Below are 57,671 nucleotides of genomic sequence, written 5' to 3' on the forward strand. Positions count from 1 at the left end.
ATACAGCAAACAGAAGAGTTACCTTATTTTCATTTAAAAGATAAACAGACAAATAAATATCTGGCCTATCAAGATATTGAACATCATATGATAGCAAAACATCTCAATATATTTTCAAATTCAGCCATTACTTTATGGATAAATGAGGCTATTGATCATGAGATAGAGCAGAATAAAAGGCGTTTTGCCGAACAGGAAGTCAGATTAATTTTGCAGCAATTTCCAGACCGTTATGATATTGAGCCTGTCAAAATTAAAGAATATATTCCACATTCACAAATCGCGACTAATGATACGATCTTATTAGAGGAAAATACAGATAATATATTTTTAGATTTTGCTGACACTTATTCTAATAGGCATAAATTGTTTACATCGAATAGTCAAAAATTAATGGTCATTTATACAACATCATTGTGGCCTAGATTAACACACTCCTATGATTATGCTGTAAGTTTTTTTAGAAATACCTATAACAAGGCTTATATTTCTGGCATAAGTTTTAATACAAGTAATGGCGATGATATTTTTATCTTTAATAATAAGCAATTTGAAATTAATAAAATAAAATATCTTTACGGTAAAGATGGTAATGATAGTATTGTTAATACATTAGCTATTCAACAAAATGTTGGTCTTATAGAGCCAGATTTTTCTATTTATAATAATACCAGTTTTCGTGGTTGTTATATTGATTTAGAAAATAGTACCGTAAAATATTTAACGCGACCTTTTCGCACTTTTGACTATTCTTGTCATAGAATAACAAGTTTTGTTAGTAGTAGTAACAATACTTCGCAACTTGTTGCATCTATTAATAACTTAGAAAATGCCAGTGGGCCGAATAAAGTACATAATATTATCATTGGTAATGCCAAAGATAATATTTTAGCAGGTGGTAATGGGTATGTAATTTTATATGGCAAGGACGGTAATGATACCCTTTTATTAACAAAGGGCTATGCTAACGGCGTTGATTGGTATGTTATTCAACGTTATAACTGGACCGATCATATAAAAATTTTACCTGACTATCGCTTTTATAATCAATGGCACCCAGAACAGCAAATTTTATCAATCCTAGCTCACAAAAGCAGCGATTTAAATTTAATCGTCTGTTTAATTATAATTCATATGTAGTAATAGATGAAATGAGTAACAGTTATGAATCTATTATCGGACTGGAGTATCAGTTAGATGAAATAAAATCACTTGAATTAATTAATAGTGATATTATTTTGAAAATTGAAATAGATGCTTCATCTGAGCTGAATAAAACAGCAAAAAGTGTTATTCAAATAAAACTAAAAAATGCCTATAATTATCATAGTGATGGTAAACGTTTTTTAACTCATCAATATAATATACTTACTCAGGATGGGTTTTTATTAACCCCTTATTTATCTCAATTGTTGGATTCCACCTCTTATCAAGATGTTTTATTTGAGATTATGTATGTTAGAAGTTTGAACGTCATGTCAGGCGGCCAGATCTTATTATGTTGGTATTGATTTGCGAGAAAATACCCTTGAGAAATATAAAAAAATATATTACTTACCAAATAATATTAGACCAATGAAAACCGCATTAGAGGCAGTGGAAACAAAGTTTTCTGGAGATCAATTTGATAACCACTTTTATAATATAAAAAGTAATAGCTATTTCCATCTGACAAAAGGTATAGAGCATTATTATATTAATGATATGTCAATTCCTAATTTAGTGGCTATTTATATTACTTTTGATTATGGCACAGTAAGTGAGTTTTATACTGAAAATGATAGATTAATTAATTTAGCTGAATATAGTGGGTATGACTTTTTTTTGAAAATAATGAGCTGGTACATAAAGATAAAAAAAATGATATAGCTAGAATAAAATTTGTAAGTTGGCAGCAGTTAGCATCAATAAATATTCTAATTCAGGATAAAAATCAGCAAAAATTTAATATAATTTTGTCTGAACAGGGCAACTTTATTAAGCCATTGGATCCTATTCAAATGGCAACAGAACAAGATGATATTATTGTGTTGCCATTAGATTATCGTCTGAATGAAAAATTACTTGATGCCGGTGATGGTAATGATATTGTCACCGATATTAGTCAAAGGGGGCATATTATTAAGGGAGAAAAAGGTAACAATATTATTTTCATTAATCAGCTTAATGGCCATATTAAAATTATTAACAGTGGTGGCAAAGATACCATTATTTTGCAGGATAAAAAGATCTCTGATTATCAGATTGTTGATCACAACGGCAATCGCTCATATCTCTCTTCAGATAGCTTATCTGGCATATTGATTGAAGATTATGAGTACCAAAATATTACTGTTAAAGCTGGAATTGGACGTAATGAACCGCTTAATAATGAACAAATTAATGGTTTAATTGATTTCATGGCTGCGTTTGATAATAAAAGCGAAAATAGCAGTATCGATTTAATCACTTATCTATCTAGCTTTAATGTTGAGGCAGATTTTAGTGTTGCGACAACCATATAAACACTATTATTGATAAATAGAAATTAGATAGCGAGTATTGATTATTGTAAATAATCGCAGTATTTTGTTTCACTTATTATTAATAGTAATGATGTAAAAATAACCAGCTAAATTGATTTTAATTAATTTAGGTATGACCAAATAATCAACTATGTTATTCTGTTGAAAAAAATTATGCTATTTGAAGCTAATTGTTAAATTTATTTAAATAACAAAAAATTATTTTAGGATAGGTTAGTTATGATGACGCCAAAAACCAAGATTATTATTGTCGGTGGTGGGGCGGGAGGATTAGAACTCGCAACCAAGTTGGGGCATAAATTAGGACGTAAGAATAAAGCTGAGATTATATTAGTTGATTGCAATCAAAGCCATTTATGGAAACCTTTACTGCATGAAGTTGCGACCGGCTCTTTAGATGATGGAGTAGATGCTCTGAGTTATTTGGCGCATGCCCGTAATCACTATTTTCATTTTCAATTAGGTTGCTTGACAAATATTAATCGTGAAAATAAAACTATTACGCTTGCAGAGATACATAATAAGGAAGGCCAATTATTAGTTCCTGAGCGGCAATTAGATTTTGATATTTTAGTGATGGCGTTAGGCAGTGTGTCTAATGATTTTGGTACCGCCGGAGTAAAAGATCATTGTATTTTCCTGGATAACCCACAGCAAGCACATCGTTTTCATGACGAAATGTTAAATTTATTTCTCAGTTATTCGGTGCGACATAAACCGGATGATAAGATTAATATCGCCATTGTTGGTGGTGGCGCAACTGGGGTGGAACTTTCTGCTGAACTCTATAATGCTATTGAGCAATTAACCAGTTATGGTTTTGAAGGCTTGGATAAGGAAGCGCTTAATGTAACCCTGGTTGAGGCGGGAGAACGTATTTTACCGGCATTACCGGTACGGATCTCAACAGCTGCACATCATGAATTAACCAAATGGGGTGTTCGTGTTTTAACACAGACCATGGTAACTAGTGCGGATAGAGATGGCCTTAACACTAAATCGGGAGAAAAAATTAACGCCGATCTTATGGTTTGGGCTGCGGGTATTAAAGCACTTGATTTTATGCACCAAATTGGTGGCTTGGAAACCAATCGAATTAACCAATTAGTCGTTAAACCAACACTACAAACGACGTTCGATAATGCTATTTTTGCCATTGGTGATTGTGCATCTTGTCCTAAAAAAGAGGGTGGATTTGTGCCTCCTCGCGCTCAAGCTGCACATCAAATGGCCACTTTGTGTTATAAAAATATCCTAGCATTACTCGATCATAAAGCATTGCAAGAGTATGTCTATAAAGATCATGGTTCTTTAGTCTCATTGTCTCGTTTTAGTACAGTTGGCAGCCTAATGGGAAATTTAGTGTGCGGTGATATGATGGTTGAAGGGAAAATCGCTCGTATCGTCTATATTTCACTTTATCGTATGCATCAAATAGCGTTACATGGTTATATTAAAACCGGATTGATGATGTTAGTGGGTGGTATTAATCGTATTATTCGACCTAGATTAAAATTACATTAATTTATGCCGATCACCATTAATAATAGCAAATTTGATATTAACTCATCGCTTCTTACTGTAATCATAATAAGAAGCGATGAGTTAATTTATACTTGGTGTGACTGAAAATCAGTTATTAATTGTCTGACGAAAGTAAGCCTTTCAGTATAATTGATTAGTAGTTTAACAAATTTCAATTTATTAGGCCCATCCAGCCGATAAATATCAGCTGAGTTTTGCAGTAACGCGATAAGAAAAGTTGCGTTTACTTTATTTTGTTCACTAAATTCAATGAATCCGCCTTTTTCATGAGCTTCTATTCGCTTAATGCCTAATGCTTGTGCATGGATCCGGATGGCAGTAGATTGCAGTAACTGCTTGCCTGCATCAGGCAGGCTACCAAAACGATCAATAAGTTCAATTTTTAACTCATCCAGCTCATTGTCATTTTTGGCGCTGGCAATCCTTTTATAAAACGATAATCGGAGATTTACGTCGGGAATATAGTCATCCGGCAGTAGTACCGCCATTCTTAACTCAATTTCAGTCTGTTGGCTGGTAAGTTCTTCTAAAGAAGGCTCCTTACCTTGCTTTAAAGCCTCAACGGCGTTTTCTAGCAGTTCCATATAAAGTGTAAATCCGATGGTGGTCATCTGTCCGCTTTGTTCTTCACCAAGCAACTCGCCAGCACCACGAATTTCTAGATCATGAGTAGCCAATGCAAAGCCAGCGCCAAGATCTTCTAGCGCTGCGATCGCTTCAAGCCGTTTTTGCGCATCAGCCGTCATAGCTTTCGGGTGTGGTGTTAAAAGATAAGCATAAGCTTGATGATAAGAGCGGCCAACTCTGCCACGCAATTGATGTAATTGCGTTAAACCAAAATGATCCGCCCGTTCAATAATAATAGTATTAGCGGTAGGAATATCGATTCCGGTTTCAATAATGGTGGTGCAAATTAATACATTGAACCGTTGTCGATGGAAATCGGTCATTACCCGCTCCAGATCTCTTTCGCGCATTTGACCATGACCAATTACAAAACGCGCTTCAGGTACCAGCGACTCCAAACGCTCTTTGGCTTTCTCAATATATTTTACATCATTAAACAGATAGTAAACTTGTTCACCCCGTAATATTTCACGCAAAATAGCTTCCCGCACAATTAAATCATCATATTGACGAACAAAAGTTTTAACCGATAATCGACGAGAAGGCGGAGTGGCAATAATCGACAGATCACGCATGCCACTCATTGCCATATTAAGGGTTCGAGGAATAGGTGTTGCCGTTAATGTTAGAATATCAACATTAGCTCGCATCGATTTAATTAATTCTTTATGGCGAACACCGAAGCGATGCTCTTCATCAACAATTAATAACCCAAGTGTTTTCCAACGGATATCATTTTGCAGTAATTTATGGGTACCAATTAAGATATCCACTTTTCCTTCAGCCGCTGCGTTGATAATCTGTTGCTGCTCTTTGTTACTACGAAAGCGTGACAGCATTTCAATCCGTACTGGCCAGTTTGCAAAACGGTCGCGAAAATTATCGAAGTGTTGTTGCGCCAATAGCGTTGTAGGTACCAACACGGCAACTTGTTGATTATTGGTTATTGCCAGGAATGCTGCTCGCATTGCTACTTCAGTTTTACCAAAGCCGACATCACCACAAACTAAGCGATCCATGGCAATGGGTTGACACATATCGTTTAAAACGGCATTAATTGCCTGTTCTTGATCAACGGTTGTTTCGAAGGGAAAACCTTGGCAAAAAAGCTGATACTGCATTTTATCGTGCTTGAAAGCAAAACCTGGCTTTATGCTACGCTGAGCATGAAAATCTAACAGTTCTGCCGCCACATCACGAATTTTTTCAGCTGCTTTTTGTTTCGCTTTAGTCCAAACATCAGCACCTAATTTATGTAGTGGTGCACTTTCATCACCGCCGCCACTATAACGGCTAATTAAATTTAGCGATGAAACCGGAACATAAAGTTTATCATTGCCTGCATAAGTCAGCATTAAGTACTCAGCTTGAATACCGCCTGCGGCTAAAGTGGTTAAACCTTGATAACGTCCAACCCCATGTTCAAGGTGAACAACCGGTTGTCCGGGGCGTAACTCTGCCAGATTACGGATCAATAAATCGGTATTAATCGGTTTACGTTGTTCAGTATGACGTTGAATAACCCGTTTACTTAAAATATCGCTTTCACAAATAAGAGCTATTTGTTGATCCTGATTAGTAAAACCCTGTTCAGCTGCCCCCATGGTGATATAAAAGCCTGGCTTATTGGCTTCACGTAGCATTTTAATCTTAAAAGGGTTGATTTTTATCCGTGTTAATAGCTCTAGTAATGTTTCACGCCGTCCGGCACTTTCTGCAGAAAAAATAATTCGACCAGCAAAATTTTTGCTGAACTGCTCCAGTTTGTCAAGTGGGGCTTTATTTTGCTGGCTGATACTTAAATTAGGTAAAGCTAAGTAGTGCAGGTTAGTGTTGCCTTCTTTTTGACTGACCGGTTCAACTGAAATTTTGATTCGTGGCCAAGTTTTAAGCGCGTGATTAAGTTGTTCGCTATTTAGCCAAAGTGTATCAGGCGGTAGTAGCGGACGCATGGGATCAACATTTCGGCTCTCATAGCGCTGATAAGTGTCAGCCCAAAATCTATTAGCCGCCGAGGCTAAATCTTGCGTGATCAATAAAGTATTAGCAGGGAAGTAGTCAAATAAAGAAGATAGTGGTTGATTGAAAAAAAGAGGCTGCCAATATTCAATTCCCGCTGGCATTATTTTTTTACTAATTTGTTGATAGATATGCTCAGGATCACGCCGTGCGTCGAAATGTTCACGCCATTGTCTACGGAATAACTCAATAGCTTTATCATCTGTTGGGAATTCGTGAGAGGGCAGTAGATTTATCTGCTCAACTTCGCTGATAGTCAGTTGCCTATCAATATCAAATGTTCTTAAACTATCAATTTCATCATCAAAAAAGTCAATCCGATATGGATTATCGCTGCCCATTGGAAAGAGATCAATTAACGCTCCACGAGTAGCATATTCACCATGTTCGAGTACTTGTTCAACATGTCGGTAACCGACTTTATCAAGATTGTTACGCAAATTTTCACGTGAGAGTTTGTCGCCTTTATGCATGACCAGTGCATTGCTGATTAGGAAATCAGCAGGGCAAACTTTTTGCATTAATGTATTAACCGGAACAATTAACAAACCTTTTGTTAAGGTTGGTAGTCGATAAAGATTGACTAAGCGCGCAGAAATAATTTCTTGATGTGGTGAAAAACTATCATAAGGTAGTGTTTCCCAATCCGAAAGCATTGTCACTGAATTTTGCGAAAATTGTTGTATTTCATCACATAATTTTAAGGCATTATGCGTATCTTGAGTGATCAAAACGACAAGACCCTGATGGCGTTCGACAATATCAGCACACTCAACAGCGGCTGCCGCGCCAATTAGACACCCCAAATGGCGTGTATCACCTTGCTTTTTGGGTAGTTGGTAATAATATTTTGCCGGCATAAGGATTAATTAATTCTCATTGATAGAAATTGTAATACTTGTTTTGTTGACACTAAAACAAACGAAAAATAGTCTAATCTGTTAAGTTAGATATAAAAAATCGTAAAACTTTGGCTTAGGGTGCTTCCATTCAGTGACGCTACCCTTTATTATCGCCAAACACTTTGCTTTGGCAACAGAGGTATATCGGATTTCATGTCTCAGTCTGTTATCTTTTATATTGGTCTACGTTACATGCGTGGACGAACAGGCGACCGATTTGGTCGGTTCGTATCGAGTTTATCTACGATTGGCATTGCATTAGGCGTTATGGCATTAATTACCGTCACTGCTGTTATGAATGGTTTTGAACGTTCATTGCAGCAGAGCATTTTAGCATATATACCACAGGCTATTTTAACGACACCTAAAGGTAATCTCAATCCCAATCAATATCCAGCAAAAAATGTAATCTATCTAGAAGGAATCGAAAGCATTGCCCCAATTGTAGAAAGTGATGTTGTATTGCAAAGCAGCCAAAATGTGGGGGTTGCGGTCATGATTAGCGTTAATGAAAAGTCAATCGAGCCTTTGTTAAATCATCTGCAAGATGTTGATTCTTCAGTATTAAATTCCGGTAGTTACCACGTTATTTTAGGCGTAAAATTGGCTGAACAGCTTGAGCTAAAGAGGGGGGATGAATTGAGATTAATTGTCCCAGGTGTTAGTCAACTTACGCCGATAGGCAGAATACCCAGTCAGCGTTTATTCACAGTAGCCGGCTTTTTTGCTACCGAAGGTGAAGCCGATAATAGCGAATTGTTGGTTAATCAACAGGACGCGGCAAGATTAATGCGTTATCCGATCGGTAATATTACGGGTTGGCGTCTTTATCTTAACGCACCTTTATCCGTTGATAGCTTGAGTCAACAGACGTTACCAGTAGGTATGGTATGGCAGGATTGGCGCGAACGAAAGGGTGAGTTTTTTCAGGCAGTGAGAATGGAAAAAAATATGATGGGATTATTGTTGAGTCTCATTATTGCAGTAGCAGCCTTTAATATTGTTACTTCACTTTCATTATTGGTTATGGAAAAACAGTCTGAAGTGGCAATTTTGCAAACATTAGGTTTAAAGCGAGGCCATATTATGGCTATTTTTATGTTACAGGGAGCAGGAGCAGGCATAATTGGTACCATCATTGGAACATTATTAGGTTTATTTATTGCAAGTCAGCTTAATATAATAATGCCTATGTTAGGTTTGTTGGCTAAAGGAATCGAATTACCGATATTTATTGATTCTGCTCGTATTATATTAATCGCTTTCTCTTCAATCGCTATCTCATTATTGGCTACCCTTTATCCATCTTGGCGTGCAGCCACCGTTCAACCTGCAGAGGCTTTACGTTATGAATAATTCTCCGCTATTAGTTTGCCAGGACCTCTGTAAATGTTATCAAGATGGAAAAATTTCGACTAATGTACTTAAAAATATCTCCTTTTCAATCAAAAAAAGTGAAATGATGGCAATTCTGGGTAGTTCAGGCTCTGGCAAGAGTACGCTACTGCATTTATTGGGTGGATTAGATACGCCAACTAGCGGTGATGTCATTTTTGATGGTAAAAAAATTAGCTCACTTTCTACCAATGGGAGAGCTGAACTACGCAATCAGAAGTTGGGGTTTATTTATCAATTTCATCATCTATTACCAGATTTTACTGCGTTGGAAAATGTAATGATGCCATTGTTAATTGGCGGAATTACACGTGTGAAAGCGCAGCAAAAAGCGAGTGAGATGTTAGCAGCAGTAGGTTTATCGCATCGAGTTAATCATCGCTCCGCTGAATTATCTGGCGGTGAGCGGCAGCGAGTTGCAATTGCTCGGGCAATTGTTAATGAACCTGCTTTAGTACTGGCGGATGAACCGACCGGTAATTTGGACTTACACAATGCAGATGTCATTTTTGATTTATTAATGGATCTTAATCGCCAAAAAGGGACGGCATTTTTAGTTGTGACTCATGATTTGCGACTTGCCGGTTGTTTAACTCGTCAGCTGGAAATGAGGGATGGTTATTTACAGGATGATCCGAGCTTAATGGGAGTGCAATGATCATGGCGGAATTACCCGGGCGTTAAAAATTGCACTTCGTTTTAGTCGAGGTAAAAAAAGAGCTGGTTTGGTTTCATTGATCTCGATTATTTCTACACTGGGTATTGTGCTTGGTGTTGCAGTGTTGATTATTGGCTTAAGTGCAATGAATGGTTTTGAACGTGAATTAAAAAATCGCATACTTTCAGTTGTCTCTCATGGACAAATTGCGGCAGTCAATCAGCCTTATTTAAATTGGCAAGCTGATTTAGCTAAGGTTCGACAAACACCAGGGGTTGTTGGTGTATCACCTTATATTAATTTTACTGGGTTGCTTGAAAAGGGGAGCGCATTGAAGGCGATCCAGGTAGCCGGTGTTGATTTATCGTCAGAGCGATCAGTTAGTTCGTTACCTGATTTTATCTTGAATGATGCCTGGCAAAAATTAAAACCAGGTAATAACGAAATTATTTTAGGTCAAGGTGTGGCAGAAACATTAAAAGTTTCGCCTGGGGATCATATTACCATCATGATCCCTAATCATGATGATAAATTACGTATTCAGCAACCGAATCGAATTAGTGTCACGGTTATTGGCGTATTCAAATTAAATGGTATGTTAGATCATCAGCTGGCAATTGTGCCATTGCAAGATGCGCAGCAATATTTAGCCTATGGTGATGGTGTTACTGGTTTTCAGATCAGTGCGAATGATGTTTTTGCTGCCAATAAAGTGGTTTACGATGCTGGAATAAATACTGGCCATTATGTCACTATTAAAAGTTGGATAGCGGATTATGGTTACATGTATAACGATATTCAAATGGTGCGTGGCATCATGTATCTGGCCATGATTTTGGTAATTGGTGTTGCCTGTTTTAATATTGTCTCTACGCTGGTAATGGCAGTGAAAGATAAAAGCACCGATATTGCGGTGTTGAGAACACTCGGTGCTAAAGATAGTTTTATTCGTGCTATTTTTTTATGGTATGGATTAATAACGGGAATGGTTGGTTGTTTTATTGGTATGTTAGTCGGGATTTTTATATCACTAAATTTAACGACTATCATTAAATGTATAGAAAGTATTGTTGGTCATCCTATTTTATCAGGTGATGTTTATTTTATCGATTTTTTACCCTCTGAGCTCCATATTACCGATGTATTTTATGTCATGTTAACAACATTAATTTTAAGTTTACTCGCAAGTTGGTATCCAGCTAAACGGGCAACAAAAATAGATCCGGCGCGAATTTTAAGTGGGCAATAACCGTTGTTGTTTTTGCTGTCATTATCTAAAAGAGGCGATGGTTTGATTGAAAGTAATGGGTCGTTTAGCATGAAAAAGGATACTGTCCAATGATTCGGTTTTATTGCCGACTTAGAAAGTTACGTAAAAAGAAAAACTTACATCGACAAAGATTTCGTTGTTGCCTTTTTTATCGAGACAAACAGTTGATTGATAAGATGAAAATAAAAAAAGTTGTCGTGTTAACCGGCGCCGGGATTTCAGCTGAGTCTGGAATTCGTACTTTTCGCGCAACGTATGGTTTATGGGAAGAACATCGGGTTGAAGATGTTGCAACACCTGAAGGTTTTGTTAGAGATCCAGAATTAGTACAACGTTTTTACAATCAGCGTCGTTATCAATTACAGCAAGCGGATATAAAACCCAACGCAGCCCATCATGCTTTAGCAAAATTCAGAACATTTCCTGGGTGATAATTTTTTATTAGTTACGCAAAATATCGATAACTTACATGAAAAAGCGGGTAATAGACGCATTGTTCATATGCATGGTGAATTATTAAAAGCTCGCTGCTGTCAATCAGGTCAGGTTATTGAATGGAAAGGAGATCTAACAACCGATGATCGTTGTCACTGTTGCCAATTTCCTCAACCTTTGCGTCCCCATATTGTCTGGTTTGGTGAAATGCCACTAGGTATGGAGGTGATTTATCAGGCTTTATCATCAGCGGATATTTTTGTCGCAATTGGTACATCGGGACATGTTTATCCTCCCGCTGGGTTTGTACATGAAGCTAAACTTGCTGGTGCACATACCGTTGAATTGAATCTTGAACCCAGTCAGGTTGAAAGCCAGTTTGATGAAAAACATTATGGTGCTGCTACAAAAATTGTTGAAAAATATATTAGCGGGCTACTTGCAGAGATCAAAGTATGATTAAGTAATAATGCATTTTATTAATATATCTGCTAAAACTGATTGACGCAATAATTGTCATTAATTCCTTTCGCATAATGCGGTAATAGCTCATTGGGGGAAGAGAAATGGATAGGCTTTTAGAGCGTTTTTGGGGAATATAGTGCGATTAATACTCAATCAAAGAGCTACACTAAATCTAAGCCCAGCAGTATAGACCAGGCAAAATTAGCAAAGTTATTATTGACCGAACTGACAGAGCTAGGAGTTTCTACTAGCGAGTTGCTAGAAAACGGCTGTTTAATGGCGAAGCTGCCTGCCAATATTGAACATTCGGTTCCTGCGATTTGCTTTATTTCCCATCTTGATACTTCACCCGATTTTGTTGGTAAAAATGTTAAGCCACAACTGATTGAAAATTATCGTGGCGGTGATATCGCATTGGGTATTGGCAATGCGATGTTATCGCCAGTAATGTTTCCCATTTTGCATGAAATGATAGGTAAAACGATAATTACTAGTGATGATAAAACGTTATTAGGGGCAGAAAATAAGGCAGTATTACTGAAATTATGACGGCGATAACTCATCTAATACAGCAAAATATTCCCCATGGTGACATTTATATTGTGTTTACACCTGATGCCAAAATAGGCCGCGGAGCAAATAACATCGATTTAAAAAAATTTAATGCTCAGTGGGCTTATAATTTGGTTGGTAGGGGGATTGATGGGCTTGAATATGAAAATTTTAATATCGCGAATGTGAGGATAAAAATTATCGGTAAAGGGATGCTAAAGGAGAGCTCCAAGGAGGGTATGGTAAATGCTTTAACATTGGCTACCCGCATTCATAATCAGATCCCAAGCCAAGAAATAGCAACGTATTCAATAATGGATCAAGGTTTTTATCATCTGAGTTGTATTAAAGGCACAGTAGAAAAGACTGAAATGAATTATATTATTTGTGATTTTGATGAACAAAACTTTGCCAAACGTAAGCGAGCTATGTTTTAAATTGCAGAAGAACAGGGAAAAGATCTGCATCTTGATTGTTACATTGAATTGTCGGTTGATGACATTTGTTACAACATGAATTAAAGTGGTTTGCAAGTATCCACATGTTATTGATATTGCCAAGCAAGCAATGATTGACTGCTATATAAAACCTAATGAGCAACTGAATCGAGATATTACCCATGGGGAATTGTTAGCTGATTATGGCATACCCTGTCCTAATATTTTTACTGGCGGATATAATTTTCATAGTAAATATGAATTTATCTGTTTAAAAGGTATGCAGCAGGCAGTTGATGCGATTGTTCGCATTGTGGAATTAACGGCGCAATATGTTAAATTTGATCGAGTTGCTACGAACCAATGATGATTAACCTGCAAAATAAAATTATCAACTAGTTAAGCCAACATGTTTTATTATATACAGGTTAAACAATTTTAATCGTTAAAATACCAATATCCATCATTAATTAGTTTAGTGACTAATTTCATGAAATCCTTGTAATTCAATGCGTTGCCTAGCATATCAGCGTGAATTTCCTATTTTTCACAAAGTATATTGATAGCTGTTATGTTTAATTTAGGCGATATTAATTGTTCACCATTAACAAAGTATTGATCCGCAACATTCAGGGTACGTAAGCCATTAAGTTTGTAAAGGGTATTTCCTTGACAAAGAAGCTGGATAACTTGCTCAACAGTATAGGATGGCTCGGGCGGCGCGATATCTAACTCATGACGAGATTGAGAAATAAATGTGCCAAACCAATGATTAAAAGTATGTGGTTGAGCAAGCAATTGTTGCATTATATGTTGTATTTCAGTTAATTCTGTTGGCAAGATCATAGCAGGATTGTCACGTGTCGCTATATCTGGATCGCTATAATGATCATTACCTAAGTCATTAGCTATAAGATAATCGGCAAAACTACTAAATAATTCACGGCTAGTCGGTGATCTAAAACCGACTGAGTAATTAAGTGAAGTCTCAATGGAGTAGCCTTCATGGGGGAAGCCTGGCGGGATATAAAGGATATCGCCAGGCTCAAGTTGTTCATCAATAATGGCGCAAAAGGCTCTACCTAGAGTAGATCTGGATGTGGACAATGCTGTTTTAGTTCAATTTTTTCACCTACTCGCCAATGACGGCGGCCAAGACCTTGAATAATAAAAACATCATATTGGTTAATATGGGGGCCAACGCCACCTGCTGGAACAGAATAAGAAACCATTAAATCATCAATTCGCCAATCAGATAAAACACGAAAGGGCGCTATTAAAGCAGTCGATGGATAATGCCAATGGTTAACGGCTTGTACTAGCAGTGACCATCCTGTTTTACCCAATTGATCATAGCTATCAAAAGGGCCATGAGTGACATTCCACCTTCCATCCTGATAGCTAACTAATCGACTATCCACTTCATCTTCCATTGCTAATCCACCTAAATCATTAGCTGAAATAGGATCAATAAAATTAGTAAATCCTTGTTTAATTAATAATGGCCTTTTTTGCCAATAATTTTTGATGAAATCTGGCCAATTGATGTTAAGTTGATAGTTAATTATTTTATTTTGCATATTTATTTTGTCAGATTAAAAATAAGAAAATGGTGTTAGTGCTATTAGCTATCTGTCATGGGCGATTGTTGTCTAAAAGTCACAATCACGCGTGCTCCACCTAATGGATTATGAGTAATAGCAATATTTCCGTCATATTGTTCAATAATTTCAGCTGCAATAGAGAGCCCTAAACCTTGTCCTGGCCGTAGAGTATCAACACGTTGACCGCGTAAAAAAATCAAATCTCGCTTATCTTCAGCAACACCAGGACCATCATCATCGACGATAATGGTTAATGAATTTTCAGTGCTACTAGCGCTAACTTCGACAAATTCAAGGCAATATTTACAAGCATTTTCAATAATATTACCCATAATCTCCATAAAATCTATCGGTTGACCTATCCAAGTGATTTCAGGCGAGACATCGAGGATCAAATTGACGCCTTTTTGTTGATATACTTTGGTTAAGGCGCTGCATAGATTATCTAATAAGGCAGAAACTGAAGAAATTTCTCGTATTGCGAAATGATCTTCACTATGTATGCTTGCACGATGCAAATAATAGCCTATTTGTTGTGAAATTCGGCCAATTTGTTCCAGCATGATAGGCTCGGCTTGTTCAATGGCCATTTGTTTGCTTGAGCGCAGAGAATGGAGGGTTGATTGTAATACCGCTAATGGGGTTTTTAGGCTGTGGCTTAAATTAGCAAGCGTAGTTCTATATTTGGTATAGCGTTTTTGTTCATTTACTAGTAAATTATTCAAGTTACGCACTAATCCGTTGAGCTCTAATGGCGGATTTTGATCCAGCGCTTCTCGTTCACCTTTTTCGATGCCACTTATTTGTGAACTTAATGATTCTATTGGGTATAAACTCCAGGAAGTTACTAGCCAAAGCATCGGAATAACCAGAATAAAATTGGCTAATATAACATAGCCAAACCATTCCCAAACTAATCCAGTTTTCTGTAGATCTAAAGGTAAAGTATCTATTATAACAATAGTAAGTTGCGGCAGATTTTTAGTTGCCTGATAGTGGTTGACAGAAACTGAGTGAGTTAAAGAGGAATATTTATCTTTAATATCAGTGACTTTTTGCGCAGGTTTACTGCCGTTAGGTGAGACTTTAATTAATTCACGAGTAGTATTTAAACCGGTATCTAATTCGTACAATCCATCCTTTTTTAACCACTCTTTTTCGATGGCGTTTTCAATCGCAGGAATATGGCGTTGTCGCCACAAAATTTCACCTTGTTGATTATAAATTAAAATAAAGGCTGGTGCATTTAAGGTAAAATCAGTTGGGACATGGATATCTAACTTATTATTACGCCATTGCGCCAGGCTATAAAATAGATTACTTTGACTACGTAGTAAGGTATAGGTTCTTTTATCAAAACTAACTAAATAGCCAACGATTGCAACGGCACCATATGAGAGTGTCAATGCTAATATTATCCCTGAAGTTGCGAGTAAAAAGCGTGTTCGCAACGAAAAGGGTTTTTTGCGTTTTAAAAAATTAAATAGCATCATCTGAATGTTCTGCGTCAAAGCGATAACCTTGCCCACGAACGGTCACAATGACATCATTAGGCCACGCTTGCATAATTTTTTTTCTTAATCGTCCCATTAAAACATCAATAGTATGACTTTCGCGTAATTCTGCATCCGGATAGAGCTGGCGCATTAATGACTCTTTACTCACTACTTTACTATTATTACGCATTAAGGTTTCTAAAATAGTATATTCAAATGCGGTGAGTTTGATATTTTTATCTTTAATAGTAAATTCTTTACGTGACATATCAATAATAAAATCACCTAGTTGAAGTATTTGCGAAGCAAGTCCGCTGTTACGGCGGATTAATGCTTGAACCCGTGCTAAAATCTCCTCCAGATGAAAAGGTTTTGTCACATAATCATCGGCACCACTATTTAAGGCAACCACTTTTTCTTGCCAGCGTTCACGAGCGGTTAATATTAGAATAGGCAATTTAATGTTGTCCTGCCGCCAACGCCTGATCATACTTAATCCATCTTCACCCGGTAATCCTAAGTCAACAATTGCAATATCGGGATTACCCTCTTGTAAAAAATAATCGGCTTCTTTAGCATCTGCTGCTGCATCAACTTGATGACCGGTCTCTTTTAACTGGACAGTTAGATGGTGACGTAAAAGCGCATTATCTTCTACAATTAATATCCGCATAACAACCTCAATTTCTGAATAAATCTACTAGAAAAAGTAGTAATAAATCCTATGTTAGAAGGATAGCTGGATGACGGCAAGATATTACTGAATGAAAAGAAAATAATTATGTGGTTTGATTGGCTAATTAAACTAAAAAGTAGGGTGAGCAATCAATATTGCTCACCTATTAATGTTATTTTAAATGGTCCACCAGATTGACTGAATAACCAATATAGTTGGTTGGTGTCATTGTTTTTAAACGATTTTTTTCTACTTGTGGTAAATCTAAGCTATCAATAAATGCTTTGATGTCGTCTGCTGTAGTGCGTTTGTCGCGGGTTAAAGCTTTTAGTTTTTCATAAGGCTTTTCAATTCCATAACGGCGCATAACAGTTTGAATAGCTTCAGCCAGAACTTCCCAAGTAGCATCCAATTCAGTTTGTAAATTCTGCTCATTGACTTCTAATTTACTCAAGCCTTTCAATGTCGCTTGATAGGCTACCAATGCATAACCAATACCGACCCCTAAATTACGTAATACCGTTGAATCAGTGAGATCACGTTGCCAACGTGAAATCGGTAACTTGTTCGCCAGGTGATTTAATAAGGCATTGGCTAGTCCAAGATTACCTTCAGAATTTTCAAAATCAATCGGGTTAACTTTATGAGGCATGGTTGATGAACCAATTTCACCAGCGACAGTTTTTTGTCTGAAATGATTAAGGGCAATATAACCCCAGATATCCCGATCAAAATCGATCAAAATGGTATTAAAACGAGCAATACAATTAAAGAGTTCAGCAATATAGTCGTGGGGTTCAATTTGGGTTGTTAACGGATTCCATTTGATACCTAACGAAGTAACAAACTGTTCGCTAAACAGATGCCAGTTTATATCAGGATAAGCGGATAAATGGGCATTATAATTACCCACCGCACCATTAATTTTGCCTAAAATTTCGATTTGCTCAAGTTGCTGATATTGCCGCTCCATACGATAAGCCACATTAGCAAACTCTTTACCTATCGTCGTCGGCGTCGCGGGTTGACCATGGGTTCTTGATAGTAGCGGCAATGCGCGATAAAGACGCGCCATCTCTTTTAGGCTATTAATGATTTTTCGCCATTGAGGGAGAACCACTTGGTCACGGGCGATTTTTAGCATTAAGGCATGGGAAAGATTATTAATATCTTCAGAGGTACAGGCAAAATGAATAAATTCAGCCACTTTTTCAAGTTCAGGCATGGCTGCCATTTTTTCTTTCAGAAAATATTCAACCGCTTTTACATCATGGTTAGTTGTTTGTTCAATTTGTTTGATCTGAATTGCGTCATTTTCATTGAAGTTAGCGACAATTTGTTCAAGATAAGCCGTTATTTCGGCACTAAATGCGGGTACTTCTTTAATGTCAGCACATGCTGCTAATTTTTGTAGCCAGCGTACCTCTACTTGTATACGATATTTCAGTAAACCAAATTCACTGAAAATTGGACGTAATAGACTGACTTTATCACTGTAGCGGCCATCAATTGGCGATACAGCAGTCAGTGAAGATAATTCCATTGGTAGTGACTCCCCAAATTATTAACAATGAGCAAGAATTTCTTTTGCTTGAGTGATCAAGCGTTGTCGCGAAAACATTAATTGTAGGCGGCTTCCACCGACTTGTTGCCAGAGAACGGCGCTACGAATGCCAGTAAAAAGTAATACGCGTACTTTAGCTTGTATCGAGCTATTTTGCAGCATGTCAGGAGAACCTATTACCTGAATACGTGGGCCAATAGGGCTAATAACATCTACATAAATCCCTGCCAGCGCATTAAAAATGCCGCTGGACATAGGTTCAAAATAATTTTTTTGCTGTTGAAGTAATTCAATACGTCGTTTAAGTTCATCACTAGCCGATAGATTTTTTCTTAGTCGGCGTTCTAAGCCAATGAGACTTAATAAGTAGCGGGTTAAATCGGAGGAAAGCGTATTACTTGAAGAGGTAAATATAGCAAGTAAAGTATTTAAACCAACACGAAGATTTGCCTCGCTATTGCCATAAACCGCTAATGTGGATGTTGGATTAATATTTAGGGTGCTATTAATCATCACTTTTGCCGTATTATCGTCAATTTTACCTTCATGAGCCAATTGTTGAACCAGGCGGCATGCTTGGCAAATACCGGCAAATGCAAGAGTAATATCATAAAAATTTTTGCTCACATTGACTCCTGAATACGTGTTTCAATAACGCCACCGCCTAAACAAACTTCACCTTGATAAAAAACTGCTGATTGGCCGGGTGTAACGGCTGCAATAGGGTAGTCAAATTGCACGGCGATTTTATTGTCACTAAGTGGCTTCATTGTGCAGGGGATATTTGATTGTCGATAACGCGTTTTAACTGTACATTGATTGGTTTGGTATAACGCTGGTGGATTAATCCAATGGATTTGTTGGACGATAAGTCCTGTGGACATCAAACGTGGGTGAGCATGGCCTTGGGCAACAATTAGCTGATTATTTTTAATATCTTTATCGACAACATACCACGGATAGTCGTTTGCTTCTTTTACACCACCAATACCTAATCCTTTACGTTGGCCTAAAGTATGATACATTAAACCTGTATGTTTACCTAAAATTTTGCCATCAACTGTTATAATTGCACCTGGTTTAGCCGGCAGATAGCGAGCGAGGAAGTCGCGAAACTTACGTTCACCAATAAAACAAATTCCTGTTGAGTCTTTCTTTTTGGCGGTAATTAAACCAACGTCCTCAGCGATACGGCGAACGGCTGATTTTTCCAGTTCACCGATTGGAAAAAGACTTTGTGCTAGTTGAGCTTGATCCAACGCATAAAGAAAATAGCTCTGATCTTTGTTGTTATCCAAACCACGCAATAATTGATGGCGACCATCAACGGTTTTGCGTCGAGCATAGTGGCCGGTGGCAATATAGTCTGCTGCCAGATCTTGCGCCGCAAATTCTAGAAATGCTTTAAATTTAATTTCTTTATTACATAGAATATCAGGATTTGGTGTGCGGCCAGCTTTATACTCAGCAAGAAAATCGGCAAAAACATTGTCCCAATATTCGGCGGAAAAATTAACGGTATGCAGTTCTATATCGAGTTTATCGCATACCGATTGCGCGTCGGCAAGATCGGTAGCCGCTGAGCAATACTCATCATTATCGTCTTCTTCCCAGTTTTTCATGAATAAACCGGCAACCTGATAACCTTGTTGTTTCAATAGGTAAGCGGATACGGATGAGTCAACGCCACCGGACATACCAACGATGACTTTTTTTAACTGGCTATCTGACATGAATAAATCTCATTGCGGGTAAACATAAATATTTTAACATGCAGTGGCAAGTTGCACCATAGTAGCATAAGGATTAATCTCTATTAGCCGGTATGAAATTGATAAGGGTCGATTAATGTTAATGGGAAAAATTCTCGACTGATAAAGCAGCGGATGCTTTCTGCTACTAAAGGCGATCGGAGGCATGGACTGGATACTATTTCATCAGCAGTAAGCCATAAACATTGGTGGATATCATTATCTTGTGGGGAGGTTTTGGGCATCTGATCCGATCCAGTTCAATCAAAAAAGAGACCGCAGGAAAGCACAGCCATCAGGGGCTATCCATTGATGAATTTTTATTAATTGCTGGGGAAATGCATTAATACCGGTTTCCTCATATAGCTCGCGGCTCGCGGCGGCAAAAATAGTTTCGTTAGCTTCTAAATGTCCAGCTGGTTGATTCCAGACTGATTTATTATTAATAATTTCTTCTACAATTAAAAACTTACCTTTAACGTGAACGACGTTAGCAACCGTAACGTGTGGTTTAAACAAGATCGACCTCATTCCACTCACCAGGCTGTAAGCTACCTAATTGAAAATTAGCCATACTATAGCGAATCAATCGTAAGGTTGGAAATCCTATGTTGGCGGTCATACGACGTATTTGTCGATTGCGGCCTTCTGATAAGGTAAGTTTTAGCCAACAGGTTGGAATATTTTTTCTTATGCGTATAGGAGGATGACGTGGCCAAAGCCAGTCGGGTTCAGCCACAAGTTCAGCTTTTGCCGGCTTGGTCATACCATCTTTTAATAGTAAACCGTGACAAAATTTTTGTAATGCGGTTGATTCCGGTATACCTTCAACTTGCACATAGTAAATTTTTTTCATTTTATCGTTTGGTTGGGTCAATTTGGCTTGTAATTTGCCATCATTAGTGAGTATTAACAGACCCTCACTATCGCGATCTAAACGTCCTGCAGCGTAGACATTGGTGATAGGAATATAATTTTTTAATGTCTGGCGACCAATTTGGTCAGTAAATTGTGACAATACATCGAACGGTTTATTAAAGAGTAATATTTTGCGTGAACTAATCGTATGTTTGACAAAATTTGCGCTATTTTTGTTATGATATTGTTTTGATTTAGTCTTTTTATGCTGCAGATTTATCATAGCAATGATTAATAAAAAATGAGATCCCTATTATACCTTAAATTAGCAAACATACGCGTAGAAAAATTATTCAAGTATCAGGCAATATTCTTACCATAAGTTAACAGGTATTGCGCTAAGATAATAAAAGGAGAGATTGATGGAAAGCAAAGTAGTTGTTCCTCAACAAGGTGAAAAAATTACACTTGCAGCAGGTAAGCTTAATGTCCCTAATAATCCAATAATTCCTTATATTGAAGGGGATGGTATTGGTGCTGATATTACTCCAGTGATGTTAAAAGTGGTTGATGCAGCAGTAAAAAAAACCTACCACGGTGATAAAAAGATTTCTTGGATGGAGATTTATACTGGTGAAAAATCAACTCAAATTTATGGTAAGGATGTATGGTTACCCGCTGAAACACTCGATTTGATCCAACAATATCATGTGTCTATTAAAGGGCCATTAACGACACCTGTTGGTGGCGGGATACGTTCCTTAAATGTTGCTTTACGACAGCAACTCGATCTCTATATTTGTTTACGACCAGTGCGCTATTATCAAGGAACTCCTAGCCCAGTAAAACAGCCAGAATTGGCTGATATGGTGATTTTTCGCGAAAATTCTGAAGATATTTATGCAGGTATTGAATGGAAAGCAGGCAGCTCTGAGGCAGATAAAGTAATTAAATTTCTGCAAGATGAGATGGGAGTAAATAAAATTCGTTTTCCAACCAATTGTGGTATCGGTATAAAGCCCTGTTCAGAAGAAGGAACTAAGCGGCTAGTACGAGCCGCAATTGAGTATGCTATCCAAAATAATCGTAAATCGGTCACTTTAGTGCATAAAGGCAATATAATGAAATTCACTGAAGGTGCCTTTAAAGATTGGGGATACCAGTTAGCACAACAAGAATTTGGTGGTGAATTACTTGATGGTGGCCCATGGATGAAAATTAAACATCCAGAGACAGGTAAAGATATAATTATCAAAGACGTGATTGCTGATGCGTTTTTGCAGCAAATTTTGTTGCGTCCAGCTGAATATGACGTTATTGCTTGTATGAACCTCAATGGCGATTATATTTCTGACGCATTAGCGGCCCAAGTTGGCGGCATCGGTATCGCCCCAGGCGCCAATATAGGCGATAGTTGTGCACTATTTGAAGCAACCCATGGAACAGCACCGAAATACGCAGGTCAAGATAAAGTCAATCCAGGCTCGATTATCCTTTCCGCTGAAATGATGTTACACCATATGGGTTGGACAGAAGCCGCTGACTTAATCATTAAAGGCATGCAAGGGGCGATTGCCGCCAAAACCGTCACCTATGATTTTGAGCGTTTAATGCCAGGTGCTAAACTATTGAAATGCAGTGAGTTTGGTGATGCAGTGATCAATCATATGTAATTTTATGCTTTGCTGAATTAATCACGGGAGCTTAACGGTTCCCGTTTAATGTGTGAGCTATTGTTTTGTTCCCTAAAACTGAACAATTAAACGGCAATGATTTGCCATTCTTTTCCACGATATTCTTGCTTATTCCTTCGGTAAAAAAATAATAGCTAATCTACCATTATCAGATTTTTGCAATGGCGCGCAAAAAAATGATTGATTTTTCTTGAGCAGCACACACTCTTATTGTTGAATTTTTAATCATTAGCTATTAACAATTTTTCCAAGATGCCAAATTTTAATTTTGAATTAATATTACTTATGTAATTTAAATTTTGTCGATAAATAGGAAGAATGTTCAATGACATCTAATTCAGACAATAAACATAATGTTAGCAATGTGACCTTGTTAGGTAGAGGAATAACAAACGACATAATTTGAACCAGTTTGAAGAACTGGGTTTACAAGATGCTCATTGTTGTTAGGCACTGGGTTTCTTTGTGAGGTAACGTCAGCTATAGTAGCGGTAGAATTAAGTCCGATTAGTATTGTGATAATAGTAGATGTTTTAATAATGATTTCATAGCTTATATACTCGAGAATGTAAATCATTATCAAGTATAGTTTATTTTTAACAATTAATTAGCATTTGGCTGATTTTAGAAATTTAATCTGCATCTCACCATTAAAATAGAGTGATTATTTTTTTACTAATATGGTTAATAATAATTAACAAAATGAGACTGGCAATAAATGAAAAAATTAATGGTCAAGTCAATCATTTAATATAATATTATGTGTATTACCTTCAACATCATGTGTTAAGAAATGGCGTTTGCCATCTTCAACTCCCACGACAATTTTCTCGCAAGCATATATGGCAGTAGGACTGGTCATCGCATGGCAAATATTAACTAGATTAAATTTTAAAACGGATATAATAGTCAAAATTTTAAATAAATATTTCATGGTTATTTTTAGTAGATATAAAACCGAAATTTTAAATTAACCAAATGATATTAAAATATATTTTATGAAATAATGACCAATTTATTTATTGAGTTGTCTTGTTAGAATTTTATATCATTTTTTACTATATATGATTGTCAAAATACTTAAAGTTTATCTAATTTAAATCGCATAGTGAGTATTCTGTAATGCTAAATATGATAATGTCTTTGGCAGATAAAAAAACATGGCTAATTTTGAAGTAGCTAACGTGTACAAGGTTGATGTTTAAGCTGTAAAACTGTTTACGATAGCTGGAGTTGATTTATTGCAGCAAATAATATCGCCACAATTAAGCTTAATGATAAATCCTCCCATGACAAAAAATACACCTACTGGCTCAGGTAATTTATTGGTTATGCATAGTAAAAATATAAGATAAGATAATTTTTAATATAAATTTAGTAAATAGAGATATAATAAGATTTTTAACATAAAAATTTTGATTATTAGCTAATTATGACGAGAATAAATGTAATCCCGCCTAGTGAATTATGCGATCAGCACTTGTTAGCTGAACATAGAGAATTAACTCGTATACCAAATTATATTGTTAAAAAAGAAGGCAATGTTACATTGTCTACGTTAACTTTATATACCTTAGGAAAGGGACATGTCATTTTTTTTAGGGATAAATTGCTATTTTTGCATTTGCGATATACATCACTACATCAGGAATGTCTTAAGCGGGGATTTTCTGTTATCAATAAATGGCCTGAAGAGGTGAAAAATTATTCTCATTTATGGAAAAATTATCAAATCACTGAGCTAGATATTATGATTAATAAGGTTCGGATAGATGAAAGAATGCCATTAAAACCACGATTCACGCCTTATAAAAAATGATATTATTAACAAAAAATTGAATTAGGCTTGATATTAAATTTTTTCGTTTTAACAAAGAATTTGGTGGTACAAAATTTCAGAGTCACCCTCTTTATGTGATTAATTAGATACTTTTAGTGATAAATACTGTTTATTCCTGTTATCGAAGTAATGTCAGGTTGTGTGTGGGGGGTAACTAAATTAAATTTCGCTAGAAATAATAGTTACAATAGATAAAACTAGTTCATAAAAGATTACCAAAAGGTTTATATCTTTTCCTGATATTCTATGAATTTATTACTAATACTAAAATAATAAATATTTAACGGTTTTTCTATGAAAAAATAAATTAATAATTTAATAAAGTAATTATAATAAATTTAAATATATGATTAATGGTTTTATACAGCTAAATATAAAAATACATTTAAAAAATAAAAGTATAAAAATAAACTTGAAGCAGAAGTTGCGGAAAGTGAAATTTATATTAGAGTTAAGTATTATATTTATTTTAGCTAACATATCAAGTTATATTAGTAATTATAATTAGTTAATTATTCTATATGATTTTTCTTGAGCTGAAACTTAGGGTAAATGATTTCTACAGTTATAAAGTTAATATTAAATATAACTACTAATAATCAAAATATAAAGATAATTTGATTATTAGTAGTTATTATCGTTAAGATTTACTGGATACTGACATAATTGATCATGTGCATTAAAATTCAGCGAATTGACAATATCTTTTTATCTCTTTGCTATATTGCAGTTTGTAGCTAATCATAATTCTCACTTTTAAAATAAAAAGGTTACCTAAACAGGATGTTTATGTTACATTTTAAGGAGTTTTGCTGCTTAGTAATGTTATTATTTTTTAGTAAAAGAGTGAAATTTATACAAATAAAAGGGTTGTTTTTAAAAAAGGTTTAGTATTATTTATTAGTGTATTTGATTTATTGGACAGTTTTTATTAATACAGATAAGGGGAAATGTTTTGACGGAACTGATAGACAATTTTAATAATATTCTCTGGAGTGGTGTATTAATCTATTTATTGCTTGGAGTAGGTATCTATTTTACGTTAGGCACTGGTCTTATTCAATTCCGCCATTTTGGACATATGTTTACTATACTGAAGAATAGTAATAAATCAGATAGTTCAGGTATATCTTCTTTTCAAGCTTTATGTATAAGTCTAGCAGCCAGAGTTGGAACTGGAAATCTAACGGGTGTTGCTATTGCATTAACTGCTGGAGGACCAGGTGCTATTTTTTGGATGTGGCTTGTTGCTTTAATTGGTATGGCAACCTCTTTTGCTGAGAGCATCTTGGCACAATTATATAAGACAAAAGATGATCAAGGGAATTATCGTGGTGGCCCCGCCTACTATATGGAAAAGGGCCTTAAAATGCGTTGGATGGGGGTACTTTTTTCTATCTTTCTTATTATCGCTTTTGGCCTAGTATTCAATTCTGTTCAAGCTAATTCAATTGCACAGGCAACAGCAGTAGCTTTTGGTTTTAACCCTCTTTACGTAGGAATTGTGCTTGCAATAATTTGTGGCATTATTATTTTTGGTGGTCTACGTTCAATTGCTCGAGTGGCAGAATTCATTGTTCCTATAATGGCAATCGCTTATTTGATATTAGCATTTTGGGTAATGAGCAATAATATTGAACGTTTACCAGATGTTTTTTTACTAATTATTAAACATGCTTTTGGTTTACAGGAAGCAGTTGGCGGCGTAGTTGGTTATGGGGTTGCGCAAGCGATGACACAAGGGATACAGCGGGGCCTATTTTCAAATGAGGCAGGTATGGGCTCAGCGCCGAATGCTGCAGCTGCTGCTTCACCTTATCCACCTCATCCGGCATCGCAAGGATATGTACAGATGCTAGGTGTTTTTATGGACACTTTAGTGATCTGTAGCGCAACAGCAATTATTATTATTATCTCTTCTGGTGCATTAGATAGCGCTGATGCCACTATTAGTGGAATTGAATTAACACAGCGTGCTCTTTCTTCAGCTGTTGGCGATTGGGGTGCAATTTTCATTGCAATAGCTATTTTTTTCTTTGCTTTTACTTCAATTATTGCAAATTATGCATATGCAGAAAGTAATATGGTATTTTTAGAAAATAACCATACTGCTGGATTGTATATTCTTAGACTTGCTACTTTGGGAATGGTTATTTTTGGCTCAATGGCAGAAATGCCCTTAGTTTGGAAATTAGCTGATCTCTCGATGGGCTTGATGGCGTTAACAAATCTAATTGCAATATTGATGCTCTCAGGTATCGCGTTTAAACTTACTAAAGATTACAATCAACAACGCAAAGCTGGCAAATTACCCACATTTGATATAGATGCTTATCCTGAGATTAAAAAACAGGCAGAAGATGGTATTTGGGAAAAGGACAATTTAAAGCAATGGAATGAACGAGAAATTAACAGTTAGTTAATATAATAAAAACCTTCGTATAAGAAGGTTTTTATCGTTATATCCATCTAAACCTGTATTTACTTTTTTTATTAATAAATCTATTTGAGTGAAAATTAAAATGGAATGCATCTAATGCAGTAGTTTGATATAATAAAATAGTATATTTTTTATAAATCATTATCTGTCAAATGCTGGTTTATTCCGCATTGTATTATAGTTAATTTTATAATATTAGTGTCGATTTATTATTGTCCAAGGATTGGTATATTTTTTATATTTATAGTTTATTACATATTTATTATTATAAATAGTATGGTAATTATTTTTACTTAAGACAGAGCGCATATTGAGCATTAATAAAAGATGCTAAATTAAATTAAAATAAATTAGCTGTAGATTTATGTCATTTTACCTTAGAATCTAAAATTACCCTCCTTTTTAATGGATTATTGATTACAGTTTTGGTTAGTTATCACTAGTTTGATTAACATATTATTTCCACTGGTTAACTATTTGATGACTTTTGGTAAATTAAATGTAGTGGTTCTTTTATTTCTAATTTAATATTAGGGTTTTGCCGAAAATCGTAAGGTGTGATACCAAATTCTTTACGAAACATATGGGTGAAATGAGATTGCGAGCCAAAGCCAAAATCCAACGCAATATCAAAAATGGCTTTGGAACTATTTCTCAGAAGATTAACAGCCTTGGCAAGTCGACGTTGCCGAATGTATTTACCAAGTGAAATTTCGGTGATCTCTTTAAAAATTTTTTGCATATGCCAAAGAGAATAACCTGAGTAGGCGGCAAGCTCTTCCAGGTAGATTATTCTTCCTATGTGTTCTTCAATCCATTTACTTAATTCGTAAACAAGTGCTAAGTGGGTATCTTGTAGCATTGTGATATCATACTAGTTATTGGTTAAAGAAGTATACACAACTTTTTTTAGGGATGACAAAGTCCTAAAGCTTAATGTTTAAATAATTTATATGAAAATTTATGTTAATCTTTAAAAAAGATTAGTTGATCTCTTTATAAGTGGGTGTTTAAGCCATTTTTTATCTATAATAATTTTTTTTAACTTTTACAGCTAACTGACAAACAGCATTTACCATAAATTAATAAAAAGATTTTATTGATTTCAGCAATGACGCTATGGTTACTTTAGTAAGTAACTTGATTTTTATACAGTGACATATTAATTGTTTTTTATCATGTGGTATTAAAAATATGAAAAGGGTTAGATGTTGAAAATAAAAAAAATAGTAATTGCGACGCTGATCGTTTTACTCTGCTTATTTTTATATTTAGTCGCATTAGACAGTTTTTGTGACCAGGATCAAAATGGTGGGAATTTCACCATCGGCATCTGTAAAATAACTGGTTATTTGCCATTTTAACTAAAATTAATAGGGTTTTAATCTTATTTAATATAGACTTAAAGAAAAATTAATGTTTTAATTAACAGTTTTGACATGCGCTTTAGTTAAGGCTTGCATCGATAAAAATATTAGGAAATTAGAATAAAATGAAGGTTTAATTATGGCGGAAGAAGTTGGGCAAACGCTTAAGCGCGGGTTAAAAAACAGACATATTCAATTGATTGCACTTGGTGGGGCTGTTGGAACAGGCCTTTTTTTAGGAATTGCACAAACCATAAACATGGCAGGACCATCTGTTTTATTAGGTTATGCACTTGGTGGATTTATTGCTTTCCTGATTATGCGTCAATTAGGAGAGATGATTGTCGAAGAACCTGTTGCTGGTTCTTTTAGTCACTTTGCTTATAAATATTGGGGTTCTTTTGCTGGTTTTTTATCTGGCTGGAACTATTGGGTATTGTTTATCTTGGTTGGTATGGCTGAGCTGACTGCAGCAGGTATTTATGTGCAATATTGGTGGAATATCCCAACCTGGATTTCAGCTGCAATCTTTTTTATCGCTATCAATCTTATCAATTTGACCAATGTACGTTTATATGGTGAAACAGAATTTTGGTTTGCAATAATCAAGGTGTTCGCAATTATTGCGATGATTATTTTTGGCTGCTATCTGTTAATCAGTGGAAAAGGTGGCCCACAAGCATCGGTATCAAATCTTTGGCAATATGGAGGATTCTTTCCTAATGGGATTGCTGGATTGGTAATAGCGATGGCAGTTATTATGTTTTCTTTTGGTGGATTAGAGCTCGTTGGCATAACAGCGGCGGAAGCGGAAAATCCAACACAAAGTATTCCTAAAGCGACTAATCAAGTTGTTTATCGTATTTTAATTTTTTATATTGGTTCTTTATTTGTATTGCTCTCACTGTATCCTTGGATAAATGTAGTTAGTGGTGAAAGCCCGTTTGTGCTTATTTTTCATGAAATAGGCGATAAATTTGTTTCTAATTCTTTGAATATTGTCGTTTTAATTGCAGCATTATCAGTTTATAACAGTGGAGTATATAGTAATAGTCGTATGCTTTATGGTTTAGCAAAACAAGGTAACGCCCCACATTTTTTGAATATCGTGACTAAGCGTGGTGTGCCTATTGTCTCAATTGCTATTTCAGCTTTAGCAACATCAGGTGGTATTTTAATTAATTATTTATTAGATGGTAAAGCGCTAGAGTTACTAATGTCATTGGTTGTGACAACCTTAGTAATTAATTGGATTATGATTTGTATATCTAATTTAAAATTTAGAGCGGTAAAAATAAAAGAAGGTATTGAACCTAAATTCAAAGCATTATGGTATCCATTTGGTAATTATCTCTGTTTAATTTTTTTGTTTTTTATTTTGGTTATCATTTTAATGACTGATGGAATTCGTATTTCAGTTATTCTTATGCCATTTTGGGTTCTGTTTTTATGGATAGGTTTTTTACTCACAAAATTTAGAAAAAAAAATAGAGCAAATTGATAAAATAGTAACTAATTACCTAGTTTAAATCAGGAGGGTATAAGTATAAAACTTAAAAATTTATTGCCATTGCCAGCGTATCCAAGCAAAAAATACATACCGTTATTATATGTTCCAGGAACATATGTTGCTTGGATTGAGGATTGTTTATATTCAATAGAAGCAATCGGAAGTGGTAATGGGATCGGTATATACCTATTTCATTTCTGGCCGTAACGCTTAGTGTAAAGCCTGCCCCTATACGAAATTCATCAAGTTCACTTGGCCGCTAAATTTTTTGAAATCCATATCCGCCTATGGGTTGTGCTTTATTATGGGAATCAGCAAAAGCCATAGCATAGATAGAATGCCAATTTCTATTTTGATCAAAGCGGTATTTTCCAATACCTAATCCCCAAGGGGTTTCATTATATCCAGAAATTTTTTTATTATCATAAGTTAATCGATTATGCCAAATTAAAAAAGGTAGATAAATTTCGTACTGATTAGAATTCCAAGTTTTATTAATATTATAAGTGAATCTTTCGCTAAGAGAGAAAGGTTTATTACTTTTTTTATCAATGGGGTTAGAATATTTAGATATTTGCTATTGTATAAGCTGTAAATATGCAGCTGGAAACTAATATACTAACTTTGATAATATTAATAAATAGTTTTTGATTCATTCTAAAGTCCAAAATACAGTTATTGTGTGACAATATCCATATTCCTCTAATATGGTTAAAAATGTAGAATTGATTAGATATAATTAAATTTTTTATTTTAGTATTATAACTAATAATAAAGTAAAAATGAAAATAGTAAAGTAATTTACTCAATATTAAAAATAGAATTAATTATTTACCGATTGATATAGGAAGTTTATAAATATAATTTTATATAAAGCTATTTTAGGATGAATAATGTATCAGTTATTAAAAATATTGAATTAGTAATTGATATAGTTAAGAGGGTCTATATATTTTTTATTTTAATTTTTTATTTTCTTGATAGAAGATAGAAAAAAAGAGTTTTAGCTGTTAAATTTTTTAAACTGACTAATAGCACTAAAATATAAAATAGTTTATTATTGTTAGCAAAATGCAAAGTTTAATATAAATACTAGTCATGTTAAATAAAACAATTTAATCTTCATTCATTATTTAATACTCATTGATTTGAATTCATAATTTTCTATTTTTTCATCATGTTGTTTTTTTAGGACATGTTAAAAAAAGGAAATGTAAAGTTATAATTGGTAGAAAATAAGATAAAAAATTGTTATTATACAAAAAGTAAAGTAAAGTAAAGTAAAGTAAAGTAAAGTAAAGTTAATTTAATATCGAGTATTTACTATAACGTATATGATTAAAATGCACTTAAGTAAAAAATAACTAATATTTGTTAGTTAACTATAAAAATAGCACTAACGTTAAAAATAAATTGGAGTTTTATTTTATGAAAAAAATTTTATGGGTTTTAATTATGATGCAAGTTTTATTCTCCTCAGGGTGTTTTGATGAGAAATCTAAGATTGAAGCATACAAAAATAATTTTGTTAAGCATTGCATAAATTCTGCAAGTGGTACTGAAGATAAAAATAAATACTATTACTGATGTGTGTAATTGTGCCTTTGATAAAATAGTTAAAAAAATATGGTATGAATAAGTTTATACAATTAGGTAAACAATTAAAGGATAATGGTTATAGTCTCCAGAAGTTGAGCAAGATATGGTAAGTATTGTTAAGTTTTGCTTGTCAGAGTTAAAGGAAAGCACACATTAATTTTATATCTTGGCGCTGTTAATATCATTTTTATTAATCAGCGCTTTTATAAAAATTAAGTTAAATATAAAAATTAATGACATTAAATTTATTCTAGCTATTTTTAAAATCCCATATTATTTCCCATTGTTAATTTAAAATTATTGCAAATATGAATTAGAAAAATTTTTTCTGCTAGATTTAGATAAATATTTCATATTATATAGATTATTTTTGTTTTGTTAATATTAATTTAAAAAAATTACATCTATTTTTTGAAATAAAATTTTTAAAATTGAAATTTATAGCTTATGCTTATAATTAATAAATTAACTAAAGTGGATAATCATTGATAATGAAGCATAATCAAAATCTAGAATATACATTAGAGTCAATGGCTTATGATCTTGCTATTCAAATAGTTTCTAAAACATCTCATTCGTGGAATTCTAATGACTTATTGGCAGAATTGGCTGGAATATTGCCAATGTGTATAGAAATAATTAAATTTCAGCAAGAAAGCGTAAAGCAGAAAAGTGATAAAATTTTGCAATAACAATAAATTTATTTTTTCATAAAAATGGTATGATTATTTTTAAAATATAAATAAATTTAACGCTCTCTTCTTTGTAATAAAAATTTTTAACGCTAATAATTAATTCATATTTTTCGTGCTGGCATTACCTTATTTTATTATTAATGAATAGAATTTTTGTTACTAAAGTTTAAACTAATAATTTAACTTTAGATGGTATTTTTTTATCTAATTTATCACTTATTTGAAATTCTATTTTTTATAAAATATCCAATCATTAAAATTAACTCTAGTATTTTGATTGATTCATAACTCTTCTATACTTAGTCAGTAACACCTTTTTATAATTAATTTTCATATAATATTAAAAAATTACATAATGGGATTTTGGCCTAGAATTGAGTGGTTGGGTAAAATAAGGTTTAACAATTAAGTTTTGTTTTGAGAATAAGATATCCAATTTATACTGATTTATTTTTTTGAATCCGATATTTTCCATTCATTTTTATATTATCAAATGTTTATTATAAATTTTTAGTAATTGCATTATTGGCTTATAACTTGCTGGAAATAATTATGTTGATTTTTTTTGGTATTACATTCTAATTGATCAATGTGTTGTTTTAGATTAAATAACATTTTTAAAAAATATGAAGTTATTATTACATAATATAGATTTTTAACATTAAATTTTAATTTAAAATGGAAACTAAAATATCAGTTGATAGTCATATATCTTCTAAATTTTGCCTGTTGTTATACTTTACTACTAATTAATTCTTTATTTTTTTATGCATAAATGGCGTATATTGCTATATATGCTTCATTTAAAAAGTTAGATGTTGAAAACAGAATATGGAATGTATCTAAAAATCTTAACTTATTGAATATATTTGCTTATATTGGTTCTTTTCCAGCGTTGTTATAAGCATGAAAACAATGTGTTATAAATGATGGTGATCGCATGATTATGTCGTAATTGACAAACTAACCGTGATCATTAGTTGGGATTATTTAGTTTTTATTTGATATTTTAACTTATAACTATAAAGTAAACGGCAATGTTGCATGCATGTGCATATAAACGTATTAGCTGTATAGAGGTAACTTGTGTCCACAATGAATAATACCAAGAATATCAGTTTGAATGCTTTCAAACAACCACGTTCTTTTTATCTCATTTTTTCAATTGAACTATGGGAAAGATTTGGCTTCAGTGGTTTGCAGGGGATTTTGACAATCTATTTAACTCAAATGTTAGGAATGTCTGAAGCTCAATCTTTTATATTATTTTCTGCTTTTACTGCACTGGTCTATGGTTTTGTTGCAATTGGTGGATGGTTAGGTGATAAGGTATTAGGTACAAAAAGGGTTATTATACTAGGTGCTATCGTACTTATTTTTGGTTATGCTTTTATTGCTTATTCTAGTCACGATGTTTTATTAGTGTATCTTGGATTAGCAACCATTGCTGTTGGTAATGGTTTATTTAAGGCAAATCCTTTTTCGTTACTTTCCACTTGTTATGATAAAAATGATCAGCGTCTCGATGGTGCATTTACAATGTACTACATGGCTGTCAATATCGGTTCATTCTTTTCCATGTTGGCGCCCCCCTGGCTGGCAAAGCACTATGGCTGGGATATTGCATTTTCATTGAGTGTAATTGGCCTGATTATTACTTTAGTTAATTTTTTAGTATGCAGAAATTGGGTTAAAGACTATGGCTCTAAACCTGATTTTCGATCAATCGAATTGTCTAAATATTTATTTACTATTGTCGGTATAGTAGCACTTATTATACTGTCTAATTGGTTATTGCATAATATGGCTGTGGCAAGAGCCGCCCTGGCAATCATTTCATGTTTTATTGTAATTATTTTTTGTTAAGGAAACTATTGCATTAAAGGGTACCGCTCGCAGAAAAATGATTGTGGCTTTTATTTTAATGATAGAGGTAGTTGTATTTTTTGCACTATATAGTCAGATGCCAACATCATTAAATTTCTTTGCTATACACAATGTAGAACATAATATTTTGGGTATTAGTATTGAGCCCGCCAAATACCAAGCTTTGAACCCACTTTGGATCATGCTTGCTAGTCCGATACTTGCATCGATATATAATAAAATGGGTGATAATTTGCCTATGCCTTATAAATTTGCGATCGGAATGGTACTTTGTTCGAGTGCATTTCTTATATTACCATTAGGCGCAAAGTTTGCGAATGATGCAGGTATTGTTTCTGTTAAATGGTTAGTACTCTCTTATGGATTGCAAAGTATTGGTGAGTTGATGATTTCTGGCTTGGGACTAGCAATGGTTGCGCAGCTAGTACCTCAACGCTTGATGGGATTTATTATGGGTTCATGGTTTTTAACCAGCTCAGCTGCTGCTTTTATTGCTTTTATTGCTTTTATTGCTTTTATTGCTTTTATGGCGGCAACTCCTCAAGGTGAATCATTAAGTCCTTTCGTATCATTGGGCATATATAGTGATGCTTTCATGAAAATAGGCATAGTAACAGCGGTTATTGCATTAATTATGTTACTTACGGCGCCATTACTGAATCGTATGACTCAAGTATAAATTAGATATCTTATATATAAGAAGCTATTGAAGATATTTTCAATAGCTTTTTTATTATTATAATTTCAAATAATTGAGTGCTTTTACCTTTACGTATCAATTTAAACAGAAATTTTTGGAAAGTCAGCAGTGATTTGATTAAGCAATTTTTTGTTAAAAAATTATCGTTTTTGAGATAGCCAAATAGCATAATAACGAGCCGGCTCACATATATATTACTCAAACCTTTTGGTTAAAAAATAGTTATTGATTTTAAAAAATTGCTATGTTTTTATTTGTTTTTTAATAATAAAAGGGCATGTTTATGCAGTATGAGGATCAATCTTTATATCAGTCAGTTATATTAAAAACAGAACAACCTTGTTATGAAATCTCTGTCTGTAATTGTATGATATGTCAAAAATGGAATGGTTATCTATTAATGACCTTTATTGTTGAAAATGGTTTGTCCATCGAAGGTAAGTACTATGTTAGTTATTGCCGCTATTCTATATGGCTAATGCGAATATTTTTCCATAAATGTGGTACGCATCTTTTTTCTAAGATGTTTAAACCTGAAAGTTATTATGCCAATGCTGTTTTATTTGAAAAGAGTAAAATGGGTTTTCTAGTTACTCAATTTTATGTTGGTTGTAATCCTTTGCATTATAACCTTATTGAAAAAACAGCATTGTTTACAGAGCAACATATCCTTAATACTTAAAAATAAATTAAACCAGTTTTTGTTAGATTTATAATTCTATAATCATCAGTATCTTGGTAAAATTTTAGTTGATGGTATTGAGGAGATTCAATGAAAATAACTGAATATAATATCAATATATCAAGTTTTTTACAGCTCACTTTGTATTTTAGCTCGCTAAATCTTAGCAATATTACTGGTATTTTTTTAGCTAGTAAAGTTTATCCGTTAGCATTATTATTTAGCACAATCATCTTACTGTCTACTTGCAGCTATCTTTAGTTATTTTCTTTATTTTGTATTTATTTCGTTATACATTAAATATTTCCAATCAGATTATCATTTTTCTTTACATTATTTTATTTATATTGGCACTATATTTGTTGTCAGTTTGATTATTATTGTTCATAAATCTGTTGTCGATACTATTATTTATGATGGAGTGCTGTTGTTATTGTTTTTGGCTTTATGTTTTACAAATACTGAAAAAATAAAGTGCGAACAATAGTATAAATTGATATTTAAAATTATTTTATATTGATAATAAATAGTATCTTGAATAATTAATATTATTTTTATTTTATTAACTTTCTATTTTTAGTTATAAAATATAGTGATTGTCTAGCATAAATAAATTTATATATTAATGATAATGACATTTTCATTACTTATAAGAAGAGGGAGATTTCTTTGATCAGTGTGTTATTAGTGGAAGATAATGAGTTTATTAGATTGGGAATGCAGTCTATTTTTGATAAAACAAAAGGTATAAAAATAGCTGGGCATGTTGTATCTTTGAATCAAGCCATACAATGGTGCCGAAAACATAGGGCGGAAATTATTTTATTAAATGGGAGAACAAGCGACTATGAATTAATTAAAAAATTACAAAGTTTAATTAGGATGATCCCTGATATAGGCATAATTATGTATTCTACTGAAAAGAAAAATATCTATTTAATGAAGGCGCTAGAAGCTGGAGCACGAGGTTTACTGAGTGTGAAGGCGAAAGAAAGCGATTTACTGCATGCCATTCGTGTCGTCAAATTAAAGCAAAAATATCTGTCGCCGAATATTGCACAATGGCTGGTATTGCATCAATTAGATACAGAAATGAGCAATCCTTAAACCTTTTATCTGATCGTGAATTACAAATTATGCTTATGGTGACGCATGGTATACCGGTTGGCGAAATAGCAAAACAGCTCAACTTAAGCACAAAAACAATAAATAGCTATAGATATAGAATGTTTAGTAAACTAAAAGTGCGTAGTGATGTAGAATTAACTCATAAATGGATTGATTCAAACAGAGAGTTTTTATTATAGTGTCTGAACTATTTGAACCGAAAGTATTTTTGCAAACAGTAACCAATCAACCAGGTGTATATCGTATGTACGATACATCTGGGGTAGTTATTTATGTCGGCAAAGCGAAGGATTTAAAAAAACGGTTAGCGAGTTATTTTAGAGGACAAGTAACGAGCCGTAAAGCCGAACAACTTGTTAAAAATATTGCTCAGATTGATATTACTGTAACACATACAGAAACCGAGGCTTTATTACTTGAACATAACTATATTAAACTTTATCAGCCTCGTTATAATGTTCTGCTAAGGGATGATAGATCCTATCCTTATATTTTTTTAAGTGCGGATAAACATCCACGTTTGGTTATGCATCGTGGTGCTATGCAGGCAAAGGGTGACTATTTTGGCCCATTTCCAAGTGTTCATGCTGTCAGAGAAACGCTGGCTTTATTACAAAAGTTATTTCCATTGCGTCAGTGTGAAGACAGTGTCTATCGCAACCGATCCAGACCATGCCTCCAATATCAAATTAATCGCTGTCTTGGGCCCTGTGTTGAGGGGCTGGTTGCTGATGAAGAATATCATCAACAAGTAGAATATGTTCGTTTATTCTTATCGGGTAAGGATCAGCAAGTTCTTCATCAATTAATCCAAAATATGGAGCAGGCCAGTCAAGCTCTTAAATTTGAAAGTGCAGCGCGTTATCGCGATCAAATACAAGCCGTTAGAGCGGTTACAGAGCAACAATTTGTCATTGGTAATACGCAAGATCTAGATGTAATTAGCGTTGCTTATGACTTAGGTATTGCTTGTGTTCAGCTGCTCTTTATTCGCCAAGGGAAAGTACTTGGTAGCCGTAGTTATTATCCAAAGATCCCTGCAAACACGCAATTAAGTGAAGTTGTGCAAACATTTTTAGGTCAATTTTATTTACAGGGTAGTAAAATTCGCTCTTTACCGGCAGAAATATTATTGGATTTTTTATTACCGGAAAAAGCGCTATTTGCTAATTTATTGACTAAAATAGCGGGACGTAAAATTAACATTCAAGAGAAACCGCGAGGCATAAAAGCTAAATATTTAAAACTGGCTCGTACTAATGCAGCGACAGCATTGACAACAAAAGTTACACAACAATCAACTATTCACCAAAGAATAGAGGTATTAGCTGATTTGCTAGGACTAGAAAATATTTATCGCATGGAATGTTTTGACATTAGTCATACATCGGGGCAGCAAACTGTAGCATCATGTGTTGTTTTTGATAGTAATGGGCCCTTACGTTCTGAATATCGTCGTTATAATATAATTGATATTACGCCTGGTGATGACTATGCTGCTATGTATCAGGTTTTAACGAGACGTTATGGTAAACATGTAGATGAAAATAAAGTACCGGATGTTATTTTTATTGATGGTGGCAAGGGACAACTGGCTCAAGCAATCGGTGTATTCCAGGCATTAAATGTTGATTGGGACATTACGCGACCTAAATTGATAGGGGTAGCTAAAGGACATGATCGCAAAGCCGGCTTAGAAACATTGTTTTTTAAACCTGATGGAGAAGGTCTTTCATTACCGCCTGATTCACCAGCGCTACACTTAATACAAAATATTCGTGATGAATCACATAATCACGCGATTACAGGACATCGTCAGCGTAGGGCGAAAGTTAGAAAGACCAGCACTTTAGAGTCTATTGAAGGGGTAGGTCCTAAACGTCGGCAGATGCTACTTAAATATATGGGGGGCTTACAAGCTTTACGTAATGTGAGTCTTGATGAAATCGCAAAAGTGCCAACGATTTCATATGCACTAGCAGAAAAAATTTATAATGCGTTAAAGCAATAAGCGTGGTGGAATTGTATATATATTTTATTTTGGCCAGACAATTATAGACCATGATGCAATTAAATATTCCAACTTGGTTAACACTTTTTCGTATCATATTGATTCCGTTTTTTGTGTTATTTTTTTATCTTCCTTTTCACTGGGCGCCTTTTGTTTGTGCGTTTTTTTTTGTCATTGCTGCGTTAACTGATTGGTTTGATGGTTTTCTTGCCAGATTGTGGCAGCAAACAACCAGATTTGGTGCATTTTTAGATCCGGTCGCTGATAAAATTATGGTAGTAACGGCTTTAGTATTGGTGACCGAATATTATCATACTTGGTGGGTTACATTACCGACAGTGACTATGATAGCGCGTGAAATCATTATTTCCTCATTACGGGAATGGATGGCGGAGGTAGGAAAACGTAGTTGTGTAGCTGTTTCTTGGATTGGAAAATTTAAAACAGCCGCCCAGATGCTCTCATTAGTTGGATTACTGTGGCATCCTAATATTCAAATTGAGGTAATTGCTCTCATATTACTTTATTTTGCGGCTATTTTAACGTTTTGGTCTATGTTTCAATATTTATCTGGCGCCTGGAAGAATTTGAATGAAGCTTGATCGAAATGATTGAAAAATCAGCGAACGAACCGAATTAATTAATAATAGTATTGACTCAATACAGGAAACAAGTAGAATGCAGCGCATCAAACGATGCTGGGTTTAACAAACTAACTAAGTATTGTAAGAATGCGGGAATAGCTCAGTTGGTAGAGCACGACCTTGCCAAGGTCGGGGTCGCGAGTTCGAGTCTCGTTTCCCGCTCCAATATCAGCCCTACATATAAGCTAGATTGAGTAGGGCGCGTTGGCAGAGCGGTCATGCAGCGGATTGCAAATCCGTCTACCTCGGTTCGATTCCGGGACGCGCCTCCAGGATTTAGCCCAGGTGGTGAAATCGGTAGACACAAGGGATTTAAAATCCCTCGGCCTTAAGGCTGTGCGGGTTCAAGTCCCGCCCTGGGCACCATGATATTTCCCATTTTTTATCAATAAGTTAAGTGGTAAAAAACAGTTGCTTAACAGTGAGTTTTTGTGACTAAAATCACCTTTCAGAACATCTTCAGAAGATAAGTTGAATTGATTTGAATATTTATTCATTTCTTCTGATTACCTACGACCGGAACGACTTCTATTTTTCTGTCATATCTGGCAGTCTGACCAATATTTTTATGACCCGAAATGGCTTGCTTTTCTTGTAGTGTTCCTTCTAAATCAGAGATACCTTTTGCTTTTAAATCATGAAAGGTAAAATTGAAATCCAATTCAGGATATTTTTTAGTGGCTTCTTCTTTAGCTTTTAACCATCTACTATTAAAGCCATCTCTGGTATATAACTTTCCATTTGCTTGATGTAAAACGTATAAGCTATTAACACCTTCTTTTAACGGTAATTGTTTAGCTAATTTTATAGCTTTAGTTAATCTTTCAGACCAACCTTTTATCTGGCTTTTGCCTGTTTTCCCTTGTTTGATATAAATTCCTGCGTCCATGAGTTGATCTTTGCGTAATGCTAAAATATCTCCTTGCCGAGCACAGCAAAGATAGGCTAGTTCCATAGCGATCTGAACAATCAACGGTGAAATAGAATATAATGTTTGATACTCTGTATCTGTAACATAACGATCACGGGCTATTTCTTTGTATTGTTTAACGCCTTTACACGGATTATTTTTTACTAATCCTCGTTCATATCCCCATCGAAATACTCTGGACATAAAAGATTTTTCTCTGTTGGCTTGTGTTCTACTCTTCAATCCTCTTTTATCCATATATTTTCTAATATGTTCAGGTTTAATATTATCCGGATTCATTTTGCCAAAAACAGGAATAACTTTTTTGGAATATTTTTGATAATCATTCTGCGTGTCTTTTGATAATTTGATAAAATCTGCTGAACATAGAAACTGATTAATCAGCGATTCATAATTAAAAATACGTTTCTCGTCATTAACGTATTGTTCGTAATGACTCCAAACAACAGATTTATCTGCATTTAAAGCACATAAACGAATTGTACGACCATTTGGATGTTTAAACTCGTATGCAGATCTCCCACGAAATACGCGTGGAGGCATCCAATTATCAGCAGGGTTTTTTCGCTTTCCAGACATAACTACATAGCTCCAAAATTTGGTTTCTCAGCAAAATTAATACCCGTTGCTTTTGAAAGTCGTTTATTGAAATGTTCCCATGTCGTTTTGGGACGACCATCAGGCCGCTTAATGAAAAAGATTCCCGCTTCTTCTAAAACTTTGCATTGTTTGGATGGTTTTTGGTAACCTGTTAGTTCTTTCATCTGTTCATCTGTAATGAACATAGAATTATTATTCACGTTTATGTCCTCTTTAAAAACTCACACTATTCTCAGGCGCTTCATTGCTCCATAGAAACAGATAGCCTAAGCACGAATGGTTATATTCGTTCTTTGTTAGGTGAGGGGTATGATTTGGAGGGAGTGCTAGGATTTGCTGCGCCGTTTGATGCTTTGTTTTGGTATTGCCAGGGTGGGTCTGGGAGTATCAGGTCATACTTCACTTCATCTCCTAAACATACCAGCTTTTACTTTTATGCAAGTCGTCTATTTTTTCTAATACAGTGATTTTATTGCCGCCTTTTCCGGTTAATGTTTTACTTTCTCCATCGGTATCAAATTGATATATCAACCCCTTGTTTGTTAATTTTTTCTCCTTCAATCTAATTATTTTCATCATCTCACCATGATAAATAACCTGTATACCAGCTTTTACATGATGTAACGTTGTTCGGTATTGATGGACGTTATTCATAGGATTTCTCCGGTTGTTGATTACATGAATGTAAATTTGATTAAAAATTGATCATCTGTGAATTATTTGTGGTAATATTATTGCCGTTGTGTGTTGGTTAACAGCAACATTTTCCCCGGTGTTGGCCAGCCTTGCGCTGGTCTTTTTTGCTTGGCATTATTCACTAATAAGAACGGATAATTTTCCAAGTCCTTTTGGCGTAATTCTTACCTGTTCAGTCAACTTTTACGAACCGTCATTTCTAGCAACGACAGTCACTTTATGCTCGATTAAATCCTGCTTGATTTTATCCTGATAGCCAATCCAACTTTTTCCACCAACACGCCGATAAATCCAATCATGTCCTTGTAACCATGAAAAAAGTGCTTTGGGTTTCATTTGGAGTGATTTTGCCGCATCAGTAATATAAAGCGAACCTTCTGAATAGCTGATTCGTTTTAGTGCTTCGACTTGCGGTTTCATCTCATCGGCTTTATGTTCAAGTGTAATGACTTTTTCTGTGTAATTGAGTAGCAATCCTCGCATCGCTGATGGATTATTTAGTATCTCAACTGGATTGACAGCTTCTAATGCTTTTCTTTCACATTCAATAAAATACTGTCTGGCCTGTTTACCTTTTTCGTTTCGCTCAACCATGGATAACTCTTTCGCCATATCGAGGGAAATGTGATATTCCTTTGCTGGACGGCCGCCATTTGGGGTTTTTCCTAAAATTACGATAAAGTCCTGACTCTCAATAAAACCGTATTGTTGAATGCGATCTTTTATCCAGTCTGCAAACTTCTGTTTACTTTCCAAAAACGCATGTAAATCACGGGCATTAACCGTCTGGATTAATCCACCATTGATATTTTTTGTTTCGATGTTGATTAAATTTGACATAAGGATATCCCTCAAAGTTAATTGATGAATGAATATGGATGTTTGTTAAGCGATATTGATCAGGGGGGATATTGCCGGTGGTGTTGTATCAACATGGGCTAGATGTTCCACTATCAGCTCAAAGGCAAACGCTACACTAATAAACAATAATGTCGTGATTAATAGTTTGATGATGTTAAGTTTCATTGCTTAACCTCCGGTATAATTAGTGTCTAGAAAGGTATGTCTTCGTCTTCAAAATCAGTTTGATGAATAGCGTTACTGTTTGGCTGGTTAGTGGTTGGTATACCCGTTTTACCTTGGCTTTCCTGCGGTTTTCTTTCTTTCCGGTTGCCCAATATTTCAACGTCATTGACTAAAAATTCGGGGGATATCCTTTGCTGACCGGATTTGTCTGTCCATTTATTTTCCTTGTAGGAGGCAGTGACACGAACAAATGTGCCTTTTTGTGCATGCTTGTCAATATATTCGGCTATTTGCTTAAATGCCTTGCCATTTATCCATGTGGTCTCATCAATCCATTGGCCTCTGTCATCTTTCCTTGATTTACTGATTGCGAGAGAGAATACGGTGATGGGATTTTTATCCTGGGTATAGCGGATTTCTAATTTTCCGATGCGTCCGGTAAAGTGACACTGATTCTGGTTTGCCATGATGCCTCCACTTTTTGATTAATTCTGTTGATTTCTGATTTTAATTTTTCAATAAAAATTTGAACGGCCTGTTCAATCTCGTTAACTAAATCATCATCCTTGATAATTCGGGTTTTATAGTAAGCAAGGTTGGGGGAAGTCTGTCATCATAGCTGACAAAATCGCACCAGTTTCTGCCTGTGCACATCATTTGGCCGTGCATTTGTAACAGGTATTCGTATTTAGGTTTTCCTGTAATAATGGTTTCAATGTGGGTAGTGGTGTTGGGGCATTTAATTTCGATAAGTCCATCATCATTAACCAGGCCGTCAGGACTTGCGCCAAATAGCGCAATAGTCGGGTGGGGAATAAAGCCAACTTCGGTGACCGTGACATCAAACTCATTGAGGCAATATCGTGCTCTGGCTTGAGGTTCAAGGGCAATGCCTCGTTCAATCGCCTGACTGGTTTTAATTTCTTCTCGTCGCCCGGTCAGGGTTTCACAGACTAACTGCATGAGGTAGTTTCGTTGTGTTGTCCCCTTGCCTTTGGATAACACCTTGTGTAAATTGCTGGCGGTGACTTTCCCCAGTCTTGCCTGAAACCACTCGTCCGTTTTCTGCTTCATGATGAGCCTCATTTTTCATTGCAATATTGCGATAAATCGCCATTTTGTTTTCTTCGCCAATAATTCCTTTCTCTTCTAGTGTTAACTGTTGCCAATGCGTTTTCATCGACTCAACACCCCCTTTTGCTGCGGTTTTTAATTCCTTGATTAATTGCTCGTAACGGGCTTTTTGTTGTGCCTGTTCTTGTTGTATCACGACTTTTTCCTGCTCAGGTAAATCTTCACCGGCATAGATATAAAACCCTAATCCAAACATTGAAATGGCTTTAGTGAGGCAACGCATCAGCGCTTTGTTGATATTAATGGCGTTAGGGTTAGAAATCGCCTGATTCCGGTAATCCATAACGGGTAACCACATTTTGCGGGGAAATTCGTTATCACCCTGTTTAATGGTGAGGGTTAATGACACCATGGCACTGCCATCATCGTTATAGTTCATGGGTTCAATGACATAGTAAGATTCTGGGTAGTGTGCCATTAATACGCCCCACGCCCATGCCCATGAGAGATAAGAAAGTCCGTTTTTCTTTTCTATTTTTTCGTTAACATTAATGGCAGAAAGCGTTTCCCAAACTTGCTGTTGAAAACTTTTTTCTTTTTCGGTATGTTGTATTTCGCTCATAGATATTTCCTCTTAGGCGCTCGAATTGCTTTGTATCGATGAATGTGCTCATTTTTGAAATGGTCAAACAGCGCCTGCCAGATATCGTCAAAATCCTCATTACTGAGTTTTCTCATGACGGAGGAAGGTAGGCAGTCATAAACAGGCTGGACAAGTTCGCTGATTTCGTCGTCCAGTCTGTCTTCCCAATAAGCAATTTCTTGCTGTTGTTCGTACCCGTAATCTTGCATGGCGTAAGGGTTCATATCACTTCCTATCTTGCTAACAATAAAACGAGGCTTGCCAACGCGATGATTAGCAAGGTGGGGATGATTTTTATGGAATCTTTTTTAACGAAACTGTCACTATTTAAGACGTAGCGAAGCTCCTGCTGTTTAAGCTGGTTCATGTTTTTAACCCTTAATTGATATTCAGATGTGATTAATTTGTAGAATCCGGTCTTTATTCGTCCGTTTTCTTTGATTGATGCTTGAGTAGTGCCTGTGTTGCTCTGCGGTGGCGACGATGCGCGTTATAGAGTTCACGCTTTTTCTTCATTAACGCCCTATAGTGGCGATTTGTATATTTGATGACGCCTTCGTATTCCGGTTTTTCTGGGCTAAGTGAACCACAATGTGCTCTGGGGTCGCCATTTTTAATCAAATATTGACGTATGGCCGAATGATAAATATCTTTCAGCGTCACGATGGCTTTTTCACAGGCAAAAATATCTTTGGATGCGGCAATGATACGCGCGATAATAACGTCCTGATTCATCGTCATCTTAGGCCACCTGATGATATTTGTCGTGAGTGAATTCACCGTTCCAGTCTTTTTTCATGGGTAGCTTACCTTTGAGGTATTGGTGATATAGCCATGAAGCCCCCTTTTTTAGCAGAACGATTTTGTAACACTGACGTTGCCCGTAATCGTTTGTCATGATGAAGGGGGATTCGGTTAGATAGGTATCTCTCGCATAGGAATGCACACGCCAGACATGAGCCTTGCTGATATCCTTTTCTGCATCGTAGAGAAAATGGCGCGATTCGAGAAAAAGGTTGACCTGGTTAATGTTAACGCCATTAAGTTGTTTGCAAAACTGGACAGGTGACATGCCAACCTGGAATAGATTTTTTAGGCTATCGATTTCGGTTTGCTGTTCTTTATTAACTAACGATAAGTGTTGAACCTTTTCGGCCATTTCAGCGGCAAGCCTTAGCGCTTCAGGAAGTGTTTGTGGAATAACATGGGTAGCCGTTTTTGCCTGTCTTTCACATTCAATAAAATACTGTCTTGCCTGTTTCCCTTTTTCGTTACGCTCAACCATTGATAGCTCTTTGGCCATATCGAGGGAAATATGGTAGTCGCTCATCGGACGTTGGCGAGATTTTGCACTCCCCGATTTTGGGGAGCTCAAATTTTCTACAATTATGTAGTCCTGATTTTCAACAAATGCATATTGCTTTATTCTATCTTTTATCCATGTGGTAAAATCTTTACCGATTTCCAAAAACGCATGTAAATCACGGGCATTAACCGTCTGGATTAATGCGCCGTTGATGTTTTTTGTTTCGATATTAATTAAATTTTGCATAAGGGTATCCCTCAAAGTTAATTGATTAATGATTGCCCCTGTAAAAAGGGGCGTTAGGATTATTTAGTTACGTTGGAGGAAATGGGTGAGTTCAGCTTTATGCCAGTTTGAAAGGGCGCCATTTAGCATTAGCTGGTTATCCTGTGTAGCTTGAGATAACATAGTTTCTATTTCAGCAATAACTTTATCTACATTGTCATGCTTAATGGCTATTTTTCTCGTTCTGGTTGCCAGAGTTTATTTATTTCTTCGTTTATATATTGTTTGTTATCTTCTATTTTTTCTTTTAATATTTCTATTTCTTTCTCTTTTTTTTGAATTGAGTCGATGAATTTTAGCTGCTCCTTAATTGATAAATAAGGAATTTGGATTTTTGAAATTTGTTTTGATGATATATGTTTTACAGTCGTGAATGATGTGTTATTTTCAATATCTTTTAATGGTTTTTGTATAGTGTGAAACAAGTAATCTTTTAGAAATCCACTTTTAGGTGTTAACAAAGCAACTCTTTGGTTCAAAAGTGCCTTACCGCCATTCCATATAGTGGCGTTAAATTCTCCGTCCATACCTATTAAAATATCACCATCGTTAATAATATATTTTGGATCGTAATCATCACAATTATATTTTGTTCTTGTAAAACCCACTTTTATATCTCTAATTCTTATCAATGGAAAACCCTCTAATTCAGAAAAGAATTTAGATTTAAAAGCGTATCCAGTTAAAATGTTACAAACTTGTTCTAATTTAATTAATGGGATTTTGGAGATATTTACACTTTCTTCGTATTGACTACCTACTAAGTTTCAATTGTTGGACTTGACTTTATGCAAATTAATTGTCCTAAACCCTATTTCTAATATATTTTCTTTGAAATTTTTATCTTTTTCTATTTTTTTAAAGTCTGATTCAGCAACTTTGTGTAAATCGTTCTTTCCCTTAATTTGTTTTCTATGATTATCCAAGCTGTATCCATCATTTTTAACGTCAAAATACCAATAACTTTTTTGTGAATTATTTTGGTGAGCATTTGTTAGATACAAAATATCTGTTTTAACTCCTGTATAGGGAAAAAAAGAATCCAGATGGCAAAGATATTATACTTTGTAATTTTGCTTTACTACAGTAAAAATTCTCTTGCTTTTGCAGTATCTTTCCTAAATAAAAAACCTTCTGGAACGACTAAAGCCATTCTTCCACCTTCTTTTAAAGATTTTAGACAATGTAATACGCAAACGGCGTCTCCACTATTCTTTGAGATTCCGTTGTAATATAAATTGCTAAATTCGGAGGTTTTTTGAGAAAAAGGAATGTTACTAACTACAACGTCAAATTTATTATTAATAGGATTTTCTAAGCTATTAGTCTGCACAACACCGCTATGACCATCACCATGCAAAATCATATTCATCTTTGCAATCCGTGCTGTTGTTGTTATTTCTCCCCCATAAAGAGTTTCGCATCTTAATCTTTTTAAATCTTCTTTGTCTTCAATTATATTATTTTCTTTAATATAATTAAAAGTTTGCGTCAAAAATCCTCCCGTTCCGCAAAAAGGGTCATAGACTTTTTCTTTAAATTTAGGTGTGACCAAATTAATAATCGTCTTTATTATGTGTCTTGGTGTAAAATATTCCCCTAAGTCATTATTCGTTGATGTTGTTTGCTTTAGGAAGTATTCAAAAGCATCTCCTTTTATATCAGTATCAATAGTAGATAAAATCAGAGGATCAATTCTTTCAATTATCTTCTTTAATGTTTTAGGGTTTTGAATTGAAATAGGCGTAAAAACATTGCCTCCATATTTATTCTCAATTTCTTTAATAATTGAATCATTAATTGTTGTAATAAGCCTATTGTCAGGAAGTTTTTTAATAAATTCCCAGTAAGATTCTTTTTCATTTTCTCTTATTAGCTCTCTTACTTCTTCACCATTTAAAATTAACTCCTTGTTGTTTGGAATAAAACGAGTTTCACCATAAGCACCATTCATTGCAAAAACTAGAGGAACATCTAGTGCTTTTGCGTATTCAGCGCCTTGTTCTAAGGCTGATTCAAGATTTATTCCGCTCTTTTTAGCTTCTATGATTGCTATTGGTCTATTCGTGCCTGTTTGATAAAGTATGTAATCAGGTTTTTTACCATTTAGTTTCTTTTGTTGATCTGGATAAGGCGGTTTCTGAAAATATACATTTTTAAGCTTTGAGTCACCGTCTATATGCCAACCCTTATTGACTAAATTATTATTTATTATCCATTCTGTTTGTTGTTCTGCTAACATACAAATTATCCGAATTGAAATATTAAGCTTAAATCTATTTAATAAAAATCGTTACTTGTTGTAAAGAGATAACTATAGCTATTCTTAACCTTGTTCATTCACATATTTTATTATGCTGCTGCGATCCCGTTCATCATGACACCTAACAATCTAGGAAACTGGTTATCATAGAAATGGGGCTGCGTCTGACGGGGATGATTTGGGTCCGTGATATTTTTACCAAACTGTAATCCTTTTTCTGTCAGTGACCAGAACAGTTTTTCCTTCTCAGGATGTTTGCTGCTGGAGCGCGATTTACGTTCAACAATCCCCAGAAGTTGTAATCGTTTAAAGCCAGAATGTGGGCTGTAAGGTTTGCCATGCAATTGTAGAAGCTCCGTAAAAGAATGCGTTACTTCACTTGAACCTGTTAAACTCCCTTCTGGTGCATCAACAGCGTAAGCGGGTAGTATATCCAGCATACCTAGTGAAGACTGGAGTTTTTTCATTGCGCCGAGTAGACCAGAAGGGGCTATACGTAGCTCTTGCTTGTAAAAAGCGATCATGGCTAAACCTGCTTGTATTTTTTCTACCAGTACGCCGTTATTGCTTTTTACCGAATCCCTAAAGCGCTCGTAAACCTGAACTTCAAAAGCGGGGTCTATCCATGCTGCGTATCGGATGGCAACGAGTTCATCTGCCCAAGTTCCTGATTCAAGTCCACCTTTAATCACATTAACCGAAGCCCTTTTTTGGGCTTCGCTCGAAGATTGTACAAATGCAGCAATACCATCAGAGCGCATGAATTTTGATGGCCGCTGAGATTCAGTCGCTTTACCTTGCGCAACTGCCGCACGGTGTAAATCATTTAGACAATAACGCCTGAAAGCGTCTTGGCGTACAATGGTATTTTCAATAACTACTAATTTAGACATAAAAATATTTCTCCGTAATTAAACGAATTAAGGTGTTAACGTGAAAGATTTTGCAGATTGCAGCCTAAACCCGTTATACTTACCAAAAAGGAGGATTAAACTATGGGTCAGGTTGCATTTGATACACAAGAATTTGTCGAAACATTAGAAAATGCGGGTTTGCCAAAAGAGCAGGCGAAAGCAATTTCTATTGCTGTGCGTAAGTCACATGAGGTTGCTGATGTAGCGACTAAAGCGGATATTGTTGAAGTTAATCGCAATATTGCTGATGTCAGAAAAGAAATTGCTGATGTCCGTAAAGACTTATCGGCTGAGATTTCTAACGTCCGCAAAGACATGGAAATAGTCCGCAAAGACCTATCTACTAGATAGCACTAGTCAGGTATTCGATGCTGAACATAATTAATCCGCTGGACTGCTTTAAAACTTGGTGGTGTAATCGTTGTGACTATTAGTGCTGCAACAGCGATACTAAAATTCTTCTTGATGCCTGCACTATAATTACCATTGGGCTGTTAGCTTAATGGTATAGCATAGGGTTTAATTCTTCGGTTGCAGGTTCAAGTCCTGCACAGCCCGCCAATTTCACGGTATATCCTCATGAGCTTTGCGATTTTCTCTTTTTAAGACAATCATTTTCTTTTGTTAAGCACTGTATAATTTCTTTGAAAGTTCTTGTTTCCATGTCGTCGTCATTCACGATATATCAATGCTGCTTAAGTATATTCGCAGTCGCTCAAATTACGACTGCCATTAGTCACCCCAACCAGATTTCCCATATTTGGGTGCTTTGCCGTTACAATGCGTGGATTGTCCAATCTCATCATGTGTACTCCTTGTTTATTCTAATTATTTATTGCTTCATCAGTACCCAATCCCAATGGCACCCCTACAATTTGGTGGGTTACTGGTTAAATCGCGATTTTGTTTTTCACGAATACTCATATTTGCATATTGATTGACAGTTAAATTATGATTTTCTAAGGCTACAAATGCGCTTCTAATTTCGTGGCCTAGAGTATTAATATCAATTTCGTTTAACGATAAATAGCGTTTGTAATTAATTTCTAACAGATTAGCTAAAACCTCACGTGCTTTGTCTTGTGATTTCTCACTTAATTCTTCAAATTTCATACTTCCTCCTAAATATTAATAAGCTTAAGGATGCATGCCGCATTCACACATCCTTAAATTGATTTGATTGCCTGATTATTTTGCCACTTCAGGCGGCAGTGGTTCTGTTGCTCCCCAGCAACAGAACCTGTTATACTTTTGTGATCCCAGCAAACAGGAATGAGAATTTAACTTATGCCGTTAAGTACTGCATGGCAAATCACAAAAGATATTGCTTCTTTAGGTAAGAAGATATTTGATAAAAAAGTGAGTGATGAGGTCAGAAAAAAAATACAGGAAATGATCGAAAAATCCTCTGAATTATATGAGAAAATTGTTTTTCTCGAGGAGGAAAGACAAACGAATAGAAATTTTATCTCTAAACTTCAGGAAAAAATCAAGCACACCAAAAATTTTCATCGTGAGTTTAAAAAGTATAAACCATGCAAATTGGCTTCTGGTACGTTTATTTATATTTATGACAATGTTTCTGATAGTGATGATCTTCTTCACTATATATGTACAAAGTGTGTAAATGATGAGGTAATATCGATACTTCAACCAACGGGAGGCAAGACTAATTATAATGGAAAAATATTTTCTACCTCTATTTGTCATAGCTGTGATTCCAATTATTTAATGGATTATCTTGGTGATGATGATATTTGTGTTCCATCATATTCTGCGTTTTAATTACTTGCCGTTACATCAACAGATTTCAGAATAGGGCGACTTTTATTATTGGTTATCTTTTGATTCTTCATGTTGCTCCAGAATATATTCAGCTAGCCTTAGAAATTGTTCTTCAGGCATCCTGATATTTGCAATAGTTTCTCTTGATAGTTGCGTTTTTTCATTATCAACCCATTCAGTTATATGCTTAAAAAATGATATTGACCCTATTCTGTTTCCTGTATCTCCAAAAGACGAATAGCCAAAGTGATCAGCGTATTGGCTAATACAATCAGAATTTTGTTTGAATGTAATTCTTTCATCTTCGCAATTGGTGGTCATTGTTTATCCTCTTAAATTTCCCATTTGAACCTGTTATTGCAATGAAAGATTGCAAATATGATTAGTTGCCTGTCTTTTCACCACATCAGGCTCGGTGGTTTCATCGTTCCCCAACGAATGAAATCATGTATAATCAATTCACCTCAACGAATTGAGAAAGTGATTTGTTATGTTTGGTGAAATTCCTGCTGCGATTGCAGCAATCAAAGAAAGTTTGGCTCTATTTAAAGTAATTAATGATGCAAAGAATCAATCTGAAATTGATAATGCTATTTACGAAATAAATAGAAAACTCCACGATATACAATCGGAAAACACAAAGTTACTTGAGGCTCATTAACGAGAAACAAAAGTCTATACTTCTCCTTGAGCAATCTCTCGCTGAAGCACATAGCAAAAAATGCTGACAAAGAGAAATGGGCTTCTTAGTCTCTTGACTATGAAGCGTGGAGCCCGATGATTGGCACGATCTTCTATCGCAAGAAGCTTCCTTCCGATTCCGTTGGAAAATATTCCTATTTTTGTGCTCATTGTTATGAGTTTGGTAAGTCGTCGGTGCTTAGCATACATTCTGTCGAGACTAAGATTGGCATTGGTGCCCATATTGCAACACTTATTTGTCATATATGTAAGTCCTCTTATTTGGCACCCGCAAGTAAATTGAAACAGTAATGCTAAATCCTTGCCGTCATTTCGCCAGAAAGCAGAATAGGGTGACGACTCTTCGTCTTCACTGAATACAAAGCCACTTTAGGTAAACAGCAATTATCAAATGAGTCATAAACTTTAGTAGGACGAATTGATATTGCTTTTTCTACACGATTCATTACCTTTCTTTTCAGAGAAAGGAGAGGGCGCTTAGTGTTTGGTGTTGTTTGTTGCTGAGAGGGTTTGGTTGGATTTAACGCTGCTTTCAATGCCATATTAAGTGCTTTGTTATATTGATAGGCTACCTGTTTAGCTCTTCTCCGCTCCTGTCTCCGACGGCGAGCATTATCATAACCATGCAAGTTACACATATTACCTCCTACAATGGGTTTTGGTGGTGTGTGCCGGAGGTATCCGGATTATATTTACAGTCATATTGGTAGTTCCCTGGTGTTGGTTTTAACTTAATGACTGTATTTTGGTTATTTCACACACCCCAAAACCGACTGTTTGGGTGTTTTATGGTTCGCTTTTTCAGCGAAAGGGTGTTAAAGAGCGGTATTGCTTAACTGTCGTCACTCGCCTTCATGTTCATACGCCTCCGGCTGGCTACTTGGCAACGTCTGGCTAGGCTTAAGATAACTCGTGGTATTGTCTGGCGTTTGCCTGTTGCAGTGAGTTGATGGGATGATAATATCCTAAGTTATTTTAAAAGTAAATAGCTTTGAATATACTTTTTATACCAAAAGTTATATTTGTTGTTTTTTGAACAAATTTAATTATAAAAAATCCTCATGTTTTTATGAGAATTCTAAAGAAAAGTACAAATTATGAGGGTAATTAGCTGGTTAGCTGATGCAAAATATCTCGTCCAGCCATTAAATAAGCATTACAGATATATTAAATACACGCCCTACTATTTTCACCGTTTTTATATCCACTATTTCGTCAGGATAATCAGTAGAGTTATAGCTTTTGATAATAAGTTTACCACCAGGTTGCCGATGAAGGATCTTTATTCGAAGTAGATCATCCTGTTCAATAAAATAAATACCTCCATCAACAACATTATGATCACCCCTATTAACAAAAACAGTTGTTCCATCTGGAATTAATGGTTCCATGCTGTTTCCATGAACAGGAAACGCCTGAACATCTTTAGGCATGATACCGTATCTACGTAGTGTTGAGCGAGAAAACCTTAATTTATAATTATGGACGTCTATTCCACCATAGCAACCATCGCCTGCTGCTAATTCAATGTTTTTGTAGTAAGGGATTTCTACTTCATCATCATCTAATGGTGTTTTACTATCCCACTCAGTAATTTCACGTAGTTTAATATCTTTTAAGGGTAAACCGTCTTTTTTCGGTTCCTGAAAGATGAAATTAGGTTCAATTCCATCACCGGTTGCAAGCCAAACAGGATCGACAGACAGAGCATTAGCAATCTCAACAGTTTTTCTCGAGCTTTGAGCTTTGCCTGATGTTAATTTCCAAACGCTAGGTTGTGACATACCAACGGCATCAGCAAGCTGACCCTGAGTAAACCCACGTATTTTCATGGCTAGATTTAGCCGTTCGGTAAATGTTGTTTTTTTCATATTTCAATTATATAGCTGTGGTTATAATACGACAAACAGCTAAAGTTATTTACTTTTATAATATCTTTGGGTATTATTGGTTATATAACAACACTAAAGGTTATTTTATGAAGAATGAACTGATTAATAAGGCTATTAGTATAGTCGGTAATCAGCAGAAATTAGCTGATGCATGTAACGTAAAACAATCTACAGTTTGGGCTTGGTTACATGGATGAAAAAAAACCGTCTGCTACTAGCGCAAAACGTATCGAATTAGCAACAAACAAAGTCGTCTTAGCGAGTCAGTTGCGCCCAGATTTACATGAATTATTTGGTGAAATTTAACACCACCAATCTTTAACAACCTGGCCTCCCTGAAATTGGGAGATTTATAAATTCCCAGCCTATCGGGAGGGATAACTATTATCTGAAAGTTATGGATTAAGTGTAAGATAAGATTGCTGCAAAGACTATCAAATCGTCATGCAACTCTTAATTTTGTGGCTCTTGTCCGTGATACTGCAAAGATTGATGTGTGAGGAAGTAAAGCCGGATTTTTATGCTTCACTGGCTTATTCTGACCATAACACTTACGGCGTACATCACGAATGATAGCTAACTGATAGTCACTTGCTGTTGCGTGAAAATCCTTAATGTGTTCGTAAGATCTGTTGGGATTGAAACGTTTAGAACATACAGGACATATAGCGGATGTTTTTTTCATAATATTTTCCCTTAACAAATTAGATGAATAAATAATCGTGTTTGTAATGAAAAATGGGTTCTGCCACTTCGGTACATTGTCTCTTGTGAGATACGCCGTCCGCCTGTGCGTTAGAGTGCGCCGTTCACTTTTTTCAATCTCAGGCTGATTACCTTCGATGAAATAAGTTAATTAAAATATTAATTTTTTAGTTAATTAAAAATAGAACATTTTTTAATTAATGCTCTATGCGATTGATTTAAAGTATTTATTTTTTGGTTAAGGGAGGATAATTATTACGTTTTTCTAATAACTCAGCAAAAATAGAATCATAGTGAGCTTTTCTGGATTTCATTTCATTCAGAAATTGTTTTGCATCTTCTGAGGGGAGATTATCGAATAACTCTAATATTTCCATTTGTTGATTTGTAAGTTTTTTATATTTATTTTTGATTATATCATCAAAGGACTCCGAATCTAAATAGCCATTAGGCATGCCGTACGTACTTTCAATACGTCTTGCTGCTTTTTCTCCAAAAGAAGTCTTGCCGTTTATCAGTTGCGATAAATAACTTTTTTCTTTTTCTGGTAGGGTCTTATCTGAAAACCACTCTTTTAAACGTCGTTGACGAATTAATTTTATATCCATGGAAACATTTTGATTAGTAAATCCTAAACAATCAAACTGTTTACAAAATATTTATCGTTATATAAACTTGACTTAAATCCAAAGGATTAAAGGAGTTCATATGGAATTAAAAGAATACATAGATTCTCTTGAGCGTGGCGGTTCTAAGAATCTAGCAAGAAAATTAAATATATCTAAATCTTTTTTATCTCAAATGGCTTCTGGCTTATGTCCAATATCACCCAAACGATGCGTTGAAATTGAGCTAGCCACCTGTGGCAAAGTATCACGCAAAGATTTACGACCTGATGATTGGCATCAGATCTGGCCAGAGCTAATAGCAGCATAAATTAATCTACATTCCACCGAACGATGCGGTATACCATCGGGCGACCGGATAGCGTCCTGCTAAATGGCTGAAGCGGCAAAACCCACTTAATAACTCACAATCTCACTCTATCTATTATTTTTTTCACAAACCTCATAGAAATATCGAGGTAGGGAATTTTATTACTTAAGGATTATAACCATGGAATATTCAAATACTATCAAAATCACCTGCAAACCTGAGCATCTAGAATCTTACTTCTACCAGAAGATGGCATCAGAAGGGAGTAATAACGGGTTTGCCAAATCACTAGGGATACACCCTTCAACAGCGAGTCGGGATAAAACCAGAATATTTAAACTAGCTTGTCAGGTGGTCTCAGAATACGGCTTGCCTAGGCATGTGGTGAGTGTGTCTGATTCATCGACACAGGAGGTTGTTATTACGAATATATCAGGAGAAGAAATACGCAAGCTGATTGATATGCTGGAGCACTTAAGATGGCCAAAAAAGAAGCTTCAAGGTTAAAAAACGATGAAGCTTCAGAATGTCAGATTGAGTGTTGTATTTAATTACAGATTTTAGGAAGTTTAATGATAAGGGAAACGGCAAATTTCCCTTTTTTCTTTCAGTTTCAACGAGGTCATTATGCCAAAAAAACGCCGGTTTATCAATAAAAACCATCAAGAAAAAGCCCATCCAGATAGTCCTGATGGGTTATTGGTTGCTGCATCAAAAAATAAGCGTTTCGCACATCGATTTGTATCAGAGTTTAAGAAATTAAGGGAGAGCACTCAATGAGTATGACACTGATGGTTCAAGCCATGAAAATGAAAGTAGGCAGTACTGCCAGAAAACTAATACTCCTAAAATTAGCTGATAATGCGAATGACAAAGGTGAGTGCTTCCCTTCATACCAACACATTGCTGAACAATGCGAAATGAGTCGCAAAACTGCAATTGGACATATTGATGCGTTGTGTGAAATGGGGTTAGTGAAAAAAATTCATCGAGGCGGAGAAAAAGGGAATTCAAGCAATATTTATAAGTTAAATTTAGATGGTGTAGAAATTACACCCCCTAGTGTAAAAATTACACCAGAGGGAGTGAAAAAATTACACCACCCTAGTGTAACAGTTACACCACCCCCTGGTGTAAATATTACACCCAGAATCAGTCACTCTTTTGAACCAGTCATTGAACCTAAAAAAACAAACAAAAAAATATCGTCTGACGACTCGAAACCTGCAAAACAGGTTTCACGTAACCGGCAAAGTAAAATTCCCTATCAGGAGATTATTCAGGCATTCAATGAAGCTGTCGGTGATACGCTGCCTAATGCCGCAACTCTGAATGACAAACGAAAACGGGCAATATCCAAATTCTGGAAAGAACTCAAAAATCCTTCGGTTGATGCTGCTAGAAATTATTTTGAAGTATTTGTTGAAACCGCTAATCCTTGGTATTTCGGTGAAAATGACCGAGGCTGGAGAGCAAGTTTTGATTATCTGCTAAGACCTGACACGGTAACAAAAACTAGGGAGGGTGCGTTATGATAAACCAGGTCCCCAATAACCTTCCTGCTGAACAAAGTGTTATTGGTGGTTTGCTGATAGATCCGATGAGCGATAATGCTTTGAAGGTATTTTCACTGCTAAGCCCTGATGATTTTTACGCCGTTCACCACCGATTGATTTATGCAGAAATGCGCGCGATGAGCGGGAAACGTCAGGCAATTGATATTATCACGGTGGATGAAGCATTATCTAAATCAGGGATGGCTCAAAAGGCGGGTGGCTTTGCCTATCTTGCTGAGATAGCCAAAAATATCCCGAGTGCCGCAAACATGGTCAGTTACGCAAAAAGTATCAAAGAGTGCGCGGCAGGACGCTACACGGTTGAGAAAGCTATTGAAATTCAAAAACTGTTTATTCAGCCTAATGCGCTAGGATTTACTGATAAAATTGACGTGGCGCAACGTCTGATTGATGAAGCGGCAAAATTTAGCAAGGTTGGTCTCAAAACAGGGCTTCGCCGGATTGATGATGTACTGGATGATGTATTTACAGATATTTGTGACCGTGAGGACAACCCAGAGAAACACTGCGGACTCAAAACAGGGCTTATGGACTTTGACGATTTACTGAAGCCTAAGCAAATCGTTAATGGCTCGTTGTTTGTGGTTGGTGCACGCCCCAAGATGGGTAAAACCACTGTGCTTACTGAGATGGCGAAAAACGTTTCAAATCAAGGAAAAGCGGTGTTGTTATTTAGTATGGAAATGACGGATAGCCAGTTAGCCGAGCGAACGTTAAGCCAACAATCCAATCTCAACTCTAATCGGTTTTATGAGAAACTGGAAGAGCATGAATGGGATCAACTGCGTAATGCGATTGCGCGACTCAAGCAATACCCCAATATTTGGATTGATGATACGCCAGCCATGAGCTTACAGCACATTCAGTCAGAATGTCGTAAAATAAAACGTAAAATAAGGGATATTGGATTTATCGGTGTTGATTATTTAACACTGATGCAGACTGAAAAAGCGGATAGAAACGATTTAGCCTACGGAAATATCACCAAAGGGTTAAAAGTTTTGGCAAAAGAACTTAATACTGTTGTCGTGTTACTAACACAATTAAACCGAAGTTTAGAACAGCGCACCAACAAAAGACCCATGCCCAGTGACAGCCGTGATACGGGTCAGATTGAGCAGGATTGCGATTATTGGTTAGGGATTCATCGAGAATCGGTTTATGACCCTGACGCAGATAAAACGCTAACAGAACTCATATTACGGTTAAATCGACATGGTAAAACAGGCACGGTTTACGTTGACCAGAAAGGACTAAGTATTTTCCCTGTTGACCAGCATGTAGCCGCAGCAAAAATCCAACCTCAAAAAGAACCTAAGCGTTATTCAGACAAAAAGTTTTAATCAGGACACCCCCAATG

61 protein-coding genes, 3 tRNA genes and 7 pseudogenes (1 of these 71 only partly in view) are annotated in these 57,671 nt (G+C 35.4%); 38 read left to right on the forward strand and 33 right to left on the reverse strand.

The features are described 5' to 3' along the window. The first annotated feature begins 87 nt into the window (after positions 1 to 87). The 5 genes from AC01GB_RS02565 (at position 88) to AC01GB_RS02585 (ending at position 4,049) form a co-directional block, all read left to right on the forward strand. Positions 88 to 1,140 carry a hypothetical protein gene (locus tag AC01GB_RS02565; RefSeq protein ID WP_474450179.1) on the forward strand — a complete coding sequence of 351 codons (1,053 nt, stop codon included), beginning with the start codon at positions 88 to 90 and terminating at the stop codon, positions 1,138 to 1,140. Positions 1,141 to 1,151: 11 nt separating this feature from the next. Beyond that, entirely contained in the window at positions 1,152 to 1,511 is a 360-nt protein-coding gene (locus AC01GB_RS02570; protein ID WP_474450182.1) for a hypothetical protein, read from the forward strand. Position 1,512: 1 nt separating this feature from the next. Continuing rightward, entirely contained in the window at positions 1,513 to 1,869 is a 357-nt protein-coding gene (locus tag AC01GB_RS02575; RefSeq protein ID WP_474450183.1) for a hypothetical protein, read from the forward strand. Positions 1,870 to 2,000: 131 nt separating this feature from the next. Then, the gene (locus AC01GB_RS02580) at positions 2,001 to 2,504 is read left to right on the forward strand and encodes a hypothetical protein (protein ID WP_474450184.1); all 504 of its coding nucleotides are present in this window, start codon (positions 2,001 to 2,003) and stop codon (positions 2,502 to 2,504) included. 240 nt (positions 2,505 to 2,744) lie between these two features. Further along, positions 2,745 to 4,049 (forward strand): NAD(P)/FAD-dependent oxidoreductase, encoded by a 1,305-nt coding sequence (locus AC01GB_RS02585; protein WP_474450186.1) that lies wholly within the window; start codon positions 2,745 to 2,747, stop codon positions 4,047 to 4,049. Positions 4,050 to 4,135: 86 nt separating this feature from the next. On the opposite strand, the gene mfd is transcribed toward AC01GB_RS02585, so the two are convergent. Next, entirely contained in the window at positions 4,136 to 7,576 is a 3,441-nt protein-coding gene (mfd, locus tag AC01GB_RS02590) for a transcription-repair coupling factor (protein ID WP_474450189.1), read from the reverse strand. 195 nt (positions 7,577 to 7,771) lie between these two features. Between mfd and lolC the strand changes: the two genes are divergently transcribed. The 5 genes and pseudogenes from lolC (at position 7,772) to pepT (ending at position 13,197) form a co-directional block, all read left to right on the forward strand. Next, positions 7,772 to 8,974 (forward strand): lipoprotein-releasing ABC transporter permease subunit LolC, encoded by a 1,203-nt coding sequence (lolC, locus tag AC01GB_RS02595; protein ID WP_474450192.1) that lies wholly within the window; start codon positions 7,772 to 7,774, stop codon positions 8,972 to 8,974. Further along, a complete protein-coding gene (gene lolD, locus AC01GB_RS02600; RefSeq protein ID WP_474450193.1) occupies positions 8,967 to 9,671 on the forward strand; it encodes a lipoprotein-releasing ABC transporter ATP-binding protein LolD in 705 nt (234 codons plus the stop codon). The genes lolC and lolD overlap by 8 nt, the downstream gene beginning before the upstream one ends. A 67-nt stretch (positions 9,672 to 9,738) precedes the next feature. Continuing rightward, on the forward strand, positions 9,739 to 10,920 hold the full coding sequence (lolE, locus tag AC01GB_RS02605; protein ID WP_474450195.1) for a lipoprotein-releasing ABC transporter permease subunit LolE: 1,182 nt from the start codon (positions 9,739 to 9,741) through the stop codon (positions 10,918 to 10,920). Between the two features lie 92 nt (positions 10,921 to 11,012). After that, a pseudogene (gene cobB / locus AC01GB_RS02610) lies at positions 11,013 to 11,835 on the forward strand (Sir2 family NAD+-dependent deacetylase). 107 nt (positions 11,836 to 11,942) lie between these two features. Then, positions 11,943 to 13,197, forward strand: a pseudogene (gene pepT / locus AC01GB_RS02615) (peptidase T). A 71-nt stretch (positions 13,198 to 13,268) separates the two neighbouring features. Here pepT and AC01GB_RS02620 read toward each other — a convergent pair. The 8 genes and pseudogenes from AC01GB_RS02620 to rluE form a co-directional block, all read right to left on the reverse strand. Next, a pseudogene (locus tag AC01GB_RS02620) lies at positions 13,269 to 14,395 on the reverse strand (ribosomal protein uL16 3-hydroxylase). A 59-nt stretch (positions 14,396 to 14,454) separates the two neighbouring features. After that, positions 14,455 to 15,927, reverse strand: a complete 1,473-nt coding sequence (gene phoQ, locus AC01GB_RS02625; RefSeq protein WP_474450316.1) for a two-component system sensor histidine kinase PhoQ — start codon at positions 15,925 to 15,927, stop codon at positions 14,455 to 14,457. Beyond that, on the reverse strand, positions 15,914 to 16,603 hold the full coding sequence (gene phoP / locus AC01GB_RS02630) for a two-component system response regulator PhoP (protein ID WP_474450196.1): 690 nt from the start codon (positions 16,601 to 16,603) through the stop codon (positions 15,914 to 15,916). Before phoP ends, phoQ begins: the two co-directional genes overlap by 14 nt. Positions 16,604 to 16,778: 175 nt before the next feature. After that, positions 16,779 to 18,149: an adenylosuccinate lyase gene (gene purB / locus AC01GB_RS02635; protein ID WP_474450197.1), complete on the reverse strand. Its 1,371-nt coding sequence runs from the start codon at positions 18,147 to 18,149 to the stop codon at positions 16,779 to 16,781. Between the two features lie 21 nt (positions 18,150 to 18,170). Further along, a complete protein-coding gene (hflD, locus tag AC01GB_RS02640) occupies positions 18,171 to 18,797 on the reverse strand; it encodes a high frequency lysogenization protein HflD (RefSeq protein WP_474450199.1) in 627 nt (208 codons plus the stop codon). Further along, entirely contained in the window at positions 18,794 to 19,903 is a 1,110-nt protein-coding gene (gene mnmA / locus AC01GB_RS02645) for a tRNA 2-thiouridine(34) synthase MnmA (RefSeq protein WP_474450201.1), read from the reverse strand. Before mnmA ends, hflD begins: the two co-directional genes overlap by 4 nt. 83 nt (positions 19,904 to 19,986) lie before the next feature. After that, a pseudogene (locus AC01GB_RS02650) lies at positions 19,987 to 20,440 on the reverse strand (NUDIX domain-containing protein). Then, positions 20,433 to 21,062, reverse strand: coding sequence for a 23S rRNA pseudouridine(2457) synthase RluE (gene rluE, locus AC01GB_RS02655; protein ID WP_474450203.1), 630 nt, complete (start codon positions 21,060 to 21,062; stop codon positions 20,433 to 20,435). The pseudogene AC01GB_RS02650 and the gene rluE overlap by 8 nt, the downstream one beginning before the upstream one ends. A gap of 139 nt (positions 21,063 to 21,201) precedes the next feature. On the opposite strand from rluE, the gene icd reads away from it, so the two are divergent. From icd to AC01GB_RS02670, 3 genes are all read left to right on the forward strand, one after another. Next, the gene (gene icd / locus AC01GB_RS02660) at positions 21,202 to 22,452 is read left to right on the forward strand and encodes an NADP-dependent isocitrate dehydrogenase (RefSeq protein WP_474450204.1); all 1,251 of its coding nucleotides are present in this window, start codon (positions 21,202 to 21,204) and stop codon (positions 22,450 to 22,452) included. A gap of 1,453 nt (positions 22,453 to 23,905) precedes the next feature. After that, a complete protein-coding gene (locus AC01GB_RS02665) occupies positions 23,906 to 24,292 on the forward strand; it encodes a pyrimidine dimer DNA glycosylase/endonuclease V (RefSeq protein ID WP_474450206.1) in 387 nt (128 codons plus the stop codon). 976 nt (positions 24,293 to 25,268) lie between these two features. Further along, entirely contained in the window at positions 25,269 to 26,732 is a 1,464-nt protein-coding gene (locus AC01GB_RS02670; protein WP_474450209.1) for an alanine/glycine:cation symporter family protein, read from the forward strand. A 490-nt stretch (positions 26,733 to 27,222) separates the two neighbouring features. Here AC01GB_RS02670 and AC01GB_RS02675 read toward each other — a convergent pair whose 3' ends face one another. Continuing rightward, complete coding sequence (locus AC01GB_RS02675; protein WP_474450210.1) at positions 27,223 to 27,615, reverse strand: helix-turn-helix domain-containing protein; 393 nt, start codon at positions 27,613 to 27,615, stop codon at positions 27,223 to 27,225. A 346-nt stretch (positions 27,616 to 27,961) separates the two neighbouring features. Here AC01GB_RS02675 and mgrB point away from each other — a divergent pair, with 346 nt between their 5' ends. Further along, the gene (mgrB, locus tag AC01GB_RS02680) at positions 27,962 to 28,117 is read left to right on the forward strand and encodes a PhoP/PhoQ regulatory lipoprotein MgrB (protein WP_474450213.1); all 156 of its coding nucleotides are present in this window, start codon (positions 27,962 to 27,964) and stop codon (positions 28,115 to 28,117) included. A gap of 142 nt (positions 28,118 to 28,259) precedes the next feature. Then, positions 28,260 to 29,621: an amino acid permease gene (locus AC01GB_RS02685; protein WP_474450215.1), complete on the forward strand. Its 1,362-nt coding sequence runs from the start codon at positions 28,260 to 28,262 to the stop codon at positions 29,619 to 29,621. Between the two features lie 60 nt (positions 29,622 to 29,681). Here the strand turns inward: AC01GB_RS02685 and pagP are convergent. Next, positions 29,682 to 30,204 (reverse strand): annotated as a pseudogene (gene pagP, locus AC01GB_RS02690) (lipid IV(A) palmitoyltransferase PagP). Between the two features lie 854 nt (positions 30,205 to 31,058). On the opposite strand from pagP, the gene AC01GB_RS02695 reads away from it, so the two are divergent. The 12 genes and pseudogenes from AC01GB_RS02695 to AC01GB_RS02750 all read left to right on the forward strand — a co-directional run bounded on the left by AC01GB_RS02695 (position 31,059) and on the right by AC01GB_RS02750 (position 39,342). Continuing rightward, positions 31,059 to 31,217, forward strand: coding sequence for a hypothetical protein (locus AC01GB_RS02695; protein ID WP_474450217.1), 159 nt, complete (start codon positions 31,059 to 31,061; stop codon positions 31,215 to 31,217). A 503-nt stretch (positions 31,218 to 31,720) separates the two neighbouring features. After that, positions 31,721 to 31,921 (forward strand): hypothetical protein, encoded by a 201-nt coding sequence (locus AC01GB_RS02700; protein WP_310509370.1) that lies wholly within the window; start codon positions 31,721 to 31,723, stop codon positions 31,919 to 31,921. 1,089 nt (positions 31,922 to 33,010) lie between these two features. Further along, positions 33,011 to 34,490, forward strand: a pseudogene (gene dtpA / locus AC01GB_RS02705) (dipeptide/tripeptide permease DtpA). A gap of 304 nt (positions 34,491 to 34,794) precedes the next feature. Further along, a complete protein-coding gene (locus AC01GB_RS02710; protein ID WP_474450219.1) occupies positions 34,795 to 35,193 on the forward strand; it encodes a GFA family protein in 399 nt (132 codons plus the stop codon). 247 nt (positions 35,194 to 35,440) lie between these two features. After that, positions 35,441 to 35,680: pseudogene (locus AC01GB_RS02715) on the forward strand (phosphate-starvation-inducible protein PsiE); the annotation flags it as partial. A 191-nt stretch (positions 35,681 to 35,871) separates the two neighbouring features. Then, complete coding sequence (locus AC01GB_RS02720) at positions 35,872 to 36,300, forward strand: response regulator (RefSeq protein WP_474450319.1); 429 nt, start codon at positions 35,872 to 35,874, stop codon at positions 36,298 to 36,300. Continuing rightward, a complete protein-coding gene (locus tag AC01GB_RS02725) occupies positions 36,255 to 36,500 on the forward strand; it encodes a LuxR C-terminal-related transcriptional regulator (protein ID WP_474450221.1) in 246 nt (81 codons plus the stop codon). Before AC01GB_RS02720 ends, AC01GB_RS02725 begins: the two co-directional genes overlap by 46 nt. Continuing rightward, complete coding sequence (uvrC, locus tag AC01GB_RS02730) at positions 36,500 to 38,332, forward strand: excinuclease ABC subunit UvrC (RefSeq protein WP_474450224.1); 1,833 nt, start codon at positions 36,500 to 36,502, stop codon at positions 38,330 to 38,332. The genes AC01GB_RS02725 and uvrC overlap by 1 nt, the downstream gene beginning before the upstream one ends. A gap of 53 nt (positions 38,333 to 38,385) precedes the next feature. Next, on the forward strand, positions 38,386 to 38,934 hold the full coding sequence (gene pgsA / locus AC01GB_RS02735; RefSeq protein WP_474450322.1) for a CDP-diacylglycerol--glycerol-3-phosphate 3-phosphatidyltransferase: 549 nt from the start codon (positions 38,386 to 38,388) through the stop codon (positions 38,932 to 38,934). Between the two features lie 131 nt (positions 38,935 to 39,065). Then, positions 39,066 to 39,141: transfer RNA gene (locus tag AC01GB_RS02740), tRNA-Gly, on the forward strand. 33 nt (positions 39,142 to 39,174) lie between these two features. Continuing rightward, positions 39,175 to 39,248: transfer RNA gene (locus AC01GB_RS02745), tRNA-Cys, on the forward strand. 7 nt (positions 39,249 to 39,255) lie between these two features. Beyond that, positions 39,256 to 39,342, forward strand: a tRNA-Leu gene (locus AC01GB_RS02750). Between the two features lie 127 nt (positions 39,343 to 39,469). Here the strand turns inward: AC01GB_RS02750 and AC01GB_RS02755 are convergent. From AC01GB_RS02755 to AC01GB_RS02825, 15 genes are all read right to left on the reverse strand, one after another. Next, positions 39,470 to 40,486, reverse strand: coding sequence for a tyrosine-type recombinase/integrase (locus AC01GB_RS02755; RefSeq protein ID WP_474450226.1), 1,017 nt, complete (start codon positions 40,484 to 40,486; stop codon positions 39,470 to 39,472). A 2-nt stretch (positions 40,487 to 40,488) separates the two neighbouring features. Then, entirely contained in the window at positions 40,489 to 40,707 is a 219-nt protein-coding gene (locus AC01GB_RS02760) for a DUF4224 domain-containing protein (protein WP_474450229.1), read from the reverse strand. Between the two features lie 211 nt (positions 40,708 to 40,918). After that, a complete protein-coding gene (locus tag AC01GB_RS02765) occupies positions 40,919 to 41,161 on the reverse strand; it encodes a hypothetical protein (protein WP_474450232.1) in 243 nt (80 codons plus the stop codon). Positions 41,162 to 41,386: 225 nt separating this feature from the next. Beyond that, complete coding sequence (locus tag AC01GB_RS02770; protein WP_474450234.1) at positions 41,387 to 42,043, reverse strand: antA/AntB antirepressor family protein; 657 nt, start codon at positions 42,041 to 42,043, stop codon at positions 41,387 to 41,389. A 45-nt stretch (positions 42,044 to 42,088) separates the two neighbouring features. After that, positions 42,089 to 42,229 (reverse strand): hypothetical protein, encoded by a 141-nt coding sequence (locus tag AC01GB_RS02775; RefSeq protein ID WP_474450237.1) that lies wholly within the window; start codon positions 42,227 to 42,229, stop codon positions 42,089 to 42,091. Positions 42,230 to 42,255: 26 nt separating this feature from the next. Continuing rightward, the gene (locus AC01GB_RS02780; RefSeq protein ID WP_474450239.1) at positions 42,256 to 42,696 is read right to left on the reverse strand and encodes a single-stranded DNA-binding protein; all 441 of its coding nucleotides are present in this window, start codon (positions 42,694 to 42,696) and stop codon (positions 42,256 to 42,258) included. 85 nt (positions 42,697 to 42,781) lie between these two features. After that, positions 42,782 to 43,267 carry a lambda exonuclease family protein gene (locus AC01GB_RS02785; protein ID WP_474450324.1) on the reverse strand — a complete coding sequence of 162 codons (486 nt, stop codon included), beginning with the start codon at positions 43,265 to 43,267 and terminating at the stop codon, positions 42,782 to 42,784. After that, entirely contained in the window at positions 43,176 to 43,925 is a 750-nt protein-coding gene (locus AC01GB_RS02790) for a Sak single strand annealing protein (RefSeq protein ID WP_474450241.1), read from the reverse strand. The genes AC01GB_RS02785 and AC01GB_RS02790 overlap by 92 nt, the downstream gene beginning before the upstream one ends. After that, the gene (locus tag AC01GB_RS02795; RefSeq protein WP_474449779.1) at positions 43,922 to 44,170 is read right to left on the reverse strand and encodes a hypothetical protein; all 249 of its coding nucleotides are present in this window, start codon (positions 44,168 to 44,170) and stop codon (positions 43,922 to 43,924) included. Before AC01GB_RS02795 ends, AC01GB_RS02790 begins: the two co-directional genes overlap by 4 nt. 196 nt (positions 44,171 to 44,366) lie before the next feature. Then, positions 44,367 to 44,687 carry a hypothetical protein gene (locus tag AC01GB_RS02800; RefSeq protein WP_474449917.1) on the reverse strand — a complete coding sequence of 107 codons (321 nt, stop codon included), beginning with the start codon at positions 44,685 to 44,687 and terminating at the stop codon, positions 44,367 to 44,369. Between the two features lies 1 nt (position 44,688). After that, positions 44,689 to 45,498 (reverse strand): antA/AntB antirepressor family protein, encoded by an 810-nt coding sequence (locus tag AC01GB_RS02805; protein WP_474450243.1) that lies wholly within the window; start codon positions 45,496 to 45,498, stop codon positions 44,689 to 44,691. A 209-nt stretch (positions 45,499 to 45,707) separates the two neighbouring features. Then, entirely contained in the window at positions 45,708 to 46,268 is a 561-nt protein-coding gene (locus AC01GB_RS02810) for a restriction endonuclease subunit S (protein ID WP_474450326.1), read from the reverse strand. Positions 46,269 to 46,304: 36 nt separating this feature from the next. Beyond that, a complete protein-coding gene (locus AC01GB_RS02815; RefSeq protein WP_474450245.1) occupies positions 46,305 to 46,541 on the reverse strand; it encodes a hypothetical protein in 237 nt (78 codons plus the stop codon). A 77-nt stretch (positions 46,542 to 46,618) separates the two neighbouring features. After that, positions 46,619 to 47,779 (reverse strand): N-6 DNA methylase, encoded by a 1,161-nt coding sequence (locus AC01GB_RS02820; RefSeq protein ID WP_474450248.1) that lies wholly within the window; start codon positions 47,777 to 47,779, stop codon positions 46,619 to 46,621. Between the two features lie 110 nt (positions 47,780 to 47,889). Continuing rightward, entirely contained in the window at positions 47,890 to 48,693 is an 804-nt protein-coding gene (locus tag AC01GB_RS02825; RefSeq protein WP_474450250.1) for a KilA-N domain-containing protein, read from the reverse strand. Positions 48,694 to 48,795: 102 nt separating this feature from the next. Here AC01GB_RS02825 and AC01GB_RS02830 point away from each other — a divergent pair, with 102 nt between their 5' ends. Further along, complete coding sequence (locus tag AC01GB_RS02830) at positions 48,796 to 49,065, forward strand: CCDC90 family protein (RefSeq protein ID WP_474450252.1); 270 nt, start codon at positions 48,796 to 48,798, stop codon at positions 49,063 to 49,065. 226 nt (positions 49,066 to 49,291) lie between these two features. Here AC01GB_RS02830 and AC01GB_RS18080 read toward each other — a convergent pair whose 3' ends face one another. The 3 genes from AC01GB_RS18080 to AC01GB_RS02835 are packed head-to-tail and all read right to left on the reverse strand — an operon-like array spanning position 49,292 to position 49,827. Next, positions 49,292 to 49,393 carry a hypothetical protein gene (locus AC01GB_RS18080; RefSeq protein ID WP_488656425.1) on the reverse strand — a complete coding sequence of 34 codons (102 nt, stop codon included), beginning with the start codon at positions 49,391 to 49,393 and terminating at the stop codon, positions 49,292 to 49,294. Between the two features lie 16 nt (positions 49,394 to 49,409). Further along, a complete protein-coding gene (locus AC01GB_RS18085) occupies positions 49,410 to 49,520 on the reverse strand; it encodes a hypothetical protein (protein ID WP_488656426.1) in 111 nt (36 codons plus the stop codon). Positions 49,521 to 49,557: 37 nt separating this feature from the next. Next, the gene (locus tag AC01GB_RS02835; protein ID WP_474450254.1) at positions 49,558 to 49,827 is read right to left on the reverse strand and encodes a hypothetical protein; all 270 of its coding nucleotides are present in this window, start codon (positions 49,825 to 49,827) and stop codon (positions 49,558 to 49,560) included. 174 nt (positions 49,828 to 50,001) lie between these two features. Between AC01GB_RS02835 and AC01GB_RS02840 the strand changes: the two genes are divergently transcribed. After that, entirely contained in the window at positions 50,002 to 50,499 is a 498-nt protein-coding gene (locus tag AC01GB_RS02840) for a coiled-coil domain-containing protein (protein WP_474450257.1), read from the forward strand. A gap of 45 nt (positions 50,500 to 50,544) precedes the next feature. Here AC01GB_RS02840 and AC01GB_RS02845 read toward each other — a convergent pair whose 3' ends face one another. After that, on the reverse strand, positions 50,545 to 50,820 hold the full coding sequence (locus AC01GB_RS02845; protein ID WP_474450259.1) for a hypothetical protein: 276 nt from the start codon (positions 50,818 to 50,820) through the stop codon (positions 50,545 to 50,547). 169 nt (positions 50,821 to 50,989) lie between these two features. Here AC01GB_RS02845 and AC01GB_RS02850 point away from each other — a divergent pair, with 169 nt between their 5' ends. Together AC01GB_RS02850 and AC01GB_RS02855 are read left to right on the forward strand one after the other, a co-directional pair. Beyond that, positions 50,990 to 51,160: a hypothetical protein gene (locus tag AC01GB_RS02850; RefSeq protein ID WP_474450262.1), complete on the forward strand. Its 171-nt coding sequence runs from the start codon at positions 50,990 to 50,992 to the stop codon at positions 51,158 to 51,160. A 116-nt stretch (positions 51,161 to 51,276) separates the two neighbouring features. Continuing rightward, positions 51,277 to 51,492 carry a hypothetical protein gene (locus tag AC01GB_RS02855; RefSeq protein ID WP_474450263.1) on the forward strand — a complete coding sequence of 72 codons (216 nt, stop codon included), beginning with the start codon at positions 51,277 to 51,279 and terminating at the stop codon, positions 51,490 to 51,492. Positions 51,493 to 51,494: 2 nt separating this feature from the next. Here the strand turns inward: AC01GB_RS02855 and AC01GB_RS02860 are convergent, their stop codons facing one another. Together AC01GB_RS02860 and AC01GB_RS02865 are read right to left on the reverse strand one after the other, a co-directional pair. Further along, complete coding sequence (locus AC01GB_RS02860) at positions 51,495 to 51,839, reverse strand: transcriptional antitermination N peptide (protein WP_474450265.1); 345 nt, start codon at positions 51,837 to 51,839, stop codon at positions 51,495 to 51,497. 507 nt (positions 51,840 to 52,346) lie between these two features. Further along, positions 52,347 to 53,072: an XRE family transcriptional regulator gene (locus AC01GB_RS02865; RefSeq protein ID WP_474450267.1), complete on the reverse strand. Its 726-nt coding sequence runs from the start codon at positions 53,070 to 53,072 to the stop codon at positions 52,347 to 52,349. 107 nt (positions 53,073 to 53,179) lie between these two features. Here AC01GB_RS02865 and AC01GB_RS02870 point away from each other — a divergent pair, with 107 nt between their 5' ends. Further along, a complete protein-coding gene (locus AC01GB_RS02870) occupies positions 53,180 to 53,290 on the forward strand; it encodes a YdaS family helix-turn-helix protein (protein WP_474450269.1) in 111 nt (36 codons plus the stop codon). A gap of 735 nt (positions 53,291 to 54,025) precedes the next feature. Here AC01GB_RS02870 and AC01GB_RS02875 read toward each other — a convergent pair. Then, positions 54,026 to 54,406 carry a hypothetical protein gene (locus AC01GB_RS02875; protein WP_474450271.1) on the reverse strand — a complete coding sequence of 127 codons (381 nt, stop codon included), beginning with the start codon at positions 54,404 to 54,406 and terminating at the stop codon, positions 54,026 to 54,028. Positions 54,407 to 54,506: 100 nt separating this feature from the next. Here AC01GB_RS02875 and AC01GB_RS02880 point away from each other — a divergent pair, with 100 nt between their 5' ends. From AC01GB_RS02880 to AC01GB_RS02905, 6 genes are all read left to right on the forward strand, one after another. Continuing rightward, a complete protein-coding gene (locus AC01GB_RS02880; protein WP_474450273.1) occupies positions 54,507 to 54,734 on the forward strand; it encodes a transcriptional regulator in 228 nt (75 codons plus the stop codon). Positions 54,735 to 54,914: 180 nt separating this feature from the next. Beyond that, positions 54,915 to 55,241: a hypothetical protein gene (locus AC01GB_RS02885; RefSeq protein ID WP_474450275.1), complete on the forward strand. Its 327-nt coding sequence runs from the start codon at positions 54,915 to 54,917 to the stop codon at positions 55,239 to 55,241. A 120-nt stretch (positions 55,242 to 55,361) separates the two neighbouring features. Continuing rightward, entirely contained in the window at positions 55,362 to 55,514 is a 153-nt protein-coding gene (locus tag AC01GB_RS02890) for a hypothetical protein (protein WP_474450276.1), read from the forward strand. Further along, positions 55,511 to 56,269 (forward strand): helix-turn-helix domain-containing protein, encoded by a 759-nt coding sequence (locus tag AC01GB_RS02895; RefSeq protein ID WP_474450277.1) that lies wholly within the window; start codon positions 55,511 to 55,513, stop codon positions 56,267 to 56,269. The genes AC01GB_RS02890 and AC01GB_RS02895 overlap by 4 nt, the downstream gene beginning before the upstream one ends. Continuing rightward, entirely contained in the window at positions 56,266 to 57,654 is a 1,389-nt protein-coding gene (locus AC01GB_RS02900) for a replicative DNA helicase (RefSeq protein ID WP_474450280.1), read from the forward strand. Before AC01GB_RS02895 ends, AC01GB_RS02900 begins: the two co-directional genes overlap by 4 nt. A 14-nt stretch (positions 57,655 to 57,668) precedes the next feature. Continuing rightward, a protein-coding gene (locus AC01GB_RS02905) for a DUF1187 family protein (RefSeq protein ID WP_474450281.1) crosses the window boundary here: on the forward strand, positions 57,669 to 57,671 show its 5' end (the start). 111 nt of this gene lie beyond the right edge of the window; only the first 3 of its 114 coding nucleotides appear in the window; the start codon lies at positions 57,669 to 57,671; its stop codon lies beyond the right edge, outside the window.

The organism is Candidatus Arsenophonus phytopathogenicus (assembly GCF_056113345.1).

Bases quoted from the DNA above. Each gene is read 5' to 3' on its own strand.
- AC01GB_RS02565 (WP_474450179.1), top strand. From the start codon at position 88: ATGATAGCAAAACATCTCAATATATTTTCAAATTCAGCCATTACTTTA.
- AC01GB_RS02570 (WP_474450182.1), top strand. From the start codon at position 1,152: ATGAGTAACAGTTATGAATCTATTATCGGACTGGAGTATCAGTTAGAT.
- AC01GB_RS02580 (WP_474450184.1), top strand. From the start codon at position 2,001: ATGGCAACAGAACAAGATGATATTATTGTGTTGCCATTAGATTATCGT.
- AC01GB_RS02585 (WP_474450186.1), top strand. From the start codon at position 2,745: ATGATGACGCCAAAAACCAAGATTATTATTGTCGGTGGTGGGGCGGGA.
- mfd (WP_474450189.1), bottom strand. From the start codon at position 7,576: ATGCCGGCAAAATATTATTACCAACTACCCAAAAAGCAAGGTGATACA.
- lolC (WP_474450192.1), top strand. From the start codon at position 7,772: ATGTCTCAGTCTGTTATCTTTTATATTGGTCTACGTTACATGCGTGGA.
- lolD (WP_474450193.1), top strand. From the start codon at position 8,967: ATGAATAATTCTCCGCTATTAGTTTGCCAGGACCTCTGTAAATGTTAT.
- phoQ (WP_474450316.1), bottom strand. From the start codon at position 15,927: ATGATGCTATTTAATTTTTTAAAACGCAAAAAACCCTTTTCGTTGCGA.
- phoP (WP_474450196.1), bottom strand. From the start codon at position 16,603: ATGCGGATATTAATTGTAGAAGATAATGCGCTTTTACGTCACCATCTA.
- purB (WP_474450197.1), bottom strand. From the start codon at position 18,149: ATGGAATTATCTTCACTGACTGCTGTATCGCCAATTGATGGCCGCTAC.
- mnmA (WP_474450201.1), bottom strand. From the start codon at position 19,903: ATGTCAGATAGCCAGTTAAAAAAAGTCATCGTTGGTATGTCCGGTGGC.
- rluE (WP_474450203.1), bottom strand. From the start codon at position 21,062: ATGATAAATCTGCAGCATAAAAAGACTAAATCAAAACAATATCATAAC.
- icd (WP_474450204.1), top strand. From the start codon at position 21,202: ATGGAAAGCAAAGTAGTTGTTCCTCAACAAGGTGAAAAAATTACACTT.
- AC01GB_RS02665 (WP_474450206.1), top strand. From the start codon at position 23,906: ATGACGAGAATAAATGTAATCCCGCCTAGTGAATTATGCGATCAGCAC.
- AC01GB_RS02675 (WP_474450210.1), bottom strand. From the start codon at position 27,615: ATGCTACAAGATACCCACTTAGCACTTGTTTACGAATTAAGTAAATGG.
- mgrB (WP_474450213.1), top strand. From the start codon at position 27,962: ATGTTGAAAATAAAAAAAATAGTAATTGCGACGCTGATCGTTTTACTC.
- AC01GB_RS02685 (WP_474450215.1), top strand. From the start codon at position 28,260: ATGGCGGAAGAAGTTGGGCAAACGCTTAAGCGCGGGTTAAAAAACAGA.
- AC01GB_RS02695 (WP_474450217.1), top strand. From the start codon at position 31,059: ATGAAAAAAATTTTATGGGTTTTAATTATGATGCAAGTTTTATTCTCC.
- AC01GB_RS02700 (WP_310509370.1), top strand. From the start codon at position 31,721: ATGAAGCATAATCAAAATCTAGAATATACATTAGAGTCAATGGCTTAT.
- AC01GB_RS02710 (WP_474450219.1), top strand. From the start codon at position 34,795: ATGCAGTATGAGGATCAATCTTTATATCAGTCAGTTATATTAAAAACA.
- AC01GB_RS02725 (WP_474450221.1), top strand. From the start codon at position 36,255: ATGGCTGGTATTGCATCAATTAGATACAGAAATGAGCAATCCTTAAAC.
- pgsA (WP_474450322.1), top strand. From the start codon at position 38,386: ATGCAATTAAATATTCCAACTTGGTTAACACTTTTTCGTATCATATTG.
- AC01GB_RS02755 (WP_474450226.1), bottom strand. From the start codon at position 40,486: ATGTCTGGAAAGCGAAAAAACCCTGCTGATAATTGGATGCCTCCACGC.
- AC01GB_RS02765 (WP_474450232.1), bottom strand. From the start codon at position 41,161: ATGAATAACGTCCATCAATACCGAACAACGTTACATCATGTAAAAGCT.
- AC01GB_RS02770 (WP_474450234.1), bottom strand. From the start codon at position 42,043: ATGTCAAATTTAATCAACATCGAAACAAAAAATATCAATGGTGGATTA.
- AC01GB_RS02775 (WP_474450237.1), bottom strand. From the start codon at position 42,229: ATGAAACTTAACATCATCAAACTATTAATCACGACATTATTGTTTATT.
- AC01GB_RS02780 (WP_474450239.1), bottom strand. From the start codon at position 42,696: ATGGCAAACCAGAATCAGTGTCACTTTACCGGACGCATCGGAAAATTA.
- AC01GB_RS02790 (WP_474450241.1), bottom strand. From the start codon at position 43,925: ATGAGCGAAATACAACATACCGAAAAAGAAAAAAGTTTTCAACAGCAA.
- AC01GB_RS02795 (WP_474449779.1), bottom strand. From the start codon at position 44,170: ATGAACCCTTACGCCATGCAAGATTACGGGTACGAACAACAGCAAGAA.
- AC01GB_RS02800 (WP_474449917.1), bottom strand. From the start codon at position 44,687: ATGACGATGAATCAGGACGTTATTATCGCGCGTATCATTGCCGCATCC.
- AC01GB_RS02805 (WP_474450243.1), bottom strand. From the start codon at position 45,498: ATGCAAAATTTAATTAATATCGAAACAAAAAACATCAACGGCGCATTA.
- AC01GB_RS02820 (WP_474450248.1), bottom strand. From the start codon at position 47,779: ATGTTAGCAGAACAACAAACAGAATGGATAATAAATAATAATTTAGTC.
- AC01GB_RS02825 (WP_474450250.1), bottom strand. From the start codon at position 48,693: ATGTCTAAATTAGTAGTTATTGAAAATACCATTGTACGCCAAGACGCT.
- AC01GB_RS02830 (WP_474450252.1), top strand. From the start codon at position 48,796: ATGGGTCAGGTTGCATTTGATACACAAGAATTTGTCGAAACATTAGAA.
- AC01GB_RS18085 (WP_488656426.1), bottom strand. From the start codon at position 49,520: ATGATGAGATTGGACAATCCACGCATTGTAACGGCAAAGCACCCAAAT.
- AC01GB_RS02835 (WP_474450254.1), bottom strand. From the start codon at position 49,827: ATGAAATTTGAAGAATTAAGTGAGAAATCACAAGACAAAGCACGTGAG.
- AC01GB_RS02840 (WP_474450257.1), top strand. From the start codon at position 50,002: ATGCCGTTAAGTACTGCATGGCAAATCACAAAAGATATTGCTTCTTTA.
- AC01GB_RS02845 (WP_474450259.1), bottom strand. From the start codon at position 50,820: ATGACCACCAATTGCGAAGATGAAAGAATTACATTCAAACAAAATTCT.
- AC01GB_RS02850 (WP_474450262.1), top strand. From the start codon at position 50,990: ATGTTTGGTGAAATTCCTGCTGCGATTGCAGCAATCAAAGAAAGTTTG.
- AC01GB_RS02855 (WP_474450263.1), top strand. From the start codon at position 51,277: ATGATTGGCACGATCTTCTATCGCAAGAAGCTTCCTTCCGATTCCGTT.
- AC01GB_RS02860 (WP_474450265.1), bottom strand. From the start codon at position 51,839: ATGTGTAACTTGCATGGTTATGATAATGCTCGCCGTCGGAGACAGGAG.
- AC01GB_RS02865 (WP_474450267.1), bottom strand. From the start codon at position 53,072: ATGAAAAAAACAACATTTACCGAACGGCTAAATCTAGCCATGAAAATA.
- AC01GB_RS02870 (WP_474450269.1), top strand. From the start codon at position 53,180: ATGAAGAATGAACTGATTAATAAGGCTATTAGTATAGTCGGTAATCAG.
- AC01GB_RS02875 (WP_474450271.1), bottom strand. From the start codon at position 54,406: ATGGATATAAAATTAATTCGTCAACGACGTTTAAAAGAGTGGTTTTCA.
- AC01GB_RS02880 (WP_474450273.1), top strand. From the start codon at position 54,507: ATGGAATTAAAAGAATACATAGATTCTCTTGAGCGTGGCGGTTCTAAG.
- AC01GB_RS02885 (WP_474450275.1), top strand. From the start codon at position 54,915: ATGGAATATTCAAATACTATCAAAATCACCTGCAAACCTGAGCATCTA.
- AC01GB_RS02890 (WP_474450276.1), top strand. From the start codon at position 55,362: ATGCCAAAAAAACGCCGGTTTATCAATAAAAACCATCAAGAAAAAGCC.
- AC01GB_RS02895 (WP_474450277.1), top strand. From the start codon at position 55,511: ATGAGTATGACACTGATGGTTCAAGCCATGAAAATGAAAGTAGGCAGT.
- AC01GB_RS02900 (WP_474450280.1), top strand. From the start codon at position 56,266: ATGATAAACCAGGTCCCCAATAACCTTCCTGCTGAACAAAGTGTTATT.